The sequence below is a fragment of the Streptococcus sp. 1F3 genome, from assembly GCF_054968985.1.
The window spans coordinates 1-56565 of the sequence record NZ_JBUEQR010000115.1; the positions used below are offsets into that span (position 1 = coordinate 1).

Here is a 56565-nt window from a genome sequence, read left to right on the forward strand (position 1 = left end):
GGAAAACTCCCCTTTAGCTTCTAGTGAATTTTTGTTTTTTCACTGTCCACTATAAGGGGAGTATATCAAGCTTCTAGTGAATTTTTGTTTTTTCACTGTCCACTATAAGGGGAGTATATCACTTTGTTGGGCTGTCATTTTTTTGCAAAAGAAAAAAGTCTGAGACACTCCTTGTCCCAAACTCCTTACCGTCCCAATAGTCGTGCGAAGAAACCTTTTGATTTTTCCTGCGCGTGCGCCTTTGCTTCTTCCAATTCTAGCTTCAACACATCCTTATCTGCCATGGCTTTTAAGGTCAGTTGCTGCTGCTGGTCTAACTGCTTGTCCTTTTCAGAAATCTGAACATCTTTCACCCGCAACTGCTCATCTTTTTCAGCAATCTGCTTATCTTTGACTTCGAGCTGCTTGTACAAACGACTAATCTCATCATTTTTTTCATCAACCAAGATTTCCATCAGCTCACGTTGCTTGACCTCTTCACTAATTGGCTCGTCTTCAAAAATAGTCGTCTTATAAATCTCTTCTAACTTGACTAGGCCTGCCCGATTGACAACCGTTACACCCTTTTCATTTTTTTCAACGAATTCCTCTGGAAGAGACTTGACTCGGTTGTTCATCGCCTGGCGACTAACCCCCAAAATCTCTGCTAATTCGCTGACTGTCTTTTCAATTCCCATAATATCCTCAATCGCTTGATTTTTTCTTGTATATATCATTAAAATATTACCACAACCACCTAGTCCTGTCAAATTTTCCTACCATTTAGAGCAGGTTTCAAGCCCTTTTATGGTACAATAACAGTAAGAATCACATATCATAATTGAGGCAAAGGATACCTTATGGCACATTTTGACACCATTATTATCGGGGCAGGTCCCGCTGGCATGATGGCTGCTATTGCAGCAAGTCTACACGGCCAAACCACCCTACTTCTAGAAAAAAATAAACGGCTCGGTAAAAAATTAGCAGGAACTGGTGGCGGACGGTGTAATGTAACCAATAATGGGACACTCGAGGATCTACTGGCTGGTATTCCTGGAAATGGACGCTTCCTCTACAGTGTCTTTTCCCAATTTGATAACCATGATATTATCCACTTCTTTGAGGACAATGGTGTCAAGCTAAAAGTCGAAGACCATGGACGCGTCTTTCCAACTACAAATCGTTCCCAGACCATTATCAAGGCTCTTGAGATGAAAATGCTTGACCTCGGAGTTGATATCCAAACGGGTACGGAGGTTCTATCGGTCAAAAAGAGCGACGAAACCTTTCAGGTAAAGACAGCAAACCAACTCTTCACAAGCTACAAGGTCATCGTCACAACCGGCGGAAAAAGCTATCCCTCAACAGGATCCACTGGATTTGGACATGACATTGCCCGCCATTTTAAACTGGCAGTCACTGAAATAGAAGCAGCTGAAAGCCCTCTTCTAACCGACTTTCCCCACAAGGCTCTTCAAGGAATTTCCCTCGCTGATGTCTCCCTCTGCTTTGACAAACACATCATCACCCACGATCTCTTATTTACACACTTTGGGCTCTCTGGACCTGCTGCTCTGCGCCTATCTAGTTTCGTTAAGGGTGGAGAAACAGCCTATTTAGATGTACTTCCGCAACTACCAAAAGAAGAGTTGGGGGCTCTCTTAGAGGAAAATCGGGAAAAAAACCTCAAAAATGTCTTAAAACACCTGATGCCCGAACGGCTGGCAGAGTTTTTTGCACCCCCCTACCCAATCAAGGTCAAACAGCTACTACCAAAGGAAAGGGAGCAACTGGTTGCAACCATCAAAGCCTTCCCCATTAACATTACAGGAAAGATGTCACTAACCAAATCATTCGTGACCAAAGGAGGAGTTGACCTCAGGGAGATCAATCCCAAAACTCTAGAAAGTAAAAAAGTTCCCGGATTACATTTTGCAGGAGAAGTCCTAGATATCAATGCCCACACGGGAGGTTTTAATATCACTTACTGCCTTTGTACTGGCTGGGTTGCTGGAATCCAAGCCATCCCCATTTAATACAGAAAGGAGTGGCACTCAAAAACCATTTCGCAACATGCGATTTTGTTGTCCCACTCTTTTTTTCTAACCTATAGCAAGAAAGCGCAGTCCTGCAGTAACAGCTACTCCCACCCCAACAGCCAGTAGAATATTCTTCGTTTTGACGATAACGAAAAAGGTCGGCAATAAAGCCAAGGTCTCAACTGGTAATATCCCCGGAATCCTGCCTACTTTTTCATCAACAATGCTCGATAAGGTCAAGGCAAAAATGATAGAAATTGGTAGAAAGCGTAAGAATTTCAAGACCAAGGGTGGCAAGGGTCTCCCCTTGGTCAACACAAAAGGAAAAACTCTCGGTACCCAAGTCACCGCTAGCGCTGTAAGAATCGCTAAAAAAATGGATTTATCGACCATCTACCATCACCCCCACAAAACAACCAATCAAGGTCGCAACAAGAACTGCAATATAGGCTGATACGAACAAGACTAGAAGCATATAAGCCACAAACACACTCAGCAAAATCAGACCAATCTTCTTCAAGGGCATTTGCCTAGCCATCGCTTCCAATTGACCTGCAAAAATTCCGACAAACATGGCGACCAAGGCAAAATCAAGCCCTAGCTGTTCAGGATTTGGAATGAGGCCTCCAATGAGATTCCCTAAAACAGTGAATAAAACCCAAGCAACATAGCTAGCCATATTATTCCCATACATCCAGTAAGGGGATATAGCCGACTCTTCCAAATGCTTACGCAAAAGGACACCATAGGATTCATCTGTTAAAAAGGAACCAATAAAGAGGTTCGAAGCCAAGGTATTTCCTTGAAAGATCGTAGTTACATGGAGGCTCAAGAGAAAATGCCGTAGATTAACAAAAAATATCGTCACTGCAATCGACACCAACGGCGCACCTGCTAAAATCATCGCACACATCACAAACTGTGCACTCCCTGCGTACACCAGTAGGCTCATCAAGCCCATTTCCAAGGCTGAAACGCCTGCATGAACCGAAACAATCCCACAAGCCAACCCGATACTCGCATAGCCCAAGACGGTCGGAACGGCAGCGACCACTCCTTCTCTCACAAGTCTTTTTTTATCCATCATTCCCCTTTCTTGTTAGAGATTAGTTTCGACCTTTACGTCTGGGGACGTAGTGGAGGTCGGAGATAATTAGGTACCTTGGTACAGGCTAGTAATCTACTCATTTCGTTTACCTTTGATTACTTCAAGGATTGTGGAAACTCCGTTTCCTTATTTCCAACTTCCAATCAGCTTCTAGATTCTTGGAATCTACTTTGCCGTACTCCAATTATCGAAAAAGAGCCTAATGGCTCACGTCCCATATACCTATCTTTCCAAGATTTCAAAAGCCAGACTTGGCTTAGCATTCAAGTCTAGGGAAGCTAGATTATTCCTATTCCACTCACTAACTGCTGCTAGGGCAATCATCCCTGCATTATCTCCACAAAGGCGCAAGGGCGGAATGATAACTTCCACATCACTAAGCTCCTCAGCCAAGCGCTCACGTAAGCCTTGATTTGCAGCTACTCCACCTGCAACTACCAAGGTCTGAACTGGATATTGCTCCAAAGCCTTTTTGGTCTTTGCCATTAAGATATCCAAGACACAGGTCTGAAACGATGCCGCCAAATCCTCCTTGGACAAACTTTCACCTCTCTGTTCAGCATTGTGATACAGATTGATAAAGGCTGACTTTAAGCCTGAAAATGAAAATTCCAGATTATCTTCCTTGACCATGGCTCGCGGAAAATCATGGATATCTTTTCCTTGATGTGCCAATTCATCAATGAGCCGACCTGCTGGATAGGGAAGCCCCATGACCCGACCAACCTTATCATAGGCTTCTCCGACTGCATCATCACGCGTTTCCCCGACAATCTTATAATCACCCGGTCCTGCTACATAGACCAGTTCTGTGTGTCCTCCTGATACTAAGAGAGCAAGTAAAGGATAGGTCAAGTCCTGGCTACTACGTGCAGCCATCAAGTGCCCTGCCATATGATTAACAGGAATAAGGGGGAGATCATGTGCCCAAGCAAGGGCCTTTGCAGCTGACAGCCCCACCAAGAGAGCCCCGACTAAACCCGGACCATAGGTCACCGCAACCGCTGTAAGGTCACCCGCCTCAATCCCAGCCTCTAGCAATGCTTCCTCAATACAAACCGTCATCACTTCGACATGGTGACGGCTCGCCACCTCAGGAACTACTCCACCAAAACGTTTGTGGCTCTCAATTTGACTAGCAATCACATTGGAGAGCAAGTCTGCGTCATTTTTTAATACTGCAACTGAGGTCTCATCACAAGATGTCTCAATCGCGAGAATATACCTATCACTCATATCTCTCTCTTTTCATCACAAGGGCATCTTCTTTAGGATTATGGTAATAACCCTTTCGTCTGCCAATCTCTACAAATCCGTGGTGCTCATATAAGCGTTTGGCACGCTGGTTGGAAGCACGAACCTCTAAAAATACCGAACCTACAACCACATCCATACAAGCCAGTAAGCGCCTCGCAATTCCTTGACCTTGCACATCTTTCCGCACAGCAAGGTGCAAGATTTCCCATTCATCTACCAACTGCTGGACAGCTAGAAAACCAAGAAGGTCTTGCTCTTCTTTGGCGAGATAATAGACCGTTTCTGCTTGTTTCATATCTGCTGCTATCTGCTCCACTGTCCAAGGCGAAACGGTATAAACATCTGCCAAGATCGCGTGTAGTTCCGGTGCGATTTCTTCTTGCCCCTTATATTCTTCAATTTCTATCATACACGTTTAATATAGCTTTCTTTCTCCCTTTCCTCATGTTCCTTAAGCCAATTTTCCTCCGCCTCGACCCGCTTAAGATAACGTGGCTCAAAGGACATCACCTCACAAGTCGGTGCCCTTTCTCCGTCCAAAGCCAATTGATAAGCAGATGGCACGGTTGCTTGATACTGGGCTTCTGGTAGGGCTTCTGAAATCTGTTCAATGAAAGAGTCGACTTCCCCCACAAACGTCACACGTTCATACGCTCTCACCTCTTCTAACAAGGCTCCAAATGAAAGATAGGTATCCGACTTGACCGACTGCCCATTTTCATAAAAGCCTGCATAGACATGGTTTCTCCTCGCATCAACAATCGGCACGACCAAGCCCTCTATATCCTTAGGAACCAAGACCTGCAGGCTCGAAATACCTACCAAGTCAATGCCTAAAGTATAAGCTAGGGTCTTTGCCGTCACAACCCCAATCCGTAAACCCGTATAAGAACCAGGCCCCTGCGCTACCACAAGACGCTCCAAGTCAGCCGACCGCCAGCCTACTGACTGCATCAAAAAGTCAATCGTTGGCATCAAACTGATACTATGATTTTTCTTGACCGTAAGGGTCATTTCTGTCTGTAAACATCCATCCTCCACCAAGGCTACCGCCAAGGCTTGGTTAGACGTATCAAATGCTAACACTTTCATTTTTACTCTTCCTACATGATTCTTCTTTCTATTGTAAGCTATCTTCTTCTTTTTTTCAATTCTAGACAATAACTGCTCTTGAAAATGACTTGAAAGACAGCTGATTTTTCATTTTCCTACCAATTCCTTTTACCTCAAGCCTCTTTTATGGTATAATAATAAGAAAAATCACATCAAAAAATGACAACTCTAGAAAATTATATACAAATCAACTAGGTCATCCTCGTGATAACCTAGGCTGTTCGGACAGCACTCAAGTAGCTGAACCTTACAAGAAAATCGGAGTTTGAGCTACTTGCTTACACTCTTACTTTTTTGTAGTCCGAACCATTCGACCAAGACTTGTCATCAACGAAAGGAAAGACATGATTTACAAAGTATTCTATCAAGAAACAAAAGATGCTACCCCACGTCGAGAGCAAACGCGTACCCTCTACCTCGACATCACTGCCAAAGATGAATTAGAAGGTCGCATCATCGCCCGCCAGTTAGTAGAAGAGCATACCGCCTACAATATCGAATTTATCGAGCTCTTGTCTGAAAAACACCTTGAGTATGAAAAAACTCACGCAGATTTTAGTATTACGGAGTTTTAATTCATGTCAGTTCATCTAAAATCACAAGAAGTTGGCGTATTCGCCATCGGTGGTTTGGGAGAAATCGGTAAAAACACCTACGGAATCGAATACCAAGATGAAATTATCATTGTCGATGCGGGAATCAAGTTTCCAGAAGACGATTTACTCGGTATTGATTACGTGATCCCAGACTACTCTTACATCGTTGATAATATTGACCGTGTTAAAGGTGTAGTGATCACGCATGGTCACGAAGACCACATCGGAGGCATTCCCTTCCTTCTCAAGCAGGCTAACATTCCGATTTATGCTGGACCTCTCGCTCTTGCCCTCATTCGTGGCAAGTTAGAAGAACATGGTCTCTTGCGTGATGCTACCCTCCACGAAATCAACCACAATACCAAGTTGACCTTTAAACAATTAAAGGTGAGCTTTTTCCGCACGACCCACTCTATCCCAGAACCCCTTGGTATCGTCATTGATACTCCCCAAGGGAAAATTGTCTGTACAGGGGACTTCAAGTTTGACTTTACACCTGTGGGAGAACCTGCTGACTTACACCGCATGGCTGCTCTTGGAGAAGAAGGCGTCCTTTGCTTGCTATCTGATTCGACCAATGCCGAAATCCCGACCTTTACCAATTCAGAAAAGGTGGTCGGTCAATCTATCATGAAATTGATCGAGGGCATTCATGGACGCATTATCTTTGCCTCTTTTGCCTCCAATATCTTCCGTCTACAACAAGCCGCTGATGCTGCCGTCAAAACCGGACGAAAAATTGCGGTGTTTGGACGCTCCATGGAAAAAGCCATTGTAAATGGAATTGAGCTAGGCTACATCAAGGTTCCCAAACATACATTCATCGAACCAAATGAGATTAAAGAATACCCTGCCAGCGAGATTATGATTCTCTGTACAGGAAGTCAGGGAGAGCCAATGGCTGCCCTTTCTCGTATCGCACACGGTACCCATCGCCAAGTCCAATTACAACCTGGGGATACCGTCATTTTCTCCTCAAGTCCAATTCCAGGAAATACGACTGGCGTCAATAAATTGATTAACATCTTAATCGAGGCCGGTGTAGACGTTATCCACGGTAAGATTAACAATATCCATACTTCTGGACACGGAGGCCAACAAGAACAAAAACTCATGCTCCGCCTCATCAAGCCGAAGTTCTTTATGCCCGTCCACGGTGAATACCGCATGCAAAAAATCCATGCTCAGCTCGCAATGGATACAGGCATTCCTAAAGACAACATTTTCATCATGGAAAATGGAGATGTCCTTGCCCTGACCAAAAAGAGCGCTCGCCTAGCGGGACATTTCAACGCCCAAGACATCTATGTAGATGGAAACCGCATTGGAGAAATCGGAGCTGCTGTCCTCAAAGACCGCAGAGACTTGTCAGAAGACGGTGTCGTACTTGCTGTTGCAACCGTCGATTTCCAGTCACAAATGATTCTTGCAGGACCAGATATCCTCAGCCGAGGCTTCATCTATATGCGTGAGTCAGGCGATCTGATCCGTGAGAGCCAGCGCATCTTGTTCAATGCCATTCGCATTGCTCTCAAAAATAAAGATGCCAATATCCAGACAGTCAACGGAGCGATTGTCAACGCTCTCAGACCCTTCCTATATGAAAAGACGGAACGCGAGCCTATCATCATTCCAATGATTCTCACACCAGATAAACCCCTTTAAAAATCAAAAAGGAGAGTGGGACAACTCTTGATTTTACAATCAGGATTTGTCCCACTCTTTTGTACCTATCGACTTATACTCAATAAAAATCAAAAGTTGACGAAGTAGCCTTTTGATTTTTAAAGAGTATTACAAGCAACTTCTGTTCGACCCCTTATTTGTACTTTGCTCTTGACGTCCTCACATCTTATTTATCCAAGTTTTTCACATGTTGATCAACCGCAAGAATGGTTTGAGCGATCTCATCTGCCGATATTCTCCAAGAGATTTGGGAATGAAGCTCTCTAGCTCGTTGACCGACCCGAAGAAGATCATCGTAATCAACAATCCCCACATGCAAACTCTCTAAGGTCACGGGCATTTGGAGGGCTTGATAAAGACGGATATAACGGTTGACCTCCTCAAGCGGGCGCTTTTCAAGAAAGAGCTGGACCAAGGTTCCATAGGCTAGTTTTTCTCCATAGGTTGCGTCCTGCATAGCAGCCGTCAAGACTGCAAATCCATTGCAAATAGCATGGGCAACCGTAAGGCCTGTCCTCTCCCAACAGCCAATACCACTCAGTAGTATATTCGCTTCAATAACACGCTCCAGAGCCTGATTGACACACTGACCCTCACAAGCTTCCATAGCTAGAAGACTATCTGTAAATAAAATCCGCTCGCATTGCTGAATCATTGCAAACGCAGCTAGGCTATAGGTCTTCCCTAACTTGTCTTTTGCAACTGACTGCTGATTGGCTTGTGCCTCCACCCAGGTCGCAAGAGCGTTTGCAATACCGGAGGCAAGCCAACGTTTCGGGGCTTTTGCGATTATTTTTGAATCTACCAGGACAAGGTCTGGAGGGCTGTTATAGAATCGATAAGTTTCAAATTCCCCCTTATCTGTATAGATAGCAGAAAAGGAAGAGGCAGGTGCGCCTGTAGAGGCTAGCGTTGGGGCAACTACAATCGGTAGCTCTAAAGTATCTGCAAGCGCCTTGGCACAATCGATCGTCTTTCCACCACCAAGACCGATAACCATATCGACCTGTCGCTCATCTGCAAATGCAAGAAGACGAGTGAGCTCCCTTTCTGAAACTTCCCCATCAAACCATGTATGGCTTACTTGCATACCGTAACGGGTCAGATAGGCTAACAATCGCCTGCCTACCAATTCAAATACCACCCTATCACAAAGGAGGAGCGGTTTGCTCCCCAAGGCTAGTAATTCCCTTGCATGTTCAAATAAGGCATTCTCTCCTTGAATATAGCGAGCTGGACTGGCAAATATGTTCATAGAAGCCTCTTTTCTATCTCAAATATGGAGTTGTCCCTGGGCATCCTGCCAATCTTTTGCAAAATCATCCACGGCCTTTTCGATGGCAGGCATCGCAAAGGCTGCCTCAAATACCTCACTTCCTGCTGTAATTGCCTGTACACCACAAGCAAAAGCACGATTCACTTGGGCAACATTTTTAAAGGAGGCAGCTAAAATCTTACTGGTCGATCCTGTTCTAGCAATCGCTTGCGCCAATTGACATAGAACTTCCTCAGGATCAATATTCAAATTTTCCATTCGATTGTAGTAGGGGGCAAGGTAGTCTGCTTCTGCCTCTATCGCAAGCAAGCCCTGAAATGTTGTGTAGATAGCTGTAGCAGTAATACGAAATCCCTCTTCTTTTAAAACCTTCATCGCTGCTAGCCCATCTGTTGTGACAGGAATCTTGACATAGATATCCTTCCCACACTCCTGCCGAATCTTACGAGCATCACAAAGAATCCCAGCGTAGTCTTTTGCTACTACTTGAACATGAATGGAAGCAGTCGTTCCAATCACTTCTCGTATCTCTTGAATCCGCTCAAAAACCTTGATTCTTCCTTCTTTTTTTACAATGGTTGGGTTAGATGTCACCCCTGCAAGCGGGAGAATTTTCGCCCATTTTTTGATCTCATCAAGATTTACTGTATCAAGCATAAATTCCATATAAAACCTCTTTTACAATGTATGTTCTGTCCGTCCAATAATATCATCCTGTGTAGCTTTAGAAAGAACATTGAAGAAAGCCGAATACCCCGCAACACGTACAATCAAATCCCGATGTTTTTCTGGATGTTTTTGGGCATCTATCAGTGTTTCACGCGACACAACATTGTATTGGATATGATAGCCATGAAGACGGTTAAAGAATGTCCGAAGAAGCGCTATCAACTTCACCTTATCCTCTTCCTTGGCAAGGGTCTGCGGATTGACTTTTTGATTGAGCAATACACCACCTACAATCTCATGCGTTGGTAGTTTTGAGACAGATTTCAAGACAGAGGTCGGCCCTTTTTTGTCCATATTATGGGCTGGTGAACAGCCTTCGGCTAATGGAGTGCCGGCATTTCGTCCATCTGGAGTCGCTAAGGTACCGCGACCTTGACCCACATTAGCTGAAATAGAGGATGTTCCAGAGTAGCGAATCCCTCCGATTGGACCACGACCGTAGCGAGTATTAGGATATTTGGCAATCTCATCTACATAAATATCATAAGCGTCTCGGATCAGCTGGTCTGCATCATCATCATCATTGCCATATTTAGGAGCCTCATAAATCAGCATATCCTGAATCTCTTTGCCACGCTCACCTGCATAATCAGTCTCCAAGGCATGCCAGAGTTCCACCGGCGTTAGGCGTTCTTCTTCAAAGACGAGCTTTTTAATCGCTGCGAGTGAATCGGATAGATTTGCGATTCCAACCTGTAGACCTGAAATGTAATCATAGACTGCTCCACCCTCTTTCAAGTGTTTTCCACGTCCGATACAGTCATCTGTCAAGGCAGAACAAAGAATATCAGGAACTTCTCGCTCTAGGGATAGATCGATAGCATTTTCTACCACCACACTCATTCGTGTCAAATGACGAAGGGTCTTATCCCAAGCAATCTGGAGCTCATCAAAAGTCTTCATCTCTTTGAAATGCCCAAAACTTGGAGCAAACCGTTTGCCAGAAGCTGGATCAATCCCATCATTCATCGTGATGAGCAACACCTTCGGGAAATTCATGTAACTCATACCCGTACAACGGTAGCCCCATTTACCAGGAACAGCCGTCTCAACACAGCCAATCGCACTATAATCGTAGGCATCGTCTTCTAGCACTCCCTTTTCAATAAAGGACGGAATGATAATTTCGTCATTATTAAAGGCAGGCATTCCAAAGCCAAGTTTCATCACTTCAATACACTCGTTCATAAAACGAGCATCTAAACCAGCATGGTAGCGGACTGTTAAATTCGGTTGGGGTAAATGTGTCTGAGCAACAGATTTTAATACCAGATAAGATAAAGGATTCACCGCATCCTTTTTGTCCCGCGTCTGGCCACCGATGGTCACATTTTGATACAGAGGGCTACCGGCAGATGAAAAGGTATGGGCTTGACTACGTACCTTGTTGATGGTAATTGTTTTAATCCAAAGGTTTGTCAAGCGTTCCACAATACTCTCTGGCGTTTCCCGACCAGCTTCCAAGTCGGCTTTCACATATGGATACATGTACTGGTCAAAACGACCATAGGATAGAGAATGCCCATTTGATTCGATTTGAAGAATACATTGAATAAACCAAACAGACTGGACTGCCTCTGCAAAGGTAGTTGCTGGCTCATACGGTACTTTTGAGCAGATAGCGGCTATGTCAAGCAGTTCCTTGCGACGTTTGGGACTTGCTGTCTCAGCTAACTGTCGAGCCAATTTAACAAAACGTTCTGCATATGCCTTGACAGCATCAATCACGATAAAGATCGAATCATAAAAATGATACTTATCAATACTTGCTGGATCTGTCAAGTCCAAGGCCGCTTTTGCTACTCTTGCTTTTTCTTCAAAACCTTTCAAACCATATTCCAGTAACTTTTGATAATTGACTGCCAAATGAGCATCGCCAGAGTTCATCTTTCCTTCCATCCCAAAGAAACCAGTCTCCATATAAACTTGAGTTTCTTCAGGTAGTAACACTCCTGCTCTCGAACGCAAATTATTCTTTTCCCAAAACGGGGCAATGCTCCGGAGTTGCTCTTTGGTCTCCTCTGTAATGTAGAATACATCTCCATCACGTTTTTCAAATAAATCAAGCTCATTTAAGACAAATTCTAAGGTATATTCAGGGAAAATAGGGGCGTCTTTATTCGAAGAGGCTTGATTCCCTACAATCAGCGTTTCATCTTCAATATAAAGCGTCATATTCTCCAAAATTTCTTTCAGCATCCAAGCACGCTTCAAGACATTGGGTTTTTCTTTATGTTCTTGGTAAGCCTTGGTTACCAAAACCGCACGTTCTGCATCAATGTAAGGCTTTTTATTAAGGACATCTTCCCGATACTTGTTCATACGCTCCGTTAGATTTCCAAAATACTCCGTTTTGATGCTAGTAGCAGCAACTTTTGTATTTGTTTTCATGATATTTTCCTTTCTTTCGAAAATATTTTTGTTTCGTTTGTAATTAAATTGTACTTTTTTATCCTCTTTTTTGTCAATCCATAAAGGAAAAATACAGAAAACACATGCGAATCTGCACATTTGTGCAAAAATTTCTAGGCAGCCATTTCCTGTTCATTCTGATAAGCAATCCTATCTTGTACCCTAAAGAAAGGAAAGTAAACAAGAGTAGATACCAATAGTATCAATAGCTGAACGACTGCCCCCTGCCAACCGGCAACCAGAAAACCAGAAATAATAGCTGGAGTACTCCACGGCAAGGTCACTCCAGAAAAGGGAGCCATAAATCCAATCGCAATCGCACTATAGACAATTACTGCTGCCAAAATGGGAACCAGTAAAAATGGAACGAACATCACTGGATTCATCACGATTGGAAAGCCAAAAACAACCGGTTCATTGACGTTGAATAGGGCTGGAAATGCGGCAACCTTGCCCAGGGCTTTGTACTGCTTTGATTTTGCTGTAAACAGCATTGCCACTACAATCCCAAAGGTAATTCCCGAGCCAGACATGATCAAAAAACTATCCAAAAATTGCTGTGTTACAATGTGGGCACCCTCTTCCACAGACAAACGCCCTGCCGCAAGCATAGCCTTATTGGCATCTAAATTAGACAGCAAGAGCGCTGTGACAACCCCGTTTACAACGGATTGACCATGCACACCAAACCACCATAAGAAAGAGATGAAAAAGGCTATTCCAATGGCACCATAAAGCGAGCCCGTTAGACCTTGTAAGGGTACTTGAATCACATCATAGATCATCTCAATAAAGGTCCCGCCACCTGTAACTATCTTAGAAATGATATAGACAATCATTGAAAGTAAAAAGATGACAAAGGCAGGAATCATTGCCTCAAATTGTTTGGAGATAGCTTGTGGCACTTGTTCAGGCATTTTGATGACAATATGACGTTGAATAAAGAGGGTATACATTGCGCCTACCACTAAACCGATAATAATAGCACCAATAATCCCTTGTCCCCCAAACCAAACTTTTGCCATCGCATCTCCAATGACCTCTCCTTGTTCAGGAATGTAAGAAGATCTCAAAAGAATAAAAAATGCCGATAAGGATAGTACGCCAGCCGGCAAAGGCTCTACGCCACTATTTTTAGCATAAGAATAAGCGATCGAAAAACAGGAAATCAAGCCCATAATAGCAAAGGTTCCACTATAGACCTGCATAAGTGGTTCTGTCCAATCAGCCCCAAAGACAGCTCCTATCGCCTGATTTACCCCCTCAAAAGGAAGCTGACCAAGAATTAGAAAAAGGCTCCCGACCACTGTCAGCGGCAAGATCGCTAACATCCCATCTTTTAAAGCAATGATCCCCCTCATATTGACAAATTTCATCATTGGGGCAATGATTTTTGTTGTATCAAACTTAGCCACCACATACCTCATTTCTTTTCTCTATCAGATCTAACGCTAATTGCAAGACCTTTTGCCCATCAAACATCCCGTAATCTGCCATAGGAATAACAGCAATCGGAACCTGATATTCCTCACAAATTGCTTTGGATTTTTCCAAGGTATATGCAACTTGAGGTCCTAACAAGGCAACATCTAGTTGTGGAACATAATCCGCTATTTTAGCCTGTGAAAAAGCTTCTATGTCTGCATCAATACCAGCCTCCTTGGCTGCTATTTTCATATTATTCACCAGCATACCTGTTGAAAATCCCGCTGCACAAAATAAACCAATTTTTACCATTTTCATCTCCCTATTCTTTACTTGCTAATTCTTTTCTCAAATCAATCATTTCTTTTATCAGATTGATTTCTGTAATACTTGTCATTAAGTGATCCTGAGAATGAACAAATAAGGCTGTAATTTCCGCTTTTGTCCCACTGGCTTCTTGGGCTAAAAACTGGGTTTGCATGTTATGAGCTTCTAGCAAGGCTGTATCCGCTAGAGCTACCTCCTTTTCACTTTCTGCAAACTGTCCGTCTTTTGCATGATTCAAAGCCTGATAAATATGCTGCTTGGCATCTCCTGCATTGAGAATCAGTCCCATAATAATTTGATCAGGTACAATAACTTCCATTTCCTTACCTCTTTTTATTTTTTCTTTGTAAAGCGCTTTCATCTATACTATAACACCCGCAGCAACTTTCGTCAATACATTTGTGCTTATCTTATAATTTTGCTACATTTGTGCAATATACAGCTGAATAGCAAAAAGACCGTCTCTGAAATGCAAGGCACCAAATGCCTACCTTTCAGAGACAGTCTTTGAATTATCCATCTACTTCACCGGAAAATGTTAAATCACCATCCAGTTCTAAAACCTGTAAAATCGTACGATAATCCGTTACAAGATGGTTGATATAACCCTGGCGCAGTACTGCTAACAGGGCGTCTACTTTATGATCTCCATAAGCGATAGCGATTGAATCGGGAACTTTGCGCAACTCTTTTAGAGAGATCGCAATCGTTCGCTCTACTACAGCATCCGATATTTCATGTCCTTGTGCATCTAGAAACCGACAGCAAACCTCTCCTACTGCTCCACTTTGCTCTATTCGCCTAAAGTCGTCATCTGTCAGCATATCTAGCCATTGGCGATTATCCTTATCTACTCGACCTCCTATGCCTATGATGGCCATATCTAAACTGTTCCAGTTATCTATAATTTCTTCAAAGTATTTAGAAGATCGAATGCCTAACGCCAGTTCCTTGCTCTCTTGTACAATCGTTGCATTGATGAAAGAACATTCCCCATGAAATTTATGGGTTAGCTCATACATGAGAGTGTTGACATGGTAGCGAGCATTGATATGACTAGGACCACCAGCCAAGGGATAAAAATGCACACTTTTCATCTGTCGTGGAATCATTTTGGCAACCACATTGCTCAAGGTTTTCCCCCAGGAGATTCCTACCTTACTATGATTTTTGAGAACACTTCGGATCATCGTTGCCCCAGCCCCAGCAACCATCTCCTCTAATGATTTTTCCGAAGAGGCGGCACTCGACACGATATCAATCGTTTTCAGATTGTATTTTTCTTTCACATAATGCTCTAAATGAAAGAGGTCTGTATCAAATTCATGAATTTCTATCGTGACAACCCCTTTTTCACGGGCTCTCGTTAACATTCGACTAATCGTGGTGCGATAAATCCCTAGTTCCTTCGCTATCTCAGCCTGATTTTTTCCTTCAATATAGTATAGATATGCTACCTTCGCTAGCTGCTTCCTGTTGTTTTCTGCTACTTCTCTCCTAGCCATTTTCTTCCCCCATCTAGCGAACTTTTGTAACTCGAACTCCCTGATTTTGTAGCAATTCCTCCTTTTCGACAGGTAGCTGCTCATCTGTAATGACAAGACTGACCTCTGCCATACTAAATTGGCTGACCGTTCCTCGTTTATTAAATTTTGTGGAATCCGTCAAAACAATCACTTCCTCAGCTACATGCGCCATAGCTCTCACTACCTCTGTTCTCATCAAGTCTTTCCCTGTAAATCCCTCCTCATCTGCAAAGCCATCTGTCCCGATAAATGCTTTCTTGACATGAAAGAACGAAATCATTTCTTTTAAAAGGGGACCTACAGTCACCTGTGAGTTTTGTTGGTATTCTCCGCCTAATAATATTACTTTGCATGAATGATAGGAACGGATATAATCCGCAATGAAATAGGAATTCGTAATAATGGTCACATTTCGTTTTTGCTGGCAAACTTGCTCTGCTAAAAGAGCGCAGGTAGAGCCTGATTCGATGATAATCGTCTCATTATCCTGAATGAGTTCTACTGCTTTTTGAGCGATTTTCCGCTTCACATCATGATGAAAGGATAAGCGAACATTTAGGTCATCGCCACTGTTTAAAACGGCGTAGCCATGCTCGCGGTGCAACAAGCCCCTACTTTCTAATTTATCCAAATCCTTACGAATCGTTACCTTTGACACTTTCAACAGGTTCGACAAGGTATTCACATCTATTTTTTCATATTGGGATACCAATTTTACTATTTGATCTAATCGTTCCATACCATGACCTCCTTTTCTATTTTAACAAATTTTAGCTAAGAAACAAAGCAAAACAAACTTACGTTCGTAATTGATTTATTTTCATTTGAATGTTACAATAAAACAAAAAGAGGATTTGTAATGAGTACAAGGAAAGGCATTATTTTCAATATTCAACATTTTTCTATCCACGATGGACCCGGTATTCGGACAACCGTATTTTTAAAGGGCTGTCCTCTACGGTGTCCATGGTGCTCAAATCCTGAGTCACAACGGTTACGACCTGAACCAATGCTTGATGCAGGCACAAAACTTCCTATTACGATGGGCGAGGAAAAAACAGTTGATGAGATTATCCAAGAGGTTCTAAAGGATCAGGCTTTCTATGAAGAATCTGGTGGTGGCATGACCTTATCCGGTGGAGAAATCTTTGCCCAATTTCACTTTGCAAAGGCCATTTTACAGGCTGCTAAAGCCAAAGGGATTCATACAGCCATTGAAACAACTGCCTTTGTCAGTCATGAAAAATTCGTTGATTTAATCCAGTATGTCGATTTTATCTATACCGATCTGAAACACTATCATGCCCTAAAACATCGAACGGTCACTGGTGTAGAAAATCAACTGATCATTAAAAATATCCATTATGCCTTTTCTAAAGGAAAAGAAATCGTACTGCGGATACCTGTCATTCCAGATTTCAATGATTCCTTAGAAGATGCAAAAGAGTTTGCCCGCCTGTTCAACCAACTTCAGATTGATCAAGTCCAACTACTCCCCTTTCATCAGTTTGGTGAAAATAAGTATCAACTCCTAAATCGAACCTACACTATGAAACACGTAAAGGCCTTGCACCCAGAGGATCTCTACGATTATCAACAAGTCTTTTTAAATCATGATATCAACTGCTATTTCTAGACTAAAAAAGAGGTTGAAGAAAGTCATTCAAGGGGACTTTGCTTCAATCTCTTTTTTCTATGCTACCAAATGACTACGCGGTCTTCTGGTTTACGCCACATACCGTCTTTTTCTGCCACATCAAAGGCTTCAAAAAATTCAGCAAAATTGGGTACTTGCAGGTTGACGCGGAGTTTTGCGGGGCCGTGAACATCAATGCTCGTTAACAACTGCATATACTCTGTCCGTCCTTTCAGGCGCCAGATACGAGCCCAATTGGTGAAAAATTCTTCTGCCGAGTAGTCTGGCTCTCTTTTTGCAGCTTCTAGCGCCGCAGCAAGACCACCCAAATCAGCTACATTTTCAGAAACTGTCAGCTTCCCATTCACCTTAGCTCCATAGGAATCTTGCCCTTCAAAGAGTTCCACTACTCTCTGCGTTTTTTCCTTAAAGGCTGCATAGTCATCATCTGTCCACCAGTTCTTTAGGCTACCATTTTCATCAAAGGAAGCCCCATTGGTATCAAAGGCGTGAGAAATTTCATGGGCGATAACCGCACCAATCCCACCATAATTTTCAGATGAAGTCTGCTCCAGTGAATAAAAGGGTGCTTGTAAGATAGCTGCGGGGAACACAATCTTATTTTGTTGGGGACTATAGTAAGCATTGACCATGTGCGCTGGCATCCCCCATTCGCTATCATCCACCGGCTGATTCCACTGGCTCCATGAATGCTTGACAGAAAGTTCTTTCAAGAACTGAGCATTTTCAAGCAGAGACTTGCTTTCATCGATGATCTTGTCATAGTAGCGCTCTGGTAATTGCTCAGGATATCCGATATAAGGCTTGATAACCCCTAATTTGACGATGGCTTGCCTCTTTGTTTCTTCTGTCAACCAGTCATTGGCAGCTAGACGCTCTTTATAGACCTCAATCATCGTTGCAATTTTTTGTTCCACATCTGCCTTAGCTTCTGGGGAGAATTTCTCTCCTGCATACCACAAGCCCAGAGCTTGGTTGAACGGACCTTCAGCTAAATAAAAGGCTGCTTTTTTCTTGTTTTGTGCCTCTGGAGTACCCGATAAGGCACGACCATAAGCACCTGTTAAAATGCGGATTTCATCGGTTAGATAAGAAGCAACCGAACCGATCACATTCATCATCAAACTAGCCTTTAAGTACTCCCAATTCTCTTCACAGTAGAACTCTTTTGCAACTTCCCAAAAACGAGGATTTTCAACAATAATCTTATCTGGAACTTGCCCGATGACGTGCGTAAAGAATGTTTCTAAAGGAAGATTTGGAACCAGAGCTGCAAACTCCTTAAAATCATAGGGATGATACAGTTTAAAGTACTCCGACTTATCTTCGTTAGAAAGCACGATTTGCGCAATGCGTGCATCAAAGGCTTCCACCTTATCCAACAAATCTGTGATTTCTTGATCTGAAAAACCAAATTTTCGGAGTACATCTGTATCGCATTTCCGCCACAAGGCTAGGAGCTCTGCTTTTTGCGGGTGATGCTCATCATAGTAGGTCGTATCTGGCAAGATCGTGCCTGGTTCTCCTGCCCAGAGAACATTGGTTTTGGCATCCATAAAGTCTGGTGCAATGCCAAACGGCATCCCAGTTGGTTTTCCTGCCAATTCAAACTCTGCCATTTTTTCAGTAAAGTCTGCAAAAGACTGAAGTTGTTTGTACTCTTCAATCAAGGGAAGAGCAGGTGCAATGCCTAGCGCTTCTCTTTTTTCATAATCAGCTACGAGACGGTGGTATTTGACAAAGTTTTGAAGAACACTATCTTCTGGCACTTCCTCGCCCTTCAACCACTTGTCTGTCCTTGCAAGCATCAAGTCTTCAATCTCATCATGCAAGGTAATGAAACCACCTGTTACAGGCTTGTCGTTTGGAATAAGAGCTGCTTGCGCCCATTTTCCATTAATGGCTTCATAAAAATCATCTTGTAAACGTACCATAAGAACCTCTTTTCTATATTTCTTTCTACATGATAGCAAAAAGAATCAGAATTTGCAGGGATTTTACGTCCCAATACTCTAGGAAAGTAGAAAATAGATTTCAAGCCATGCAGGAATATAGTAAGATTCACCATTCTTTCATCTACTAATATTGAATCTTTGATGAAAATTTTTTAGTTTCTTTCAAAAATTAACTTGACTTAATTTTTAAATTAAGTTATATTAAGAAACAAGGAGTTTAAAGATGATTAAAATAAACGATTTAAGTGTCAGCTATCATACTGTTTTAGCTTTAGACACCATCAATGCAACCATTCAAGGTCCCACTATTACCGGTATTCTCGGACCAAACGGAGCGGGGAAGTCTACCCTACTGAAAGCCATGCTTCATATAATTGACCACAAGGGGCAAACGATACTTGAGGACAAGGACATCCGCAAACAACGGAGCAAGATTGCCTATGTTGAACAAAAGGCAGTCATTGACTTCAACTTTCCAATTAAGGTCAAGGAATGCGTATCCTTGGGACTCTATCCTAAAATCAGCCTGTTTCAACGTTTCAAAGAACAGGATTGGGCAAAGGTGGCACGCGCCCTTGAAATCGTCGGAATGCTAGAGTATGCTGACAAACAAATCAGCGAATTATCTGGAGGTCAATTCCAACGTGTCCTCATCGCTCGGTGTCTCGTCCAAGAAGCCGACTACATCTTTTTAGATGAACCTTTTGTAGGAATTGATTCTGTCAGTGAAAACATTATCATGACCACATTGCGCAATCTCAAAAAATTAGGAAAAACCATTCTCATTGTCCACCATGATTTGAGCAAGGTCAAAAACTACTTCGACCAAGTTCTACTGCTCAACCGTGAAGTCATAGCCTTTGGAGAAACTACACAGACCTTTACCAAAGAGAACCTAAAGGCGACCTACGGTGAGAATTTGATACTAATGGAGGAGGACTAAGAAATGATTCAAGAATTTATCGAGGGATTGCAAAGTTTCCACTTTCTACAAAATGCTGTCATAACAGCCATTGTCATCGGGATTGTCGCTGGAGCAGTTGGCTGTTTTATTATCTTACGGGGGCTGTCTCTCATGGGAGATGCCATTTCCCATGCAGTATTACCAGGAGTTGCCCTCTCTTATATCTTAGGGATTAACTTTTTTATCGGTGCGATTGTTTTTGGTCTACTTGCCTCCGTCATGATTACCTATATCAAAGGAAACAGCATCATCAAGAGCGACACGGCAATTGGGATTACCTTCTCTTCCTTTCTAGCTCTAGGGGTCATCCTTATCGGAGTTGCTAATAGCTCTACCGATTTATTCCATATTCTATTTGGGAATATCCTTGCGGTACAAGATATAGATAAATGGATTACGATTGGTGTTGCTATCGTTGTCCTCTTCCTAATCTTCCTCTTTTTCAAGCCACTCTTGATTACTTCCTTTGACCCACTACTTGCAAAATCCATGGGAATGCCTGTTAATGCCTATCATTACCTACTCATGATTCTGCTAACCTTGGTTTCTGTCACAGCCATGCAAAGTGTCGGAACCATTCTTATTGTTGCCATGCTGATTACACCAGCCGCTACTGCATACCTCTATTCCAGCAGTCTTAAAAGCATGATCTTCCTATCTTCTACCTTAGGAGCTCTTTCTTCTATTGTTGGGCTCTTTCTAGGATATACTTTTAACATCGCTGCCGGATCTAGTATCGTCTTGACATCAGCCACTTTCTTTTTGATTAGCTTCCTCTTTGCCCCAAAACAAGGCATCTTAATGCGCTATTTCAAAAAGTCATCTCATTCATAAAGGAGAATTTAATGAAAAAATTATCTACTCTAGCGGTTGCATTCCTTGCAATCCTAGGTCTTGCTGCCTGCTCAGGTTCTGTGAAAGAATCTAGCACGGAATCTTCCAAATTAAAAGTGGTCACCACCAACTCCATTCTGGCCGATATCACCAAAAATATCGCCGGTGACAAGATTGATTTACATAGTATCGTTCCAGTTGGGCAAGATCCACATGAATACGAACCCTTACCCGAAGATGTGAAAAAGACATCCAAAGCAGACCTTATTTTCTACAATGGTATCAACCTTGAAACTGGTGGAAATGCCTGGTTTACAAAATTAGTCAAAAATGCTAATAAAGTAGAAAACAAAGATTACTTCGCTGTTAGCGAGGGTGTTGAGGTCATCTATTTGGAAGGAGAAGATGAAAAAGGCAAGGAAGATCCACACGCTTGGCTTAATCTTGAAAATGGAATGATTTACGCCAAAAACATTGCCAAACAACTAATTGCAAAGGATCCCGATAATAAAGATACTTATGAGAACAATTTAGCTACCTATCTTGAGAAGCTCGATGCTTTAGATCAGGAAGCCAAAGAGAAATTTAACAATATCCCTGCTGAGAAGAAAATGATTGTCACAAGCGAAGGCTGTTTCAAATATTTTTCAAAAGCCTATCAGGTTCCATCTGCCTATATTTGGGAAATTAACACCGAAGTAGAAGGAACACCTGACCAAATTAAACGCTTGGTTGAAACACTACGTCAAACCAAGGTTCCATCCCTCTTTGTCGAAAGCAGTGTCAATGATCATCCAATGAAGACTGTTTCAAAAGACACCAATATCCCGATTTATGCGAAAATCTTTACCGATTCTGTCGCTGAAGAAGGCGAAGATGGAGATAGTTACTATGCCATGATGAAATGGAATTTAGATAAAATCGCTGAAGGCTTAGCTAAATAGTTTATGGATGAATGTTGCAGGGCACCACTGTCAAGGAACCTACCACTTAATCCCATTCTACTTGCTAGAAAACCAGTCTATGGATACCTTTATATCTTCTCTCTTTGATAATGGTAGGCCTTTGCAACATCCATATATAGTCTTTTCGTTTGCTTTTAGTACTTCCTCCACTGGTCTTTTTGACTATTGGAGTTGGAGATGAAACAAAGTTTTCTCAAGCTCCCAAGTCGTAAAAAAGCTGCCGTTATCATAGGCTAAAGCCTATGACAGCTGTGGCTAAACGAAAGGACTGATAATAATTCAAACTCCCAGTGCTATAGCCTATGTGCTCGTGAACTGGGAGTTTATTTTTTAGACAATCCAAATCTGTTGAACTTCATACTCAATAAAAATCAAAAGTAAACTAGCTTTCACAATGAAGAATTGTGAAAGGTTGGAAATGAGAGTAGCACCGCTCATTTCCTTATAATCGAAGCCAGGGTAGAACGAGCATTCACCAAGGCAAGTTGACGAAGGATCCTTTTGATTTTTAAAGAGTATAACTTGATGAGTAAAAAGCTCCAAGCCTACTAGCTGAAGATAAAAGAGTAGCCGACTTCTATCGACAGTTGCATCGCCTAATCTGAATTTGATATTCATTGCATATTACTTTTCTTTTAAATTTTTGTTATACTAGATGAAAGAAAAGGAGAGGACACCCAGATGACCCCTAATAAAGAAGATTACCTAAAATGTATCTATGAAATCAGCACGCGAAAGGAGAAAATCACCAACAAGGAGATTGCGCTACTCATGCAAGTCTCTCCGCCTGCCGTTACCGAAATGGCTAAACGAATGATTGAAGAAGGGCTAATTCAAAAAGACCGGCAAGCCGGCTATCTGTTGACAGCTCTCGGTCAAAAAATGGTAGCTCGTCTCTACCGCAAACACCGCTTAATTGAAGTTTTTCTCCTTGAACATCTGAACTATACTAGCCACCAACTACATGAAGAAGCCGAGGTGCTTGAGCATACTGTATCAGACTACTTCATTGATCAATTAGATGAGTTTCTAGGATCCCCAAAGACCTGCCCACATGGGGGCACCATTCCCCTCAAAGATCACCTCTTAGAAGAGCAATACCAAGATACCCTCGACAAGGTAGGTAAGCTAGGAAACTACCGTTTGGTACGGATCAACGATTCTTTTTCCCTCCTTCAATTCCTTGAGCAAATCCATCTCGCCTTGAAGGATTGCTTCACAGTACAACAAATTGACCCCCTTACCCAAAACATTCTCATTCAATACAAGGAAACGACCGTTGCGATTCCTTTTACCATCGCAAATGGCTTGTATATCGAAGCCATCTAAAAGAGACCGAAGAAAGCGTTCATTTAGCGCTTTCTCCGGTCTTTTCCTTTACTTTTAGTAGTAGTTAATTCCTTACTTTGACATCCAAAACACCCTATCTAACCACTAAAAAGCAAAAGAATAAGTGGAAGATATACAGACAAACAGATAGCTGGACAACTATTCTTTTACCTATTTTTCGTATCGACCAAAATTGTTACAGGTCCATCATTAATCAAAGAAACCTGCATATCTGCCCCAAAAATCCCTGTCTGAACCGGAACAACCATGCCCAAGGCTTGGTTCAAGTCCTCGTAGAGTTTCTTGGCTAGATCTGGCGCAGCCGCTCCTGTAAAGGCTGGACGGTTTCCCTTTTTCGTATCTGCAAACAAGGTAAACTGCGAAATCGATAAAATTTCCCCTTTGATATCCTGAATTGAGCAGTTCATTTTCCCCTCTTTATCCGAAAAAATCCGCATGTTGGTAATTTTTCTCACTGCATAATCCACATCTTCTTTCACATCTTCAGGTCCTACACCTACCAAAAGGAGCAATCCTTGCTGAATGTGTCCCTGTAGTTGCTGTTCAATGGTAACTGTCGCTTCTGTTACCCGCTGAATGACTATTTTCATCTCTTCACCTATCCATTTGTTCGTTTGACAGAGTATACTTCTGGTACTGATTTGATTTTATCAACAACCGTGGTCAACATCGCAAGATTTGCAATACCAAAAGATACATGAATGGTCGCAAATTTCATATCCTTGGTTGGCTGGGCATTGACAGAGGAAATATTCTTACTTGAATTGGTCAACACTTTCAAGACATCATTAAGGAGACCCGAGCGGTTAAGCCCATAAATATCAATATTCGCCATGTATTCCTTACTGGAGGGTTCATCTTCCCAAGAGACATCAATCAAACGAACCTCATAGTTTTCCTGGCTTTTCAGATTCATACAGTCCGTCCGGTGGACCGCTACTCCCCGTCCTTTTGTAATGTAGCCCGTAATCTCATCACCTGGCACTGGATTACAACACTTAGCAAGGCGAATTAAGAGACCAGAAGCCCCTTCAATGACAACACCACCCTCGTGCCGGATTTTGAGACTATCTTTATTGTCCTGCTTGATTTCCCCACCGTTGACCAACTCATCCGCAACAGCCTTGGCCTTGGCACGCTCTGCCTCCCGTCGCTCTTTTTCTGTCAGACGGTTAAAAATGGACATGGCAGAAACTTCACCAAAGCCAACTGCTGCAAAAAGTGCTTCCTCAGTCTTGTAACCCGTTTTTTGCAACACATCGTCCAAATGCTTGCGATCCAAGTATTGATTGGCTACATAGCCATTTTCCTGCAAGAGATTCTGGACAAGCTCACGCCCCTTGGTGATAGACAGTTCCTTATCTTGATTTTTAAAAAACTGACGAATCTTATTTCTAGCTTTATGCGTTTTAACTAGATTCACCCAATCACGACTTGGACCAAAAGAATTAGCACTTGTGATAATTTCAACTTGGTCTCCTGTTTTCAACTTGGTCGTCAAGGGAACCATCCGACCATTAACCTTGGCACCTGTCGCTTTTTCTCCAACCTTGGTATGAATCTCATAGGCAAAATCAATCGGTACAGAATCTTTGGGGAGCTCCCTAACCGACCCATCTGGCGTAAATACATAAATCCGCTCGGTAAAAATATCATCCTTAACAGAATCGACAAAGGTTTGCGCATCCCCTGCATCTGCCTGCAATTCAATCAAATTATTGATCCATTTCAGCTCCTGTTGACTAGCCGTAGCCTTGCCACCACGCTTATAGGCCCAGTGAGCTGCCACTCCATATTCCGCCACTTGGTGCATCTCTGCCGTCCGAATTTGAAATTCAATCGGCCCCTTTGGACCATAGACTGTCGTATGGATCGACTGGTAACCATTTGCCTTAGGATTTGCAATATAATCCTTAAACCTGCCTGGCATCGGACGCCACAACTCATGGATATACCCCAGCATGGCATAGACATCACTCGGTGTCTCCATGATACAACGAATGGCAATCAAATCATACAACTGGTCAAACCGCTTCTTCTTATCGTGCATCTTTCGATAGATGGAATAAATATGCTTAGGACGACCATAGATATGACCATGGAGGTGATGTTCGCTTGCAAATTCACGAATCTTATCAACCACCTCATTGACCAGAGCTTCTCGCTCCCTGCGCTTTTCAGTCATGAGATGGGTAATCTTGTAAAACTCTACCTCATTCAAGTAACGAAAAGCCATATCTTCTAATTCCCACTTGATAGAAGAAATCCCCAAACGATGAGCAAGCGGTGCATAGATTTCCATTGTTTCACGTGAAATACGCTCCTGCTTGTCCTTGCGCAAATGCTTCAAGGTCCGCATATTGTGCAGGCGATCCGCCAGCTTAACCAAGATGACCCGCATATCCTTAGACATCGCAATCAACATCTTACGGTGATTTTCAGCCAACTGCTCTTCATGTGATTTATATTCAACCTTACCGAGCTTGGTCACCCCATCCACAATCATTCGCACATCCGAACCAAACTCTGCTTCCATCTCATCCAGTGTAACATCTGTATCTTCCACCACATCATGCAGAAAACCACAGGCAACTGTCACCGCATCAAGCTGTAAGCCAGCCAAAATCCCAGCTACCTGAATCGGGTGGATGATATAGGGCTCACCTGACTTGCGAAACTGCTGACTATGGGCTTCTATGGCATAATTCAGTGCCTTACGCACAAAAGCCACATCCTCTTCTGGCATATACTGAGCTGTCAGAGCGATAACATCTTCTCCCGTTAGATTGATTTCTTTCATATTCTCTTCCTTTTCCTGCTGATTATTGTTCTTATTTTACCATTTTAGCAGAAAAAGAAAAAGGCACAAAGCGAATCTTTTATGCTACAATGGAGACACATACTTCTGAAGGAGAAAGCTATGAATCAACCAATCATTGTAACAAGCACAAGAAGAAACTATCTTAAATTAGGGACCCTCTCACTATTGATGGTCTTGCTCTCCTGTATTTGCGTCTTGATGTATTCCGGTAGACGATACCATCCCCTTCATTCCCCATTCGTCATTTTGATTGGTAGTCTTGGGATTCTCTTTTTCGGCGGGACTTTTATGTACTACACAAAGCGAATCTTTACGACCAACTTACCTCCCATTCTCTATGTAGATGACAAGGGGATTATAGACAAATCTTCTGCCCTTGCGATTGGCTTTATTCCTTGGGAGGATATCTCCCGGATCCGCCTCCGCTCCCACCTCGACCAGACCTACATCTCTGTAACCCTAAAAAATAACCAAAAGTATCTCGCTAAGATGAATGCTTTTCAACGATATTGCTCCAAGATAAACCTTAAAATGGGCTTCCCCTTGGTCAATATCGTCTTAACTACTAGTAATGAAATCCCTGAACAAGTTTATTATAACATTCTTCAACAGTATGGAGACAACTTTAAAAAAAGACATAAAAAAACGTAAACTTTTGCAAGTTTACGTTTTTTTATGTTGCAGCTCCAAAGCAAAACTCACCGCTGATAGGGCGTAGAGCGGAGCGGTTTCTGCCCGCATAATCCTCGGGCCAAGACCGACCTTACGTCCTCCTTGTCTCTCAAATTGTATCATTTCATCGGGTGATAGCCCACCTTCAGGACCAAAAATAAAGAGCAGTTTTTCACCACCTGCGAAACTTGATAGAGCCTCTACCAAGCTCGAACGCTCTCCTGCTTTAGCAGCTTCTTCATAGGCAATGAGAATGGTATCAAACTGGTCAAACACGCTAAGGAAGTTCGCCTTACTGGTAAATAGGGCAATAGCAGGCACCCGATTCCGCTTACTCTGCTCAGCTGCTCCTTGAGCAATTTTCTGCAATTTTTCAACTTTTTTTGCAATCTTCTTGCTATCCCATTTGACAACGGACCAATCTGCTGGAAAGGCACAGATCTGGCTTGCTCCTAATTCTGTCGCTTTTTGAGCGAGAAATTCTAATTTGTCCCCCTTGGGAAAGCCACAAGCAATGGTCACCTCTACTGGCAATTCAACTTGATCTGGCAATTCCTCGATAAGTTCAAAACGATGATCAACATCACTCACAACACGCGCCAAGCGCTTAATTCCATCCTCAAAGACCAAGATCACTTGGTCTCCTTTTACCAACCGCATCACCTGAAACATATGCTTAAGGGTGTCTTTGTCCTCAATCACCAGACTAGGCACTGCACCACCTTTTACAAAATACTGTTGCATCTAGCCTCCTATGACACCTGAAATATCATTTGTTTTTTTCAAAATAAGGGCATTCCATTCCCCTTGAATCATCTGAGTTTCAAGGAAGAAACCTGCACTATAGGCTGCCTCTAAGACCATATCCAACTTATCTGCAATGATCCCACTCATGATAAGATAGCCCTCATCTCTAAGCAAACGATAGGCATCTGCTGTCAAATGCACAAGAATATCCGCCAGGATATTAGCCACGATAACGTCTGCTTCCAGTTCTACACCACGAAGTAAGTCCCCTGTCTGCACGATAATATTATCCGTATCGACATTGAGGTCAATATTTTCCTGCGCCACACGTACCGCAACCTCATCAAGGTCATAGGCATGGATCGTCCCTGCTCCAAGAAGGGAGCTCGCAATCGATAGTACCCCACTTCCAGTCCCTACATCAAGGACACACTCCCCACCCCGCAAGACCTGTTCTAAGGCAAACAAGCTCATCTTCGTTGTCGGATGTGTCCCCGTCCCAAAAGCCATACCCGGATCCAGACGAATGACCTTTTCACCCGCTGTCGCCTCATAATCCGTCCAAGATGGAACGATGGTCAAATCATGAGTAATTCGAGCTGGCTCATAGTATTTCTTCCAATTATCCGCCCAGTCTTCTTCCTCCAAGGCTTGTTCTTCTAGACAAATCGTATCAAGATCTAAAAAATCACTGACCTCATCCAAACGTGCCAATAAGGCTGCTTTGACAGCCTCAAGTGCTAGATTTTCTGGATAATAGGCAATAATCGTTATGGTATCTGATTGCTCCAGCTCAGGCACCATTTCACCAAATAAATCCTCCTTATCCAGATAATCCGCCGTATCTTCAATCGCGACTCCCTGTGCACCTAACTCTATCAAGAGATTCGATACAATCTCCTCACCCTGACGCTCAAGCTGCACCCGTAATTCCTGCCACATAGTCCCTCCTTTAATCCAGTCCTTTCCACACAACAAGCATACCTAGCCTTAACTTTGGCTGACCTGATAGTCCTAGCAATTCCTCACTAATACCTCGGATAAGGGTGAAAATCTTTTTCTTCCAATTTCACTCTACCAGTTTCGAAGGCCTCCTCGTCCCAAGCAATCGCAAACTCTTCAGTCCCATCATCTGCCAAAAAGTCCATGAGATCATCTAAGCCCTTTTCTGCCGTCTCTGCTAAACATGCAACAAAATAGGCGATAAATTCACTAGATAGACCTTTTTTCTGATCATAAGGAATGGTAGTCAAATAGTTTTCTTTCCTCACCCTCGATTTCAAAGGATTGTAAAATAAGACCACTTCCTCAAAGAAAATGTCCTCCGTCGTTGTATTTCCTGCAACATCTATTATTTCAATGCCTGCCTTATTTTCCACTTCTAATAAAAAAGCGATCTCTACTGCATGATTTTTCTTATCCCAATGGATTTCAAAATCATAGGGAAAATCCTGCGCCATTTTCTGATCCAACACGTCTAAAAAACCGTACTTACTCATCTTGCCTCACTTTCTGATATCATCTTTCTGTTTTTATTTAGTACTGACTCCATCGTTTAGAAAACTGCTAGAGAACGGGGATAAAGCAGATATATCTCGTATCAACAATCACAGGCTTAATCGATATTAGACAAGAGAGGTTAACCATGCACTAAATCAAAACTGAATGGCTCTATTTATGATAGAATATATAGATAAGTGTATCATAAAATAAACGAAAAAGACAGAAAGGACGAAACAACATGATTGATAATCTTGCCCTTAGGATGCGTCCCAAAACGATTGATCAGGTCATTGGACAGAGCCACCTGGTTGGCGAAGGAAAAATTATCCGCCGTATGGTAGAGGCTAAGCGACTATCCTCCATGATTTTATATGGTCCTCCAGGAATTGGTAAGACCAGTATTGCGAGCGCTATTGCAGGAACATCTAAGTATGCCTTTCGCACCTTCAACGCTACCGTTGATAGCAAAAAACGCCTTCAAGAAATTGCGGAAGAGGCTAAATTCTCTGGTGGTTTGATCCTACTACTTGATGAAATTCATCGCTTGGACAAGACCAAGCAAGATTTTTTACTTCCTTTACTTGAAAATGGGAACCTCATCATGATTGGTGCAACCACAGAAAATCCCTTCTTCTCCGTGACACCTGCCATTCGTAGCCGCGTTCAAATTTTTGAACTAGAGCCGCTCTCAAACGACGACATCAAAGCAGCCATTCACACAGCTATTTCAGATTCTGAGCGTGGCTTTGACTTCCCTGTTGCAGTAGATGATGAAGCACTTGATTTCATTGCAACTAATACAAATGGAGACCTACGTGCTGCCTTTCATTCTTTGGAATTAGCCGTCTTATCCACTCCTGAAAACACTAATGGGATTCGTCACATCACACTGGATACCATGGAAAACAGCCTTCAAAAAAGCTATATCACCATGGATAAGAATGGGGACGGGCATTACGATGTCCTATCTGCCCTCCAAAAATCAATCCGAGGAAGTGATGTCAACGCTAGTCTTCACTATGCCGCTCGTCTGATTGAGGCAGGGGATTTACCCAGTCTTGCCAGACGTCTCATGGTCATTGCCTATGAAGATATCGGACTTGCCAATCCCGATGCCCAACTCCATACCATGGCTGCTCTTGAAGCTGCCCAAAAACTCGGCTTTCCAGAAGCTCGCATTCCCATTGCCAATATCGTCATCGACCTTGCTCTATCACCAAAATCAAATTCCGCCTATCTAGCTATGGAGCAGGCCCTTATTGATCTCCACCAATATGGACATCTACCAATTCCAAGGCATCTCCGCGATGGGCATTACAAGGGGAGTAAGGAACTGGGCAATGCCCAAGACTATCTTTATCCCCACAACTTCCCTGAAAAATGGGTGAACCAACAATACCTACCTGATAAACTCGTTCAGCAACACTATTTTAAAGCCAATGAAACCGGCAAATACGAGCGAGCCCTCAAACTAACCCAGGAAAAAATTATAAACCTAAAAAAACAGACCGCTCCCAAGTCTTGATAAAGGAAAAAAGAAGCTTTTTGCGACAACGCTTTCTTTTTTATAAATTTTCTCTTGATTTTTTTTCAAAATATGGTAAGATAAATACATAGATAAGAACTGCTGTGGTATACGAATTCATACCCATGTGTTGACCGACTATTTTTGTATTACTAGGGAAACAAGAGCTTTCTAACAGTATGCAGGCCGTCTCACACGGAAGCGACTGAAGTTAGAAACGAGTTACCCACCTGCTACTTACTGTGCGGGATCAATACAATTCATGAATCACCGGTACCAATACAGCGTTTTTCTTTTCCTTCCTTAGCTCAGCTGGTAGAGCAGCGGACTCTTAATCCGTGGGTCGTAGGTTCGATCCCTACAGGGAGGATGTTCACATATCTCCTAAAGCCTTGTACCGCAAGGCTTTTTTCGTTGTGACATGCAAATTTGTTCTACTTTTGTTCTACTTCTAATTTTCTTTTACCTTTCTTTACTAAACTTTCAAATATTGCCTTACTTCCTCAAACTCTGCCTGCTGAATTTCTTTAAGAAGATGTCCATAAGTCTCTATCAACTGCTTAATATCTTTGTGACCTAAGATTTTTGAAACAACCCATATATCCACTTTATTAGCTAGTAAATAACTCCCATAAGTATGACGAGTTCCCGTTATACTCATTTTATCAGATATATCTAATTTTCTTAATGTTTGTCGTAAATGTTTGTTAAGGGTTCTATTAGACGGAACACCATAACGATAGTCATAAAAGACTAAATTATGTGGATTATCAATTCCTCGACTTCCTAAAATTTCTTCCTGCTCCCTCTTCAATTTCAATAAAACTTGAACTAAATAAGGGCTAATCGGAACATCTCTAACAGACCACTTTGTTTTTGGAGGACAAAATTGACCTGTTTCTTTTGAATAACGTCTATAAGTGTGTAATACATTTTTTTCATAATCAATATCTTCCCAACAAACCGCCAATCCCTCACCAGTACGCAAACCAGTCGTAAAATATAAGTATAATAAATAAGGGACAACAGATTTTTCATAGTTCATATTTTCTTTCAAATAAACCAAAATCCTTTTATAATCTTCAATACTTTGAACGTGTTTATCCTCCGCCTGTTTTCGAGAATCTTCACCAACAATTTTTATTCCCGCTGTAAAGTCTTGAATTAAGGCTCCGTCCCTCCTAGCCATTTGAATAACTTCTCTAACAACTGAATTAAATCTTGACACTTGAGACTTCAATACACTGCTACAGTATTCATTGATAAAATTCTGATACTCACTATGAGTAATACGACTTACCGACTTATTAGAAAAATATTTTTCTATTATCTTCCCTCTTTGCAAATGCTTGTTTTTAGACGATACAGATAATTTGCTAGGAACAATTATCAGTCTATGCCATTCTTTCCACAGTTCATAAAGAGTAGCCTTTGTCTGAAAAAGTGTCCCCTTAGCTAGCTCTTGCTCTATACTTTGAGCTTCATACATAGCTTCTTTTTTCGTTTTAAAACCAGAACCAGAAGCAATTAACTTTTTATCTTTATCAACTATCCTATAATCCCATGTTTTCTTTTTACCCCTTTGTCTATATGTAGCCATTTTTCTCCTCTCTAATTCAAGGAGTTTATCCTTGATAATGTATCATTTATCTATCTAGCAAAATAGTTGAAAAATTTTCTTCAAAATATTTTCTTGTTCTACTTGCTAAAAATTTATAAGGATTTCCTTTGCTTTGCGGATATACGACAAATCCTTTAGAATTAACTGATATATCTAACTCTTTCTTAAATTTTGGATTCAGTAAAATATCATTTATAATTTTAGTTCTACTAAAACCTAGCAATACAACGACCTCATCAATAGACCACCATTGCCCCTCATCTGTTTTTCTTAGCAAGTCTAAATACTCATCTTTATCCACTACTACTAAATTATCAGGTACAGGTATTGACACATTAAATACTTGATTCTGTCTCAATTTCTGCTTCTCCAATAATGCCACCATATTTTCCCTTTCTACCTTATCGTTTAAAAATCAAAAAGCAAGCTATCTCTAACTTGCTTCAATCCCAATATTTCCCGAACAAAATTCAACCAGGAACGCTCAACATCGGCACATTTTCCCGAACATTATTTTGACATCGATTCCAGGTAATCTCATTTTTTTCCGAACATTTTTGGCATATTAAATCAACAATCTTACTAATTGCTATATTCTGACAACTGTTTTTCAATTCTTTTTAAAATACTCTGAATTTCTCCTGCCTCTCTATAGTTTTCTAATTCAGCTAAACGACTTTCAAACGACTTTATTGCTTGTAATAAAGCCATATCCTCTTGTTTTTGATTGGATAATAATTCCTGATTCTGTTGTTTTAGCGTAGCAACTTCTGCATTTAATTGTGCATTCTGCAAAACAATCTCTTTCATCATATCCATCGTTTCTAAAATTTCTTTAGCACGACTACTGTTTTTATACAGTTCTTGACGTGCCATTTCTTCCCTCTTCATTTGGTCAGAAAGATACTCTGTATCCTTTTTTATCAATAAAGAAGTCGATTCCTTAGACAACAAGCTGTGTTCTGTAGATAAATCAGTATGTTCTTTAGATAAATTAGTATGTTCTTTAGATAAATTAGTATATTCTTTAGATAAAAGTTCCAATTCTCTAAATAACGCTTTATTATCTCTAAACAAAGTCAATAAAGCAACAGCCCCTCCCAATACTCCTCCTACAGATGTCAATACCCCTCCTATAGTAACCCAATCCATAATAGATAATTCCTCCAACATTTCTTTTCCTCCTATCTTATCATATTTTTAGATGAATGCTCACTCATTCATCTTTTTATTTTCCAATAACGTATACAAAAGTTTTAGCTGATACAGAATCTAAAAGTCGATAGCTTATCACTCCTAAGCCTCGTACATTACATTCTGAAATCAATACCGTTCCGTCTGCCTTGACCTCTTCTACAAATGATACGTGTCCATAAGTGAGATCTGCATTAGCTTCTCCTGGACTAAAAGAGACTGCTGCATGTTTTGTTGGAGTATTCGTTATTGTGTAGCCTGACTTACTCTTCCAATCCCCGCCATTACCCATATAAGGGTCAAAAGAGATACCAAATTCTCTTGCTCTATTAAATACAAACCAAGTACATTGTCCATAAGGATAAGATTGAGCAATATAGCCAGTCGTATTTATCGGTTTATCTAGTATATAGCCAGCAGGCACCTCCGCAGACAAGACACCCGGACTTGTACTACCATTGCCTGTCACTATGCTTGTAGGAGGTTTTGGAGTTCCTCCATGGGCATTTATCCAGTCATCAACCCTCTTCATGACATCAGCTCTCAGTCTACCGCTTCCTGTTGTATCCGTAAAGTAGACACCGCCCTCTACAGAGACATTCAGTGTCCCGTTAGCGTATTTTTTAGCTTTATCATCTTGTATCTTAAAGGTCTCATTCTTATTTTCCTTTAAAGTTACATCTGCTAGCTGAACGACTGCTACTTGGTCAGTAAAGTTATTTGCATTGTCAGGATTGCTGTCAAATGCGCCATATCCGAACATGTTCGCTCCCTTATTTCTAGCGACCCCTGCTGTACCAAAAGAACTCTCCATCTGTGCCATAGCAATAATGGCTCGAACATCTACTCCACTTACTCGCTCCCATTCTAACAACTTTTTTCCGTTTATTCTTGCTGAATCGTAAGAGATACCTGTAGAAGTCAAATAGCCGTCCAACTGTTCCGCAGTTATTCCGTAACGCTTAACAAACAAATTATGCGTATACGGATCACCTGTAGACCAACTATCTGTATAGTCTCCTCCTAATGAACCTTGTTTATAGTTATTGATATTTAATACCATTAAAAGCAAGATAGGAACAAATAAAGGGAAAAGACTAAATAAAAGGGAAATCCAATTGAACCATCTTAGCCGTCTTTTCTTCTGTTTCATTTTTTCAATTTTTTAAGAAAACAAATAAACTTCTCTTTGAAAAAGTAAGAAAGCGTTCCTACTCCTAAGATAATGCCTAGAAGAGCTAAAAAGACACTTTCTATCTCACCTGTTGCCGGTAATACCTTTAGCTCCCCAGTATCAGTCTTGATAGCAACTGTCCCGTCAGATTGTTTCACTGCCCCGATTTCTTCTGCTCGTTTCTTAACTGTCCCTGTCGCGGTCTGAATAATCACATGACTTTCCTCTGTCGCTACAACCACATGACCTGTATTTGTTTTAATTGGTGTTTCAACTGTTGGAGTGGTAATCGGTTTTGCTTCACCAATAGAGGAAACCCCCGTATTCTCTTCTGCCCTCTTAATCTCCTCTTTGATTTCTTCCTTAGGAGTTGCTTTTATCTCTTCCTTTGGTTCTTCCTTGGAAGTTTCTTTGGTTTCCTCCTTTGATTCTTCATTAGGTTTTTCAGAGCTTGGTTCAGAGGGGCTAGTCGGTTGGTCTAGAATAGGCTCTACTTCTGTTTTAGGAGGCTCAACTGGTTTTACCTCTTCTTCTTTGTTACCTGTATTTTCAATCGGTTTTGTAGGTTCGTCTAAGATAGGAGGTGTACCAGTATCGCCCCCGTCAATAGGAGGAGTTGCAGGTTCTGTTGGAACTGTTGGAGTTTCAATCGGAATCACTACCTCTTCAATAGGAGCTGTTGGTTCTGGTGTCGAAGGTGTAACCTCATCAGCACTAACTGCTACACTTGAAATTAAGCTAGTAGCTAACATCATTTTTACAATTTGTTGTTTTTTCATATTATTACCTCTTTTTCTTTTTTTCTTAATAGTTGAGCTGGAAACTCTTTATTTTTGCTAGAAACTTTTGGTACTTGCGATTTCGTCTTAAAGCTCTTATTACGAAAATCAATAAACATTGGACCAGATGGCTCAAGCAAAGGTTGTTGTGGTTGCTTCCAGTTCTTCTTAAAGTTATCTATCCCTTTTTGATGACGAATAGAACGGTCTAAACTCTTGATACGTTGCTTCCTATCTAGTGTATCTATCTTGTCCTTATCAATACGAAGCAATGTTCCTTGATATTTTCGTCTATAGTGCTGATTGCCTGCGGTATTGTCTCTGTAGCCTTTTGATAAAAGATGATAAGCTAGAGCTTTTGTTTTATTACTCACTCCTCTTATTTTCTTCATCGGTTCTTTTCTTCTTAGAGTGCGTAGCTCTTGTCCTCTTTCTGTCTTTAAACTTGCAACTTCAAAACTATCTCCTTGTTTCATATGACCTTGCACAGAACGATTGTAAGCATTTGCTCGTTGCCTTGCAACTAGCTTTTCTGTCCCTATTTTTCCCGCACCAATCGCCATCAGTCCGCCAACAAGAGCAGGTTTTGAAACCATTCCTAAACCTCTCTGGACGGTTTTAGTTGTACCTGATGTTAGTTGCCGTAACATACGACCTGCTGGAGCTAAGCGTTGCCCTTTAAAAATACGTGCAATTTGAAAACGGAACTTCCAAAGAATCAAATACGTCAACAAACGTAAAACAAGAGAAACAACAACATCATTTGTAGTCAATGACAGATAAATAGAATTTAACGTCGTATTGAATAACAAGAATAAAGATGAAGCTAGCCCCGTTAAATTAGAAAGGAGCAAGCCTTTTCCTATGGTCTTTGTCGTGTTGATAAACACATGCAACAAAAAAGGGAAAATAGAGGCAATCAACAATAAAGGAAGTGAATAAATCAATATCAGAATCCCCGATTTTATAACAAAAGAAAAGATAGAAAAAGCAATGAGTACCATTCCTAACAAGGGAACTTCAATAAGACCAACAAAAACATAAGCAAACTTATTTCCTAACCCCCGAATGTTTTTTACAATTGGTTTTTCCTTTGTCCCTACTACTTTTTCTATATTTTCTCCCAATATTTGATATCCATCATCACCGTCACGATAGCCAAATAGGGCAATAAATTGGTCGTCTGTGAGGTTATAGCCTCCCTCTTCTTTCTTATCCGCATTCATGCCCTTGTAAGGCTCCCAAATAGCCTGCTCAAAATAAGTAACCAAAACTTGATCAGGACTATCTCCAGAGAAGCCCGCCGAAACATTTTCCCCTACTTCTTCTAACGTAGTCGAAACCTTTGAATAGATAGTCGAAATAAAGGTACGGGGTTGCGCTTTTTCTTCCTGCGTGACCTTTACACCACCTGACAGAGAGTAGGCAGCAGGATTGAGTTCAGGAGGAGCTGTATACATAGCCTTGACAAATCCCATCACAAGCATACTTAAACAGATGATTTTTAAAGCAGAACCTCGTCTCGTTATCTGCATATAAAAAGCATAAAAAAATAAGATAATCAAGATGTACCAGAAAAGCGAATCGTAGATTTTCCCAAACAAGACAGCATTCTTATCAATCGTTTTAATGATAATATTGTCAATTTCTCCCCCATTTTTACCAAGAATATCGTACATTTTAACAATGATTTCAAAGAAAAACTGATAGAGCCATACTAAAGCGTTGATAAGACTATTCCAGACATAATCTATTCCCGTCATAGGATTGAACCAATCAACTTCTAATAACAATTTGGAATTAAGGTCAGATAAAACAATCTTTTGACCTGTCTCTTTTACAAAAAAGAAACCGTCCTTGTATTCAAACACATCAAACCTCCCAACTAAGTTTTGCTTCTTTATCCTTTACTTTTACCGTATCAAATAGTTCCGCCATTTCAGGATAAATAGTACCATCAACAATTATCCTCTCTATTCTGCCGAAAGTATCCGAATAAAAACATTGTGCCATCGTCATATTCTGGTAACACTCTTGTGTTTCTTTATTTATAGGTAGTTTCAAAAATTCTAAAACACGGTCAGGGTCTTTCACTTCATAAAAAGCAAAAACTGTGCCGAAACCTGTATCATCTCCGCTACCCAAATCCAAGACAGATTGCGTACCTACCAATAAAAAATTGTTTTGAGAGCGTCCTAGTCGCTTAATCGAATCAATGATACGACTTCCTACAGAGGTCACCTTAAATTGCCACAATTCGTCCATAACCGTCAGCGTTTCTTCTGTACTATCATCAGAACCAAATTTCTTACAAAAATAACCAATAGCATATAAAATAACCAGTCCCTCACGTTCTGACGGAGTAATTTCCAATTTAGATTCTTCCGCAGGGAGTGTTAAATTCTTAATCCCCAAAACGGTAATTTTGGATTTTAAATTGATACCCTTATGTTCCCCATAAGAAAAAGCTACATTCAATACAGAATTAGTAGATTTCTCCAAAAGAAGAACTCCCATATTCGCTACCTCTTCAACATCCGATTCTGCCAAAAATTCAAAAACATGTAACATGCCTCTTTGCTTCCCTGCCTCTTTTTCATCATAGATTGTTTTGATAGCCTGTAACAATGCAGTTTCTTGTCTATCCGTCATAGACGGCTTAATCGTCTTCACCATTGTTTCTGCAAGACTCTTTCCCTCTTCACGATCAAGAAAGACAATAGGGTCAAGCATGCCTTTATTTTCTTTCTTTTCAACATCAAGGGAAACAAAATTAAAAGAACGAATATAGGCTACTAATTCAGGTTCTAAACCTCCTTTTTCTAACTTATCCGCCACCTCCAAAAATTGCCATTTCACTTCATCTTTCGGGTCAATATAGAGACACTTCGTACGCAGTAGCGAATGATACACAAAGAGAAGTTTCAAAAGAAAAGATTTTCCGTTTCCTGTATCACCAGTTACCGCTATATGCGGACTATTAGTCACTTTACCATCTATTCCTTGCTTATTCGCTTCTAATATATCCGCAAAGACCAAATTAGAAGAAGATACCAAAGCCTCTCTAAAATTTCCCAACCAATTTTTAGTTTCGCTATCCACTTTACCTAAATAAAAACCTACTTCTGTTCCTACTTTCTGAGATACAAAAAAGAGATTCTCTGCGAATCCCCTAACGGACATTTTTTGAATGAAATTCCTATCAGAATAATCAAGAACTTCTCCTATCCTATTCTTAAAGAATAAATAAAGCTGATCTGCATTTGCGTCCAACAAACCTACTCCTAAATTCTTAAGAGTTGCTTTTAAGATTGCCCTTTTCTCATTCAAACCCTCTAAGGTATCTGAAGTGATAATTAAAGTATGGAGATAGGTCAACATAACCTCCCCGCTATCTAGCTTATTTTCCATATCTTCTAGTAGGTGATGGTCTACCACCTGTTTATTTTTAGGACTATCCCCCTCCTCTTCATTCTCTAAAACTGCATTTCTTATCTTATCCTTAGCACGTCCAGCTTCTCCACTCAAAGAAAAATAACCTTTTGTACGTGGAAAATGGACTTTTACTTTACTTTCAACGGGAAAATTTAATTTATGTACCTCCTCCATCAAATGGAGGTAAGATACATTTGTAGGTAAACTATCAATAGGGTGTAAACCTAAATAAGAAGTTCCGTATTGATTCGATAATTTGAGAACATTGACATTTTCAAAATGAATATTTACATCATCTAAATTGTCAATCGAAGATTGAACATTAACAACCTCAACATCTTTTTCATAATATAGACCTCTCAAATATTGTATTCTGTTCAGTAAAATTGTTTCTTCTACTGTTGTACGTCTGGGGCTTAACAAGCCCAAATCTTCTTCAAGGACTAAACGTTGTTGCAAATAACTCTCGTACCATGTATCCGAAATCTCCTCTTGCAATCCCAAACCCTGCATAATCACATCTTTTGTGTAACGATATGATTGTCTCAAAACCTCAAGCATATCTAATGAAATATGTATAGACTTTAAAGGAATAATCACATAATGATGATACTCAAAAGGTTCTCCTGTAGTCTTATAAATCCCCTCTATCATCTTATTAAAAATCGTATTTGCCAAGTCTATATAAACTTGATGACTATCTACACGTTCTGCCAACCGTTCCAAAATACCTACTAAATCACGAGGCATAGGAACATCGTTTATTTCAAAATCGACATATTTTTTCAAATTTGCCACACAAGAAGCAGAAGTCAACTTTACAGCCTCTTTTCCTTCTAATGACATTGTGTTCGCTATCATAGAGGGAATACGATACACAGCAAATACCGAACCATCTCGCTTCAAGATAAGATTTTCATGAAAGGCTAAAACCTCATTTTCTTTCAATGCTGTTACTCTCAATTTTTTCTCCTTTCTCTTTTATTTTTCGATACACTTTCCCTTTATTTATGTATATTTTATCTTCTCTATAACCATATTTAAGATAAAAAACAAGATAATCTTTAAAATAAAAAGCAAACGGGCGACCATCTACCTTTAAATCTTCCAAAACCCCTGCAATAAGCCAACATAATATTATAGAGAAGATAAAATTGTAATTGAAGGGGATTCTTAGAAAGTAAAAAAAGAAAAAGAGAAGAAAGAATACAAGAAACGCATAAACAAATCTTGAGAATTTAACAGCCTGACTAAATCTCACAAAATTTAAAATTTTACGTACCCAATTAGGCTGTTCAAGAGCCTCTTTATACGAATATAACTCTTTATCTTCCATCTTCTCTCCTTTCTAGCCTGTAAAAGCTCTCGAAATCCAGTTCAAAACAGCTTTTATAACAGGTTCAAAAAGAGCAAAAACAGCGACTGTGTTATGAGCGATGTAATAAATGGTAATCCCTCCAAAAAATACACCTACAGCCCCTTTGGGTTTCTTCTGCTTAAAGATAAAAATGCAGATTCCTAGCACAGTTCCTGCTATGATTAAAGGGTCACCTATGTTCTTTAAAAAATTATTCCATTCTTCCATTTATTTTTTAACCTCTTTCTTATATTTTTCTGGAATACCATGTGTCATTTTCTCCACAAAGAAACCATCACCTTTTTTAACAATGATAAAGGAGAAATTTTCACTTCTGGTTGTCCCTAACGTATCAAAGGTCACTTGAACATAAACCTTTAATTTATTTTTATTACTGTCATCAAGATAAGCCCAATCCAAAGTTTTAAACCTTGTACCTGCTAATACAGGTATATTGTTCGCAATCAAATTCAGATTTTCTTGACTACTAACATAATTGACAAAAAACAGTTTTAAAAATTCTCTTAACTTCATCTGATTTTCCGCATGAAGCACATTATCAGATTCAAGTATCTTTTTCTGTTCTTCTGGCACTGTTTCCAGCTGACTAGACTGTACTGTTTCAAAATATGGCAAATCAGAAATATAATATTTTCCGTCTATCTCTTTGTAAGGGACTGAAAATTCGGTCACAAAATCCTGCTTTGTTTCCTTATCTCCCTCCTCTTTATTAGTAACAGTATAGCTGACAAGATATGTTGCTTTCTCCTTATCCAAATACAAAAGACGATAAGTATTTAACACACTAGGCTGTCTCATGTATCCTTGATTAGATAAAGTAAGACCTCCTGCATAAAAGCTATTTAACTTTTCGATTTGTGATGATTGGGTCTGACTGTCATCTGAAAAATTAAAATAGTAATAGACAAAATTATTCAAATAATTCTCTAAACGATACTCTTTTGTATTGTCTGTTACTACTTGCTTTATAGGCTCTTCTTTTTTATTTACCTGTACTATATTTGTCATAATCACAAGGCAAGATAAAGAAAAAAAGACCAGTAAACCACCTAAAAAAAGCCTATTATAGAGCGTTTGATTAAGACGATGTACTCTTACTTCTTTTTTCTTCTTCGATTTTTTGATTTTCAACAAATCTTTCTCCTTTCACTATTTAATTTTCTTATAAAAACCTCTGGAAGTATTTAGTAACTCTCCAGAATTGATAAACGCAACGACTATGAATTGCTTTCTTTATTCCATGGTCTATTTGACAACAAGTAACCAGTGACTGACGTCCTTTGTCCGTGTCCTTCCGAAACGCTAAATCCTTTCGGCTGGCACGTACTAGCGTACTCTGTCACTGCTTATTGTCAAATAGCTTTCACGGCATAAACCGCTTAGTCTACAAATCTTTTAAAGCAATATAAACCTCACTTTCTTCAAAAAATAAAAGCTAACAATATTCTCTACTGTTAGCTTATTTACTTTCATAGTGTTCTAATTACCTCTCTAAATACTCCTCTACCATTCTGACAAAACCTGAAATGATATAATCAATATCCGATTGAGTAACTAAATAATCTTCTGTTAGCTGTTTATCCTCGAGCTTAACGACATCATACTCACTATCATAATAGTTGTACGACAAATAAAAACTACTGCTAAAACCTGCATAACCCAAACGAAAAGGGACAACAAAGCGACCACCATAGCGCCTCATGACACGATTAAGTAGACCAACGGAACCTTCCTCATAATAATTTGGAATACGCTCCAAGATTCCATTGTAGACCACTTCACCTACTTCTGACATATATTTAGAACTTGTTTGATAATAGATTCTTTCTTTCAATTCCACTATTCAGCTCACCTCTAGTAATTTCTTACCATTCTTCTTCATCTTCTATACCTAAAACATCATAAATATATTCCGAATCATGCCAAAGAAAATCATTTATTTCTGTATCAGTTGCTCCATCTGGAAAACTTTCCTCCAGCAAATCAAATAACTCGTCCTCCTTACCTGCCTCAATCACATCATCAACAACCCTTCTTCCACCTGACCACACCTCGAGTCCATCAATAGAATAAACCTCTTTTTTTATAAACATATCAAAAAACTCCTTTTATTTTCTAAACAAAAAAGAAGGGAGTTGAACCCTCCTTTTCTTACTACAATCAAACGAACTACTAACTCTTTTAAAAGTTAGCTAAGAGTGTCTGCAATCGCCTTCCCTTTGGCAACCATAGCTCCTAAAGCCTTACGATATTCACCGTTCCAATAAAAATATTTTTTCAAATTAGCTTTCACAACTAAAATACCTTCCTGCTCCAACTGTCGTTCTGTAAAGTCTTTTAGTTCTTCACTTTTGAGCAAAGCATTTAATTCTAACGCATTATTAAATGCTTCATCTAATTGTTTAGCTTGCATATTTTCCGCAAAAATAGAAGCTACAGATTTTACTTTTTTGAGTGTTGCTTGCATTTCTTCTGAATATTTCATTTTTCTTCTTTCCTTTTCTTTATTTCTATTTTTTCAATGCCATAACTACTTGTAAAAATAGTTGGACTACGTATTTTCACCATAATACAACCTCATCTAAATTCTCTTAAACGCTTTAGTAACCTATGTTCTCGAATCAATGACAACATGCAAGCACATTTGATTTCAAGTGATTCAGCCAGCAATTCTTCTTGCAATTGACTGCGTTTCTTGATACTCAATTCCAACAAGGCTTTTTCATACTCAGTCACTAAACGTTTATAGCGACTATGCAAACTTTTATCATTTCTGTACGTTGAAAATTGCAATTTTCTTCTACATTCGTCTAGTTCCTGCCTTTTACCCAAAAATTCTGTTTGGTTTATTTCAGGAGTATAAAAATACCTTTTTGGCAATAAAAAAATGACTTGCTCAATAATCAAATCAATGTGTTCAATATTCGTTGCTAGATACGTTTCAATATCAGTCACTATAGATTGCTTCATAATCTTTTGCACCTACTTTCAAAGATTCTAATATTTTTCTAGTCTTGTCTGTCAACTCTCCTGCTTCTAAAATCATCTTGATATATTGCGTATTCAATAACTTATCCGCTTCATGAACAAGCAACAAGCTATTCGATACTTGATAAATCAACCATTTAACAGTATCCTCAATATCATATGCTTCTGGTCTCGTTGTCAATTTCAAGGGTTCAACTCCGCCAAACAGTCGTTGCCATTTTTCATCAGCAACATATCCACCGTAAGCATTCGTACCTGCAAAAACTTCTAGTCTACTATTGATAAGACCACGTGCAATTTCAGCCAAATCAACTCCACCTACAAATTCCTCTACAACACTTTGAGCTTTCTCCCTCGCCAATCGAATTTCATAACGATTCCAAATTCCAAAAACCGCCAACGATTCCTCAACTGTCATATTTTCACGACGTGCTAGTTCATACCGTTTTTCATAAAAATTAAAGTACATATTTGATTGACGACTACCAAAATAAATAGATAGACCTTGATTAGCACTTCCGTCTAATCTACCACCATCAACACTATTCCATGTTTTCATTTTTTCATAGGTCAATTCTCCAGAATACAATTTGACAATTAAATCGGACAACTTGATATGTTCTTGTTCATTCTCATATCCTCGGTACATTTCGTCCATCGCTATATCTAAACGGCGAACCTGCATATCCTTACGCTCAAAAATCATAGTCTGTAACACTTCAAGCCAATTTGTGTCAACACGGGACATAATCAGTTCAAACTGACGGCAACCACGACCCGAAAATTGAATCGTTATTTGATAATTGTCTGTCTGACTTTTATCCGCATAATCAAATATCCAAATATCGCCTCGCTTCCAAAGATGAGTGTACATCATCAATTTTGTTTCTTCTGATTCAAATTCATTTAACGGACAATGTAAATAACGCCTTGTAAAAAAATCTAAATCTCGTACATCTTTAAACGTGATACGCATATAATCTATCAATATCTCTAAACGCCCCACATCATGATTCATGTATCCAAAAGCCTGCTTCATTTCAACAAACTTATCAACTGTAAGCAAACGTCTATTCGATTCATACGACTTAATCGTATCTAAAGATAAACCAACAGACAGAGCAAAATCTTTTTGGCTCAGCCCAATCTTATTTTTTCTAAATTTTTTTAAATATTTTCCAGATACCACCCTATCTTTTGCCATTTTTATCAACATCTTTCCGAAAAACTACTTAGGTGTACACTTTTAAGGTAAAAAGTGTACAAAACTAAAAACTCGCAATCCCGCTACCTGCCAAGGCTTGAGGGCGGTTTTTTGCCATGTCATGGCTAATTCTACCCCCCTATTAGAAATTGGGGGTTGGATTGCAAGGAACAGGGCTAGGGTGACCGCTTTTTTTGCGACTGGCTGACGTGGGGGCATACGCCCCCACGCCAGTCGCAAAAGCTCCCTAGCCCTGTTCCTTACAACACAATACTTCCCTTTTCTTTCACCAGCCTTTTACGAAAAAATCATCAATACTAGTAGACTAGCTTTTGCCCTATTTTTCTCACCTTGTCAAATTATCGCTTACTTTATTCCATGGTCTATTTGACAACAAGTAACCTAGGTCTTTAGCCCTGTAGGTGTCGGTTGGTCTTTCTTCGTTCTGACCAACCAAACACTCCAGTCTAAATCGACCTAGCTTATTGTCAAATAGCTTTCACGGCATAAATCGCTCCAAGCCATACACTAAGCAAACACTCCCTCACTTTCTTCTGATTTTTCTGCAAAATAATCATCAATAGTAGCAAACCAACTTTTGCCCGATTCCATTTTTTCAGAAACTAAAGCCATCAATACACCTTTATTATCCATTGAAATGAGATATTTTCCTTCTTCTTTTTCAAAAGAAAGATACTCTTTTTTCTCGCATTCTTTGATTATTTTCATTAAAACACTAAAGGTTATCCCTAACATTTCCGCAAAATTCTTCACATCAACAGAACCATCAGAATCAGAATCTATTTCTATTTTAGGTTCATCTTCTAACATAAGATTGTGCTTGTGTTCGTGACGCTCAATCTTAGAAAATTCATCAAAGAATGAAAAACCTTTTTTCATTTCTGGAGAATAAAATTCTCTAGCTACTTGTCCTTTAACTGCTGCATATCCTCGACCATACACACGAACTCCACCTACATATTTCATATACTTAAATTCTTTGTTTCTATTCGGTTCTTCAAACGCCAAAGCATAACCGGTTTCATCCAAACGACCCAAAGAAACCCTAAAATTGATATTAGCTTGTAACTTAGAACTTAAATCTTCTCTTGAAGGCTTCTGCATAGCCCCTATAACATTAACTCCAGCTTGACGACCTAATAAAACAATCTGTCCCAAAGCATTATCAAAACGTTCTCTTTGACGATAATCTGTCATAGCCCTAAAAGCATTCAATTCGTCACAAACCCAAAAATAAGGTTCAAGACCATAAGCATTGAAAGGCAATAAATCTGTATGCCCCAAACGCTTTTGTTCTTTACGCATAAATTCAAAACGTTCTTCCATAATTTTTAATGCTCTCTCGGCAGACTGTACAATTTCCTCCGTGCCATAAAAAATACGTCCTTTGTAAGGCTCTAAATCTTCCAAAGTCACAAAATCCGCTCTTTTTGGATCGCAAATATCCGCAATTCCTATTTTTGATAAACACAAAATAAGAAAGCGTAAAAATACAGTTTTACCGCCACCAGTACCACCTACAACAAGCATATGTGGGTCTGATACAAAATCCCAATAGAATTTTTTCATCAACTCTATACCTTTTTCAGGAACATAAGAAATAGTTGCACCTTGTAAACGGTCTAAAATAGCAGAATAAGCAAGGATATACTTCTTATAGCGCAAGTCGTCCTCAACTTCCATAAAGTCCATTGAAAAAGTCGTCTCTAAGTCTCCACCTATTTTTTTAAATTTCTCTTGAAATTTTGAGCCTGCCATCTCAAAAGAAACTTCTAGCTGAAAAGCACTTTGTTTCATGTATATCTTTGGAAATGTTTTCTTTACCTGCTTACTTCCTGCTATCTTTTTTTCATAAACATAGCCATGTTCATAGAGAAAGCGAGCTAGCCGAACAAAACGGTCTAATTTTGCAAAAAGGATAGTTGCTTCACATAAAAACCAAGTAAAATAAGAAGCAAAAGCAATAGCAATCAACAATAAAGAAATAGCATAATAAATAGTTTGTTTGTCTAGTATCAACATTTTTTCATATTGAAACCAACAAAAAACAAAAAGAGGTATTAAGCCAATGACAGCCAATACCCCAAATAAGATATGTTTTAAATAGCGCATGTATGGACGAAGCCTGACACCTCTATATTGAGGTACAAACCTTACTTTTGCCATTTACACCTCCACTATTTATTTTCCTGTTTTTGTTCCTGTTTCTGCTGTGATTGAGATTGACCAGTTAACTTTACACCACTTGAAAATAACTTCAACTGCGAATTGTTCCGTGCCATACGAGAAACTGTTAAGACTGGTTCAACCAATTCAATAAAATCAGCTACTTTCAATCCGAGCGATTCAATATCAGCACGTGACATATCTGTAATTGTCACAGAATCTGCTTCTCCACCTTCATACACAAAATTGAGAACATGCCCTAAAATTTCGCCAGTCGGTTTCTGCACAACACGACCATTTTCTTCAACATCTTCTGTACCAATGACAGGGTCTCCAAGACTAACAAATCGAATTTTCCCAATAGACCTTTGAACATCGACCACATCATTCAAAATTTCATATTTTCCACCTGCGATAACCAAGCGCTCCCCAAGATTAACCCCAATTCCTTTTACTGACATATCTTCTTCACCTTTCCTTACTATTTCACTACAACAATACTTTCTGCTTGAATATTCAAAGCAGGTGTCATATTGTAGCCATTCACCGCATCAATAACTGGCTTAGCACCAACCAATTCAACTTTTGCGAATTGAGGGATTTTATCCACCATTCCTTTCGTAATCACATGAAAAATAGATTGATTTTCAGCGACTACTTCATGACGAGTAAATACCCCTTTTTCACCATTGAACACATCTAGCTGTTCTTTAGCAGAAATGTATTGAATATTCTTAAACGCTCCATTTTTTAATACTAATTGTTCAAATTTCATTTTGAAACTCCTTTTTTCTTTTAAACTAAAAATAGCCAGTTTTTATGACATAGCTAGGTCATTCTAACTAGGCTTTTTCTTTGCCTTTTTTGAATGATACAAAGCCCAAAAGAGTAAGCAAAACAAACCCTACCGCTCCTAAAGCAGAAGATTGAACTCCTGTTTGCGGGAGAATTGGTGTAACTGGAGTTGGTTTAGGTGCTTCTGGTGCTTTTGGCTCTTCTGATTGTTTAGGTTCTTCTACAGTATGAGTAATAACCTCATTTGACACCACAGAAAGCTCTGTTACATTGCCCTCCGTATCCTCAAAAGCTAAGTAATTATTAAAAGTATTAGTGACGTCTCCTATCTTAATACGTTCAAACAAAATATCAACAGCTACTTGAACATCACTGTCTTTTGCAATTCTGACCAAGAAATCTGAATTGAGAGAGACGTAGAAACGACCTGTCACTTTGTCATAAGTTTGTTTGGCAAATTCTTTCAAATCAGCCATAGTTTCAAGCACTGTGCCGTCCGTAAGTTTGATAGGAGTAAAAGCATAGACACGATAATCAAGATAGTTGTCATGTTCAATATCAAGTTTATCTTCAACATCATATTTGATAAGTTTGTCCTTACCATTCGAAAGGACTTTTGCCCCTAAAAGAGTGTATACTGCTCTGTCTCCAATTTTTAGATTGCCACCATCGATAGAAACGCCGTCAAGCCCCACTACATCTTTTGAGATAGTCAATGGTTGAATATAGGTATTCAAATGGTAGCTAGTCACTAGATTCTCTTTCAAGATAAGTTTTGGAGGAGTAGATACTGTCTTTAGAAGCAAGTGCGGGTCATCTAGATAATCAAACTTTCCAACATTGACAAAAGAACTGATACCAAATAAGTCGAACTGAACACGTTGCCGTACCAAACCATCTACCAGAGCTGTTCTATCAGTCGTATGAACATATTCTAATTTATTTGAAGCACCAACAACGATGTAAGTTCCTAAAGGAGCATGGGAATAGTTCGCTACTGACATATCTTCTCTCGAAACAAGACCATTTTCTGATTCAGTTAGTCCTGACCCTGGTGGATTGATGTAGTTCAAATCATTTCCTGCCAATTTAACTTGTGAGGCTTGACCATAATCAACATCACCAATAATAGAAGCAATCAACAATTTTAATGGTGCATTGTCGTCGCCAAAATAATCAAATGTAACACCTAGACGGTCAAAATTCAAATAATGGAAAGATAAAGCACCACCACGATTCACCATTCCCAACTCTAAATAGGAATCTGTCACATTCTCCATCGGTTTCGTGTGGGTAAAGGTCACCTTTGCATGAATAGCTTTCCCGTCAACTGTCTCTCCCATGTTACGCAAGATAAAAGAACTACCCTTTTTTACATTTGTAAACTTATAAAAAATGGAGTGGTCTTCATCTGAATAGGTCATATTTTCAACAGATAGCCCCTGGGGCGCTTCTAATTTCGTGTTTTTTCCCCAACCAAGGAATTTAACACCTGAAGAGGTCTTATCAAAACTGGTTACTTTGATATTCTTATAAAAAGCAAGCCCCTGCTTAGTAGAATCAAATTCTCCTGTTACATAAATCTGATTCTTCTTATCTTGATAGATAGCAGATTGCTTGATTTCATCTTCACGTTTCTTTGTTTCTGCATTCTTTCTATCTACCTCTGCTTTTTCAGCTAAATAAGTAGCAACTGCCTGTTTGTTCTCAGCACTTGTTGCTTCTGCTTCTGCTTTTCCTGCTTGATAAGCAGAAACACTTGTACCGTCACCAAAATCAACCTGCTTTTCTTCCAGCTTAGCATTTGGATAAGATGTAACTAGCTCTTTTGCTTCCTTATTCACTGTTGAGACTGTTTTATCTGCTTCATCATACGCTGTCTGTAAAGCCTTATTCTCAGCGTTGATAGCTTCTTGCTTCGCTGTCACAGCTTCGATATCTTTCGCTTGTGTAGCATAGTCTGCTTGCGCTTCTTCTACAGTTTTAACTGATTGAGTTGTTTCTTCTGTAACAATCACTCCTGCACTTTTAGCTGTTTCAACAGCAGATGTCAATTCTTTGCTTGCAGGTTCAAGAACTGTCTGAGTAGCTACTTGTTCTGTATTAGCAGTAGTTGATTCTGTAATAACTTCATCTGCAGAGACTTGACTAGCATTGAAGAAAAGTGACAGCCCCAAAGCAATGCCACATACTAATCCGTACGCTTTTTTCTTACGGAAAAATCCGTGTCCATTCATAATTGTTTGTTTATTTTTAAACATATTTATATATTATTCCCTTTCATTTTGACAATAAAAAATAGCTGTGTAACAGCTACATGACGACATATTTTTTTATAAGAGGGGGAACGCGCCCTATTTCTCATTTTCTTTACTCCTTTTACTAATCAATCATAAGACCCCGCTTATGCCACCTATCTTTTAATCTTTCTTTTAATTCTGTATGAAAACCATACAAATAAAAAGAAAAGCAACAACGGTCACCAAATTCAAAAAATTCTTCCAACCTTTTTTTAAAAGTAGTAATAAACTTCTCTAAAACTTCTTCATTTTGAGCATAGGGATAAGCAGGATAAAATACTTCTTGAGCTTCATCTGTAGGAATAACCTTAATTCCATAACAAAAACCAATTTCAAGCCCTGCATAATCATACTGTACCCGTTTAATAACTTCTATTTCCACACTATTGTTTCATTCCTCCTTTCATAACTTCTTACACCTACAAACTTTATACTATTTATACATGTAAAAAGGCGACTAGCAACCTGTCGCCCAATTTTCCAAAATATGAAAATACTCAAACTAGAATAGTCATTATCTATTCTCTTAATCATCTGATAAAATCATCACTAAAATCAATATATTAAAAACGACTAAAAAAAATCCTGCCATAAAAATTCTCCTATTACACCAAAAAAACAACAAGTCTATCGTTGCTTTTATCTATAACATATCTCCGATTCTATTCAACAAAGACCTGACTTCCTCTTTCAGAATATATTTTGTCTTATCTCCTGGATACCGACAGATACGCTCTTCAAAAGATTGTTTTGACCAAATTTCCGCAACCAAACCATGAGCTAATTTTTGATTTAGTCCCATATCCACCAAATCCTTATAGGAAACAACTTTGCTTCTGTCAAATACTGGCATTTCTATATCATCACGACCTAGCAAATAATCTACCGTAACATTATAGAAAATAGCCAATTTTATCAACGTGTCATAATCAGGACTACGAGTTCCTGCTTCATAACGACTATATGATGACTGAGAAATACTCAAGTAAGCAGATAGCTCCTCTTTTTTCTTCCCATTGTCAATTCTCAACTCTATCAAACGACTTGCCAATTTATTCATAATTTAACTCCTCACTCTGCTTGTTTCACATCAACAGGAATAATCATATCAGGATTGAAAATTAACTGATATTTCGTATCACTGACATCTGCTCCTGTAATATCTTCAACAATATAAGTGACATTGTCAGATAAGCCTATAAAATGTTTCTTATAGTTACCATCTTCAGCCTCAGCGACAATCTCTAACTGCTGGTCAGAACTATCTGCATGAATTGACATTCTGACTGTCATTTGATACAGAATCTCTCCTTGAATCGCATTGATAACAGTCACTTTACGAACGATATTCATGTCATCTGCTTCTCGAGAAACATTGTAAGAGATTCTATCTGCCTTACTACATGCACTCAATAACATAGCGCTGACAAAAATTATCCACTTCATTTTTTTTCATCACTCCACCTCCTGTACTTCTTTAGCCCAGTAAACAGCAGCTCCTGTTAATTCCTCTGAATAATACTCAGAGGAATTAAGTAAGGCATTGTGAATAACAAAGTTATTTCTAATTATATTCTGCCATTTCTTAATATCTTCCGCTTTGTAATCAGCGAGACCATAATACTTTTTCAAGAGGAAAATAACTGCAGATATATGACCTCCCATATTAATAAAACAAATAGTATTATTGATTTTATCTTTTACATAATACACAGACCTTGTGCATGTCGTTGACAGCATAATTTCAGCGAATGATGCTTCCTCCTTGTGAAAGTTAAAGTCATCATGACATGTGTATACTTTTAACTCCATCAATCCACCTCTTTCATTTGCTTACTTTGCTTATAAGTTTCTTTCTTTGTTTTAAAAATGATTCAATAAGCACACAACAATAAATTAGGGTCGTTGCAGTAAAACTAATCAGCATTAAAGACAATAAAGTTCGACCTCCACCTACCCATCTAATCATAAATAAAGCATAACCCAAAAAAGTAAATATGGTCACTTTAGTAAAAATTCTTAATAATAAATATTTTTTCCAAAAATCAATATCTGCTACACCAATATTTTTAGCTACTTCACGACTTTCCAAAGAGAACTCGCCTACAAGCCCTTCATCATGATATAGACGAACAATTGTATTTTTAGGATTAGCTTTCATATACTTTTTCTCCTTTTGTTTTCTAAATACTTAAAAAGAGCAACAAGTGTTCTTGTTACCCTCTATCCAATAAAATAATACTATTTTGTTTATCGTTGTCTTAAAAATTCTTGCAACCTATAAATATCACGAGTTGTCAATTTACCTATAATATGAATTTTTGATATATCATTATCAATATCATAAATTTTTACGGTATCAATCCAAGAAGGTTTCTTTAAACCTGCTCGATACCAGTCAATTATCTCAAAGTATTTCTCTTTAATCCAATCACTCTTATTGTCATATTGACTAGTTATTCTATACGTTTCTATCGTCTCGTCATTAAATTTGATAAGGACTGCTGGTCGAATTTTAGAACCTTTACCATCTGAATAAGCTATCCGAGCTATTGTAATAGAATAAACTTCTACATCATGCATTTAATAACTCCTCATATTCTGAAAAATCCTCATCTCCGAAAAATTCTTCTACATCTTCAGGATTATTAAAATCAATTCTTCTATACTCTGATTTTTCTTCCACTAATTTTTGAAATTCTTCATCGGATATTATCGGACGTTGAACAATATCAAATGGAATACTGCGGGTCATGACAGCTTGTGTTAAAAACATCTTAACAGCTGTAGTCATGTCTAAACCTAAAGAATCAAATAATTCTACAGCTTCTTCTTTTAATTTATCATCTACTCGAATTCCTAATTGTGCCATATCGTTCACCTCTTTATCTTATTGTATAACTATTGTATCACTTATAGTTATCTATTACAATTATTTACTCATAGAGGGGAAGAACTAAAATCTATCCTCATATCCGAATACAGGTGCTAAACTAGCGCTTGTATTTTTTATAGCCAAGCAAGAAACTCCTTCAATAATTCCAAAATAGCTCTAGCTTCTGAGTTTCCGTCCGCAGCTGCTAAAGCTAAATCCAATATTTTGTTTTCAAGCTCCTCACGTTTTTGCTTTTTTTCTTTTTCCATATTCTTTCACCTCATAAATTGTTTATTTTACTTAAAAAAAGCAACAAGTTCTCTTGTTACTCTTTTTAAATAAAGTCACATCTACAGGACGAAACCTAAATAGGTTGTTCTACTATTCATAGCAATCCTTTACAAATTGATATACCTGAAATAACGACAACAATTCCAAACCGAATGACATCAAACAACCATTCTTCTTTAGCTGAAGTTCTTTCCCAACCCATAAAATCAAAAAATTTGCTAACATAATCCGAGGAATCTTTTTGAGAATATACCTCTAAAAACTTATATAGACTAACTACATAAATATACGTCAATGTTAAAAGCTCAAAACTTGTCAACTCTACTCTCCTTTTTATATAATAAATATCAAATAATATTCGAGGTTATGAATATGCTTTCAATCCTTACTAAATTTAATGAACAATTGGATTCCTCCCTTACAAACCTATACTACTTTATGATTTTACTTTTTTATACTTATCTGATTATTCCAGCAGAATTGATGGCAGTTTTAAACAAATTATCCATTTATACTCCTAATCTTCCTTACACATTCTCTGACTATATTCAGTTCTATCAAATAATCTGTACACTTGCCATTGTAACTTTTGTCATATCCAAATGGATAGTACATACTTCTTCAGAAACAATTCCAATCATTATTTATACAATAAGTGGTGCGTATACTTTTATACTTTTGATAGTAGTTAACGGCAGCAAATTACATCAAGATAATGCGCTAGCGAACTTCTTTCATAATAGTAGTATTCTCGTACAAAATAAAAATCCAATCATTTTTGGGGCTACTCTTATTGTCATCAGCGTTAATATTCTTATTATTCTATTAACATTTTTACTGTTTACTGATTTAATTACAGAAATAATAAAAAGAATATCTACAAAAATATTCCACTAATCAAATTACGAATCGCCACCACTACTCCATAAATACAACCTAAACATAATAGACTATAACAAGTAAATTCAAGCCACCACGTATATTCCTTATTCTTAGCTTCTTCTTTTATAAGCGGTGGATAAGGAATAAAATTTCTACGAGGCTTCCCGTTCACTGCATTTTCATGTTCCTGATATATTATATAAAGAGCTTCCAAAATATAATAAGTGAATACTAACATCACAATTAACTCAACCAATAACCAATCACCGTCCTTATTTATCTATCATTATTTGAATACTTAAAAAGAGCAACAAGTTCTCTTGTTACCCTTTTTAATCAGTATATACTTCCTTGAAACTCGTCCCACATTGCTTGATAACGCTCTGCATTTTCTTTTACATATTGAGAGACTTTCTTATAGTCTTTTGTTTTCAAATAGCCGTCTCTTAACTCTCCATTTAAAAACATAGACCCAACTTCTTCGCCATGAATATAGATATGAACATGGGCTCGTTGCTTCTTATGATTATGTTCATTCGTGCGAATTTCAATGATATATTTCTCAAAACTATTTCTAGGCATTTAAAATCCCCACATAATCTCTCCAAGTTTCAAGCCAGTTTTCTTGATTCCTTTGTATTTCTTTTTGAGCAAAACGAATGTCATAGTCTGCTAAATCAATATTTTCAACTACTTCAAGAGTTTTCAAAGAAAACTTGCCTATCAACTCTTCTTCATCATATAGACGAACTATTGGATTTTTAGGATTAGCTTTCATATCCTCTTTAGACAGCTCTAAAACACTTTCACCAAATGCTTCTTTCATCATCTTCCTCCCTTTTTATCTTATTAGTTTATGTTTCTATCTAAAGTATAGCACATCTCACAATATTTTTATACTTAAAATGAGCAACAAGTTCTCTTTCAACGTCATTAAGTTTCCTTGTTACCCTTTTTAAATAAATCATGTTTTAAAGGACGAAACCCAGATAATAAAACATGATTTTCCTGTTGTTTTTTAAAGGCAAAAAGACCTACGAAAACGTAAGTCTTTGCAATAGTATGATATAAATATCAAATAATTCTCTATATATCAAAAAGATTTTATCGTTCTTTTGCACAACGAAAAAACCTTTTAAATTCGTCCAATTATCCGTCACTCATGCTCATATCATCGCACCACTAAATAATTGGATATACACGTTACCCCCGCTTTCTACTTTACTCTCCGTAAAACTATGCACAGATAGAATTACTCGGAAGCTCGTATGACTTACTAGAAATAGCGTTCATTCAGTTCTCACACCTCATCTACTTACTACTCTAAGCATACACTACCTACAGGGGACGTTTGACAGGTTTCATGCCCTGAAATGGAAAAGACTTGTTTTTTATCCAATAATCCGTTATAATAAAGTTGTTGATTTTTTATTATGTGAATTGTCGGAGAGTACTCTCTCCCTTTTCACCTTTTTTTATATATAGAAAATTATTGAGTTGAGTGGAATTTCTAAATAGAAATTCCACAAACCTAGCTTTAATAGCTAGAATCATATAACCAATGTCTAAATTGATTGTATGATTGCAACTATTAAAGGAGTTTTATATGGTAAAGTCAAAAACGAAACCAAAACATTTAGTAGGATATCGTTACAATGCTAATCAACTTCCAAAAATTTCACAACATCACTCAGAATATAAATATAGACCAAAAAAGAAATATACTCTACATTCTAAAAGAATCAAGCCATATGAAGAAGTTGGTTATATTGAAGCACGAAAGCATTTCATATTTAATTATTTAGATTTTATCTACAAATATAAAAAAATAAAACAAACAACCGATGACCTCAATAAAGCTACTGTTTTCTCAAATTTGCCTAGCCAAAATGTGCTAAAACAAGAAACATTCCCTAAAATGAAACATTTTATCATAGCAATCCCAATTAAACGATGGAAAAATACCGAAGATAAACGAACTTTATTGAATGTTCTTTATCCAAAAGAATACTATCCTGACTTATATGACAACTGAGATGACTATAACTAATTCGTTTTTAAGTTCATAATAATTTCAAAGCAAGTTTTAATACTCTTTCTTGAAACTCTGATAGAATTAAATCAAATTCGTCAACATTTTCCTCTAGCCCAATTTCTAAATTATTTATCTCTAAGTCGCCTAGACAAGCTTCATAATGATTTCCTACCCGAGAAATTATTTCTACTAACATAGAAGCAAATTGAAGTTTACCAATTTTATTTCTCTCTTCTTCACTAAAACCTTGAAGAACTGTAGGCAATTCTTGTATATCTTCCTTCATTTTTACCACCTATTTTATGTTACACTTTTATAGTTAATCGTTATCTCATTTGAGATACTTCTATTATAATCTCAAATGAGATAAAAGTCAACACTTTTTTTTACAAAATTTTAAAATATTTTTTTGAAAGGCTTATTTTATGCTTCCACAACGCCTAAAAGAACTACGAAATAAAGCAGGTTTAACTCAAAAAGAAATTGCTGAACAAATTCACGTAGGACAAAATTCTTATTCTAATTGGGAAAATGGAAATAGAAAACCAACTGCTGAAATAACTTCAAAACTAGCAGAATTTTTTAATGTATCTGCCGACTATTTGCTAGGCAAAACAGATATAAAAAAATCAGATGAAATTGACCTATCTGATTTTGAATTGCTCTATCGTAAGACTTCTAATAACCTATCTGATAAGGAAAAAATACAATTAGAAGCTGACTTAAAAGACTTTTTACTAGAGAGAGAAAGACTGTTTAAAGAACGCGATGAGAAACGAAAAAACAACAATCTATAACAGAATTCGAAAAATTGCCAACAATTTAATTTACAAAGATATGAAATTGAATGATATTAAAGTAAATAGCTACAGTTATCATTCTTTTTTTATAGTCAATCAGTTTTAAAGCAGTAATGCAGTAATTATGGTATACTAAAGTTATGGCATATGATTTAGAT

At 38.9% G+C, this 56565-nt stretch carries 63 protein-coding genes, 1 tRNA gene and 1 other RNA gene; 14 read left to right on the top strand and 51 right to left on the bottom strand.

The features are described from left to right. Positions 1–185 precede the first annotated feature (185 nt). On the bottom strand, positions 186–677 hold the full coding sequence (locus tag ACVPON_RS09535; RefSeq protein WP_462878454.1) for a DUF536 domain-containing protein: 492 nt from the start codon (positions 675–677) through the stop codon (positions 186–188). A gap of 162 nt (positions 678–839) precedes the next feature. Between ACVPON_RS09535 and ACVPON_RS09540 the strand changes: the two genes are divergently transcribed. Beyond that, entirely contained in the window at positions 840–2018 is a 1179-nt protein-coding gene (locus tag ACVPON_RS09540) for a BaiN/RdsA family NAD(P)/FAD-dependent oxidoreductase (RefSeq protein WP_462878394.1), read from the top strand. A gap of 66 nt (positions 2019–2084) precedes the next feature. Here the strand turns inward: ACVPON_RS09540 and ACVPON_RS09545 are convergent, their stop codons facing one another. From ACVPON_RS09545 to tsaB, 5 genes are all read right to left on the bottom strand, one after another. Further along, positions 2085–2414: an AzlD domain-containing protein gene (locus ACVPON_RS09545; RefSeq protein WP_462878395.1), complete on the bottom strand. Its 330-nt coding sequence runs from the start codon at positions 2412–2414 to the stop codon at positions 2085–2087. Further along, the gene (locus tag ACVPON_RS09550) at positions 2404–3105 is read right to left on the bottom strand and encodes an AzlC family ABC transporter permease (RefSeq protein WP_462878455.1); all 702 of its coding nucleotides are present in this window, start codon (positions 3103–3105) and stop codon (positions 2404–2406) included. The genes ACVPON_RS09545 and ACVPON_RS09550 overlap by 11 nt, the downstream gene beginning before the upstream one ends. A 246-nt stretch (positions 3106–3351) precedes the next feature. Next, complete coding sequence (tsaD, locus tag ACVPON_RS09555) at positions 3352–4365, bottom strand: tRNA (adenosine(37)-N6)-threonylcarbamoyltransferase complex transferase subunit TsaD (RefSeq protein WP_462878396.1); 1014 nt, start codon at positions 4363–4365, stop codon at positions 3352–3354. Further along, on the bottom strand, positions 4358–4795 hold the full coding sequence (gene rimI / locus ACVPON_RS09560) for a ribosomal protein S18-alanine N-acetyltransferase (RefSeq protein WP_462878397.1): 438 nt from the start codon (positions 4793–4795) through the stop codon (positions 4358–4360). The genes tsaD and rimI overlap by 8 nt, the downstream gene beginning before the upstream one ends. After that, positions 4792–5478 carry a tRNA (adenosine(37)-N6)-threonylcarbamoyltransferase complex dimerization subunit type 1 TsaB gene (tsaB, locus tag ACVPON_RS09565; protein WP_462878398.1) on the bottom strand — a complete coding sequence of 229 codons (687 nt, stop codon included), beginning with the start codon at positions 5476–5478 and terminating at the stop codon, positions 4792–4794. The genes rimI and tsaB overlap by 4 nt, the downstream gene beginning before the upstream one ends. A 365-nt stretch (positions 5479–5843) precedes the next feature. On the opposite strand from tsaB, the gene ACVPON_RS09570 reads away from it, so the two are divergent. Continuing rightward, entirely contained in the window at positions 5844–6074 is a 231-nt protein-coding gene (locus ACVPON_RS09570; protein ID WP_462878399.1) for a DNA-directed RNA polymerase subunit epsilon, read from the top strand. 3 nt (positions 6075–6077) lie between these two features. Next, entirely contained in the window at positions 6078–7760 is a 1683-nt protein-coding gene (gene rnjA / locus ACVPON_RS09575) for a ribonuclease J1 (RefSeq protein ID WP_462878400.1), read from the top strand. A gap of 187 nt (positions 7761–7947) precedes the next feature. Here rnjA and ACVPON_RS09580 read toward each other — a convergent pair whose 3' ends face one another. From ACVPON_RS09580 to ACVPON_RS09615, 8 genes are all read right to left on the bottom strand, one after another. After that, entirely contained in the window at positions 7948–9036 is a 1089-nt protein-coding gene (locus ACVPON_RS09580; RefSeq protein ID WP_462878401.1) for a glycerol dehydrogenase, read from the bottom strand. An 18-nt stretch (positions 9037–9054) separates the two neighbouring features. After that, on the bottom strand, positions 9055–9723 hold the full coding sequence (locus ACVPON_RS09585; RefSeq protein WP_462878402.1) for a fructose-6-phosphate aldolase: 669 nt from the start codon (positions 9721–9723) through the stop codon (positions 9055–9057). 12 nt (positions 9724–9735) lie between these two features. After that, on the bottom strand, positions 9736–12177 hold the full coding sequence (locus ACVPON_RS09590; protein ID WP_462878403.1) for a glycyl radical protein: 2442 nt from the start codon (positions 12175–12177) through the stop codon (positions 9736–9738). A gap of 134 nt (positions 12178–12311) precedes the next feature. Then, on the bottom strand, positions 12312–13613 hold the full coding sequence (locus ACVPON_RS09595) for a PTS sugar transporter subunit IIC (RefSeq protein ID WP_462878404.1): 1302 nt from the start codon (positions 13611–13613) through the stop codon (positions 12312–12314). After that, positions 13606–13935 carry a PTS sugar transporter subunit IIB gene (locus ACVPON_RS09600; RefSeq protein ID WP_462878405.1) on the bottom strand — a complete coding sequence of 110 codons (330 nt, stop codon included), beginning with the start codon at positions 13933–13935 and terminating at the stop codon, positions 13606–13608. Before ACVPON_RS09600 ends, ACVPON_RS09595 begins: the two co-directional genes overlap by 8 nt. Positions 13936–13945: 10 nt before the next feature. Next, positions 13946–14269, bottom strand: coding sequence for a PTS lactose/cellobiose transporter subunit IIA (locus ACVPON_RS09605; protein ID WP_462878406.1), 324 nt, complete (start codon positions 14267–14269; stop codon positions 13946–13948). Positions 14270–14462: 193 nt separating this feature from the next. Next, positions 14463–15455, bottom strand: coding sequence for a sugar-binding transcriptional regulator (locus tag ACVPON_RS09610; RefSeq protein WP_462878407.1), 993 nt, complete (start codon positions 15453–15455; stop codon positions 14463–14465). Between the two features lie 13 nt (positions 15456–15468). Next, a complete protein-coding gene (locus ACVPON_RS09615; RefSeq protein ID WP_462878408.1) occupies positions 15469–16215 on the bottom strand; it encodes a DeoR/GlpR family DNA-binding transcription regulator in 747 nt (248 codons plus the stop codon). Positions 16216–16335: 120 nt separating this feature from the next. Here ACVPON_RS09615 and ACVPON_RS09620 point away from each other — a divergent pair, with 120 nt between their 5' ends. Then, positions 16336–17112, top strand: coding sequence for a glycyl-radical enzyme activating protein (locus tag ACVPON_RS09620; protein WP_462878409.1), 777 nt, complete (start codon positions 16336–16338; stop codon positions 17110–17112). A 62-nt stretch (positions 17113–17174) separates the two neighbouring features. Here the strand turns inward: ACVPON_RS09620 and ACVPON_RS09625 are convergent, their stop codons facing one another. Beyond that, entirely contained in the window at positions 17175–19067 is a 1893-nt protein-coding gene (locus tag ACVPON_RS09625; RefSeq protein WP_462878410.1) for a M13-type metalloendopeptidase, read from the bottom strand. A 244-nt stretch (positions 19068–19311) separates the two neighbouring features. Here ACVPON_RS09625 and ACVPON_RS09630 point away from each other — a divergent pair, with 244 nt between their 5' ends. The 4 genes from ACVPON_RS09630 to ACVPON_RS09645 all read left to right on the top strand — a co-directional run bounded on the left by ACVPON_RS09630 (position 19312) and on the right by ACVPON_RS09645 (position 23180). Further along, a complete protein-coding gene (locus ACVPON_RS09630) occupies positions 19312–20031 on the top strand; it encodes a metal ABC transporter ATP-binding protein (protein WP_462878411.1) in 720 nt (239 codons plus the stop codon). A gap of 3 nt (positions 20032–20034) precedes the next feature. Beyond that, a complete protein-coding gene (locus tag ACVPON_RS09635; protein WP_462878412.1) occupies positions 20035–20886 on the top strand; it encodes a metal ABC transporter permease subunit in 852 nt (283 codons plus the stop codon). Positions 20887–20897: 11 nt separating this feature from the next. Then, the gene (locus ACVPON_RS09640) at positions 20898–21830 is read left to right on the top strand and encodes a metal ABC transporter substrate-binding lipoprotein (protein ID WP_462878413.1); all 933 of its coding nucleotides are present in this window, start codon (positions 20898–20900) and stop codon (positions 21828–21830) included. Positions 21831–22532: 702 nt separating this feature from the next. After that, positions 22533–23180: a metal-dependent transcriptional regulator gene (locus ACVPON_RS09645; protein ID WP_462878414.1), complete on the top strand. Its 648-nt coding sequence runs from the start codon at positions 22533–22535 to the stop codon at positions 23178–23180. A gap of 167 nt (positions 23181–23347) precedes the next feature. Here ACVPON_RS09645 and dtd read toward each other — a convergent pair whose 3' ends face one another. Continuing rightward, the gene (dtd, locus tag ACVPON_RS09650; RefSeq protein WP_462878415.1) at positions 23348–23791 is read right to left on the bottom strand and encodes a D-aminoacyl-tRNA deacylase; all 444 of its coding nucleotides are present in this window, start codon (positions 23789–23791) and stop codon (positions 23348–23350) included. Positions 23792–23799: 8 nt separating this feature from the next. Further along, positions 23800–26001, bottom strand: a complete 2202-nt coding sequence (locus ACVPON_RS09655; protein ID WP_462878416.1) for a RelA/SpoT family protein — start codon at positions 25999–26001, stop codon at positions 23800–23802. A gap of 120 nt (positions 26002–26121) precedes the next feature. Between ACVPON_RS09655 and ACVPON_RS09660 the strand changes: the two genes are divergently transcribed. Beyond that, on the top strand, positions 26122–26673 hold the full coding sequence (locus tag ACVPON_RS09660) for an STM3941 family protein (RefSeq protein WP_462878417.1): 552 nt from the start codon (positions 26122–26124) through the stop codon (positions 26671–26673). Between the two features lie 12 nt (positions 26674–26685). On the opposite strand, the gene ACVPON_RS09665 is transcribed toward ACVPON_RS09660, so the two are convergent. From ACVPON_RS09665 to ACVPON_RS09675, 3 genes are all read right to left on the bottom strand, one after another. Next, on the bottom strand, positions 26686–27438 hold the full coding sequence (locus tag ACVPON_RS09665; protein ID WP_462878418.1) for a 16S rRNA (uracil(1498)-N(3))-methyltransferase: 753 nt from the start codon (positions 27436–27438) through the stop codon (positions 26686–26688). Beyond that, on the bottom strand, positions 27439–28383 hold the full coding sequence (gene prmA, locus ACVPON_RS09670; protein WP_462878419.1) for a 50S ribosomal protein L11 methyltransferase: 945 nt from the start codon (positions 28381–28383) through the stop codon (positions 27439–27441). It abuts the gene before it with no gap. An 86-nt stretch (positions 28384–28469) separates the two neighbouring features. Continuing rightward, complete coding sequence (locus ACVPON_RS09675; protein ID WP_462878420.1) at positions 28470–28940, bottom strand: DUF3013 family protein; 471 nt, start codon at positions 28938–28940, stop codon at positions 28470–28472. Between the two features lie 242 nt (positions 28941–29182). On the opposite strand from ACVPON_RS09675, the gene ACVPON_RS09680 reads away from it, so the two are divergent. From ACVPON_RS09680 to ACVPON_RS09690, 3 genes are all read left to right on the top strand, one after another. Beyond that, positions 29183–30469 carry a replication-associated recombination protein A gene (locus ACVPON_RS09680; protein ID WP_462878421.1) on the top strand — a complete coding sequence of 429 codons (1287 nt, stop codon included), beginning with the start codon at positions 29183–29185 and terminating at the stop codon, positions 30467–30469. A gap of 96 nt (positions 30470–30565) precedes the next feature. Further along, a non-coding RNA gene (gene ssrS / locus ACVPON_RS09685) (6S RNA) lies at positions 30566–30761 on the top strand. 5 nt (positions 30762–30766) lie between these two features. Further along, positions 30767–30839: transfer RNA gene (locus tag ACVPON_RS09690), tRNA-Lys, on the top strand. Between the two features lie 105 nt (positions 30840–30944). Here ACVPON_RS09690 and ACVPON_RS09695 read toward each other — a convergent pair. The 30 genes from ACVPON_RS09695 to ACVPON_RS09840 form a co-directional block, all read right to left on the bottom strand. After that, positions 30945–32069, bottom strand: a complete 1125-nt coding sequence (locus ACVPON_RS09695) for a tyrosine-type recombinase/integrase (protein ID WP_462878422.1) — start codon at positions 32067–32069, stop codon at positions 30945–30947. A 46-nt stretch (positions 32070–32115) separates the two neighbouring features. After that, positions 32116–32475 carry a DUF771 domain-containing protein gene (locus tag ACVPON_RS09700; protein ID WP_462878423.1) on the bottom strand — a complete coding sequence of 120 codons (360 nt, stop codon included), beginning with the start codon at positions 32473–32475 and terminating at the stop codon, positions 32116–32118. Positions 32476–32672: 197 nt separating this feature from the next. Then, complete coding sequence (locus tag ACVPON_RS09705; RefSeq protein ID WP_462878424.1) at positions 32673–33263, bottom strand: hypothetical protein; 591 nt, start codon at positions 33261–33263, stop codon at positions 32673–32675. Positions 33264–33318: 55 nt separating this feature from the next. Then, positions 33319–34437 carry a CHAP domain-containing protein gene (locus ACVPON_RS09710; RefSeq protein ID WP_462878425.1) on the bottom strand — a complete coding sequence of 373 codons (1119 nt, stop codon included), beginning with the start codon at positions 34435–34437 and terminating at the stop codon, positions 33319–33321. Further along, entirely contained in the window at positions 34434–35237 is an 804-nt protein-coding gene (locus tag ACVPON_RS09715) for an LPXTG cell wall anchor domain-containing protein (protein WP_462878426.1), read from the bottom strand. Before ACVPON_RS09715 ends, ACVPON_RS09710 begins: the two co-directional genes overlap by 4 nt. Beyond that, on the bottom strand, positions 35234–37108 hold the full coding sequence (locus ACVPON_RS09720; protein WP_462878427.1) for a hypothetical protein: 1875 nt from the start codon (positions 37106–37108) through the stop codon (positions 35234–35236). Before ACVPON_RS09720 ends, ACVPON_RS09715 begins: the two co-directional genes overlap by 4 nt. Position 37109: 1 nt before the next feature. Further along, complete coding sequence (locus ACVPON_RS09725; protein ID WP_462878428.1) at positions 37110–39635, bottom strand: ATP-binding protein; 2526 nt, start codon at positions 39633–39635, stop codon at positions 37110–37112. Continuing rightward, on the bottom strand, positions 39607–40008 hold the full coding sequence (locus ACVPON_RS09730) for a TcpE family conjugal transfer membrane protein (protein ID WP_462878429.1): 402 nt from the start codon (positions 40006–40008) through the stop codon (positions 39607–39609). The genes ACVPON_RS09725 and ACVPON_RS09730 overlap by 29 nt, the downstream gene beginning before the upstream one ends. Before the next feature lie 12 nt (positions 40009–40020). Continuing rightward, positions 40021–40257, bottom strand: coding sequence for a hypothetical protein (locus ACVPON_RS09735; protein WP_462878430.1), 237 nt, complete (start codon positions 40255–40257; stop codon positions 40021–40023). Beyond that, on the bottom strand, positions 40258–41181 hold the full coding sequence (locus ACVPON_RS09740; protein ID WP_462878431.1) for a conjugal transfer protein: 924 nt from the start codon (positions 41179–41181) through the stop codon (positions 40258–40260). It abuts the gene before it with no gap. Positions 41182–41533: 352 nt separating this feature from the next. Continuing rightward, positions 41534–41890 (bottom strand): hypothetical protein, encoded by a 357-nt coding sequence (locus tag ACVPON_RS09745; RefSeq protein ID WP_462878432.1) that lies wholly within the window; start codon positions 41888–41890, stop codon positions 41534–41536. A gap of 25 nt (positions 41891–41915) precedes the next feature. Then, positions 41916–42143 (bottom strand): hypothetical protein, encoded by a 228-nt coding sequence (locus ACVPON_RS09750; protein ID WP_462878433.1) that lies wholly within the window; start codon positions 42141–42143, stop codon positions 41916–41918. Between the two features lie 95 nt (positions 42144–42238). Beyond that, positions 42239–42535 carry a hypothetical protein gene (locus ACVPON_RS09755; protein WP_462878434.1) on the bottom strand — a complete coding sequence of 99 codons (297 nt, stop codon included), beginning with the start codon at positions 42533–42535 and terminating at the stop codon, positions 42239–42241. A gap of 92 nt (positions 42536–42627) precedes the next feature. Further along, the gene (locus ACVPON_RS09760) at positions 42628–43020 is read right to left on the bottom strand and encodes a hypothetical protein (protein WP_462878435.1); all 393 of its coding nucleotides are present in this window, start codon (positions 43018–43020) and stop codon (positions 42628–42630) included. Next, on the bottom strand, positions 42998–44242 hold the full coding sequence (locus tag ACVPON_RS09765; protein ID WP_462878436.1) for a replication initiation factor domain-containing protein: 1245 nt from the start codon (positions 44240–44242) through the stop codon (positions 42998–43000). Before ACVPON_RS09765 ends, ACVPON_RS09760 begins: the two co-directional genes overlap by 23 nt. A gap of 528 nt (positions 44243–44770) precedes the next feature. After that, a complete protein-coding gene (locus tag ACVPON_RS09770) occupies positions 44771–46429 on the bottom strand; it encodes an FtsK/SpoIIIE domain-containing protein (protein ID WP_462878437.1) in 1659 nt (552 codons plus the stop codon). Positions 46430–46440: 11 nt separating this feature from the next. Further along, positions 46441–46890, bottom strand: coding sequence for a hypothetical protein (locus ACVPON_RS09775; protein ID WP_462878438.1), 450 nt, complete (start codon positions 46888–46890; stop codon positions 46441–46443). 20 nt (positions 46891–46910) lie between these two features. Then, positions 46911–47204: a cytoplasmic protein gene (locus tag ACVPON_RS09780; protein ID WP_462878439.1), complete on the bottom strand. Its 294-nt coding sequence runs from the start codon at positions 47202–47204 to the stop codon at positions 46911–46913. Between the two features lie 67 nt (positions 47205–47271). Further along, positions 47272–49485 (bottom strand): putative cross-wall-targeting lipoprotein signal domain-containing protein, encoded by a 2214-nt coding sequence (locus ACVPON_RS09785; protein ID WP_462878440.1) that lies wholly within the window; start codon positions 49483–49485, stop codon positions 47272–47274. A 121-nt stretch (positions 49486–49606) separates the two neighbouring features. Then, a complete protein-coding gene (locus ACVPON_RS09790) occupies positions 49607–49906 on the bottom strand; it encodes a hypothetical protein (RefSeq protein WP_462878441.1) in 300 nt (99 codons plus the stop codon). A 261-nt stretch (positions 49907–50167) separates the two neighbouring features. Next, positions 50168–50584, bottom strand: a complete 417-nt coding sequence (locus tag ACVPON_RS09795; RefSeq protein ID WP_462878442.1) for a helix-turn-helix domain-containing protein — start codon at positions 50582–50584, stop codon at positions 50168–50170. Between the two features lie 11 nt (positions 50585–50595). Beyond that, entirely contained in the window at positions 50596–50970 is a 375-nt protein-coding gene (locus ACVPON_RS09800; RefSeq protein WP_462878443.1) for a beta-sandwich lipoprotein, read from the bottom strand. Between the two features lie 9 nt (positions 50971–50979). Further along, positions 50980–51336 carry a hypothetical protein gene (locus tag ACVPON_RS09805; RefSeq protein WP_462878444.1) on the bottom strand — a complete coding sequence of 119 codons (357 nt, stop codon included), beginning with the start codon at positions 51334–51336 and terminating at the stop codon, positions 50980–50982. 13 nt (positions 51337–51349) lie between these two features. Next, positions 51350–51685 carry a hypothetical protein gene (locus ACVPON_RS09810; RefSeq protein WP_462878445.1) on the bottom strand — a complete coding sequence of 112 codons (336 nt, stop codon included), beginning with the start codon at positions 51683–51685 and terminating at the stop codon, positions 51350–51352. An 89-nt stretch (positions 51686–51774) separates the two neighbouring features. Further along, positions 51775–52107: a hypothetical protein gene (locus tag ACVPON_RS09815; protein ID WP_462878446.1), complete on the bottom strand. Its 333-nt coding sequence runs from the start codon at positions 52105–52107 to the stop codon at positions 51775–51777. Further along, a complete protein-coding gene (locus tag ACVPON_RS09820) occupies positions 52100–52396 on the bottom strand; it encodes a type II toxin-antitoxin system RelB/DinJ family antitoxin (protein WP_462878447.1) in 297 nt (98 codons plus the stop codon). The genes ACVPON_RS09815 and ACVPON_RS09820 overlap by 8 nt, the downstream gene beginning before the upstream one ends. A gap of 137 nt (positions 52397–52533) precedes the next feature. Continuing rightward, complete coding sequence (locus tag ACVPON_RS09825) at positions 52534–52668, bottom strand: hypothetical protein (protein WP_462878448.1); 135 nt, start codon at positions 52666–52668, stop codon at positions 52534–52536. Between the two features lie 116 nt (positions 52669–52784). Then, complete coding sequence (locus ACVPON_RS09830) at positions 52785–53009, bottom strand: hypothetical protein (RefSeq protein ID WP_462878449.1); 225 nt, start codon at positions 53007–53009, stop codon at positions 52785–52787. 899 nt (positions 53010–53908) lie between these two features. Continuing rightward, entirely contained in the window at positions 53909–54154 is a 246-nt protein-coding gene (locus tag ACVPON_RS09835; RefSeq protein ID WP_462878450.1) for a DUF4160 domain-containing protein, read from the bottom strand. Next, complete coding sequence (locus ACVPON_RS09840) at positions 54147–54398, bottom strand: hypothetical protein (protein ID WP_462878456.1); 252 nt, start codon at positions 54396–54398, stop codon at positions 54147–54149. Before ACVPON_RS09840 ends, ACVPON_RS09835 begins: the two co-directional genes overlap by 8 nt. Positions 54399–55178: 780 nt before the next feature. On the opposite strand from ACVPON_RS09840, the gene ACVPON_RS09845 reads away from it, so the two are divergent. Further along, positions 55179–55607: a hypothetical protein gene (locus ACVPON_RS09845; protein ID WP_462878451.1), complete on the top strand. Its 429-nt coding sequence runs from the start codon at positions 55179–55181 to the stop codon at positions 55605–55607. 28 nt (positions 55608–55635) lie between these two features. On the opposite strand, the gene ACVPON_RS09850 is transcribed toward ACVPON_RS09845, so the two are convergent. After that, entirely contained in the window at positions 55636–55893 is a 258-nt protein-coding gene (locus tag ACVPON_RS09850) for a hypothetical protein (RefSeq protein WP_462878452.1), read from the bottom strand. Between the two features lie 139 nt (positions 55894–56032). On the opposite strand from ACVPON_RS09850, the gene ACVPON_RS09855 reads away from it, so the two are divergent. Further along, entirely contained in the window at positions 56033–56404 is a 372-nt protein-coding gene (locus ACVPON_RS09855) for a helix-turn-helix domain-containing protein (protein WP_462878453.1), read from the top strand. The last annotated feature ends 161 nt before the right edge of the window (positions 56405–56565 follow it).

Bases quoted from the DNA above. Each gene is read 5' to 3' on its own strand.
- ACVPON_RS09545 (WP_462878395.1), bottom strand. From the start codon at position 2,414: ATGGTCGATAAATCCATTTTTTTAGCGATTCTTACAGCGCTAGCGGTG.
- rimI (WP_462878397.1), bottom strand. From the start codon at position 4,795: ATGATAGAAATTGAAGAATATAAGGGGCAAGAAGAAATCGCACCGGAA.
- ACVPON_RS09780 (WP_462878439.1), bottom strand. From the start codon at position 47,204: ATGAAATTTGAACAATTAGTATTAAAAAATGGAGCGTTTAAGAATATT.
- dtd (WP_462878415.1), bottom strand. From the start codon at position 23,791: ATGAAAATAGTCATTCAGCGGGTAACAGAAGCGACAGTTACCATTGAA.
- ACVPON_RS09785 (WP_462878440.1), bottom strand. From the start codon at position 49,485: ATGTTTAAAAATAAACAAACAATTATGAATGGACACGGATTTTTCCGT.
- ACVPON_RS09540 (WP_462878394.1), top strand. From the start codon at position 840: ATGGCACATTTTGACACCATTATTATCGGGGCAGGTCCCGCTGGCATG.
- ACVPON_RS09770 (WP_462878437.1), bottom strand. From the start codon at position 46,429: ATGGCAAAAGTAAGGTTTGTACCTCAATATAGAGGTGTCAGGCTTCGT.
- rnjA (WP_462878400.1), top strand. From the start codon at position 6,078: ATGTCAGTTCATCTAAAATCACAAGAAGTTGGCGTATTCGCCATCGGT.
- ACVPON_RS09590 (WP_462878403.1), bottom strand. From the start codon at position 12,177: ATGAAAACAAATACAAAAGTTGCTGCTACTAGCATCAAAACGGAGTAT.
- ACVPON_RS09800 (WP_462878443.1), bottom strand. From the start codon at position 50,970: ATGAAGTGGATAATTTTTGTCAGCGCTATGTTATTGAGTGCATGTAGT.
- ACVPON_RS09580 (WP_462878401.1), bottom strand. From the start codon at position 9,036: ATGAACATATTTGCCAGTCCAGCTCGCTATATTCAAGGAGAGAATGCC.
- ACVPON_RS09835 (WP_462878450.1), bottom strand. From the start codon at position 54,154: ATGCCTAGAAATAGTTTTGAGAAATATATCATTGAAATTCGCACGAAT.
- ACVPON_RS09805 (WP_462878444.1), bottom strand. From the start codon at position 51,336: ATGGAGTTAAAAGTATACACATGTCATGATGACTTTAACTTTCACAAG.
- ACVPON_RS09810 (WP_462878445.1), bottom strand. From the start codon at position 51,685: ATGAAAGCTAATCCTAAAAATACAATTGTTCGTCTATATCATGATGAA.
- ACVPON_RS09550 (WP_462878455.1), bottom strand. From the start codon at position 3,105: ATGGATAAAAAAAGACTTGTGAGAGAAGGAGTGGTCGCTGCCGTTCCG.
- ACVPON_RS09665 (WP_462878418.1), bottom strand. From the start codon at position 27,438: ATGCAACAGTATTTTGTAAAAGGTGGTGCAGTGCCTAGTCTGGTGATT.
- ACVPON_RS09630 (WP_462878411.1), top strand. From the start codon at position 19,312: ATGATTAAAATAAACGATTTAAGTGTCAGCTATCATACTGTTTTAGCT.
- ACVPON_RS09640 (WP_462878413.1), top strand. From the start codon at position 20,898: ATGAAAAAATTATCTACTCTAGCGGTTGCATTCCTTGCAATCCTAGGT.
- ACVPON_RS09775 (WP_462878438.1), bottom strand. From the start codon at position 46,890: ATGTCAGTAAAAGGAATTGGGGTTAATCTTGGGGAGCGCTTGGTTATC.
- ACVPON_RS09760 (WP_462878435.1), bottom strand. From the start codon at position 43,020: ATGAAGCAATCTATAGTGACTGATATTGAAACGTATCTAGCAACGAAT.
- ACVPON_RS09750 (WP_462878433.1), bottom strand. From the start codon at position 42,143: ATGTTTATAAAAAAAGAGGTTTATTCTATTGATGGACTCGAGGTGTGG.
- ACVPON_RS09795 (WP_462878442.1), bottom strand. From the start codon at position 50,584: ATGAATAAATTGGCAAGTCGTTTGATAGAGTTGAGAATTGACAATGGG.
- ACVPON_RS09845 (WP_462878451.1), top strand. From the start codon at position 55,179: ATGGTAAAGTCAAAAACGAAACCAAAACATTTAGTAGGATATCGTTAC.
- ACVPON_RS09755 (WP_462878434.1), bottom strand. From the start codon at position 42,535: ATGAAATATTCAGAAGAAATGCAAGCAACACTCAAAAAAGTAAAATCT.
- ACVPON_RS09820 (WP_462878447.1), bottom strand. From the start codon at position 52,396: ATGGCACAATTAGGAATTCGAGTAGATGATAAATTAAAAGAAGAAGCT.
- ACVPON_RS09620 (WP_462878409.1), top strand. From the start codon at position 16,336: ATGAGTACAAGGAAAGGCATTATTTTCAATATTCAACATTTTTCTATC.
- ACVPON_RS09635 (WP_462878412.1), top strand. From the start codon at position 20,035: ATGATTCAAGAATTTATCGAGGGATTGCAAAGTTTCCACTTTCTACAA.
- ACVPON_RS09855 (WP_462878453.1), top strand. From the start codon at position 56,033: ATGCTTCCACAACGCCTAAAAGAACTACGAAATAAAGCAGGTTTAACT.
- ACVPON_RS09700 (WP_462878423.1), bottom strand. From the start codon at position 32,475: ATGGTGGCATTATTGGAGAAGCAGAAATTGAGACAGAATCAAGTATTT.
- ACVPON_RS09600 (WP_462878405.1), bottom strand. From the start codon at position 13,935: ATGGTAAAAATTGGTTTATTTTGTGCAGCGGGATTTTCAACAGGTATG.
- ACVPON_RS09645 (WP_462878414.1), top strand. From the start codon at position 22,533: ATGACCCCTAATAAAGAAGATTACCTAAAATGTATCTATGAAATCAGC.
- ACVPON_RS09570 (WP_462878399.1), top strand. From the start codon at position 5,844: ATGATTTACAAAGTATTCTATCAAGAAACAAAAGATGCTACCCCACGT.
- ACVPON_RS09705 (WP_462878424.1), bottom strand. From the start codon at position 33,263: ATGTTGGAGGAATTATCTATTATGGATTGGGTTACTATAGGAGGGGTA.
- ACVPON_RS09825 (WP_462878448.1), bottom strand. From the start codon at position 52,668: ATGGAAAAAGAAAAAAAGCAAAAACGTGAGGAGCTTGAAAACAAAATA.
- ACVPON_RS09605 (WP_462878406.1), bottom strand. From the start codon at position 14,269: ATGGAAGTTATTGTACCTGATCAAATTATTATGGGACTGATTCTCAAT.
- ACVPON_RS09710 (WP_462878425.1), bottom strand. From the start codon at position 34,437: ATGAAACAGAAGAAAAGACGGCTAAGATGGTTCAATTGGATTTCCCTT.
- ACVPON_RS09715 (WP_462878426.1), bottom strand. From the start codon at position 35,237: ATGAAAAAACAACAAATTGTAAAAATGATGTTAGCTACTAGCTTAATT.
- ACVPON_RS09675 (WP_462878420.1), bottom strand. From the start codon at position 28,940: ATGAGTAAGTACGGTTTTTTAGACGTGTTGGATCAGAAAATGGCGCAG.
- ACVPON_RS09730 (WP_462878429.1), bottom strand. From the start codon at position 40,008: ATGGAAGATAAAGAGTTATATTCGTATAAAGAGGCTCTTGAACAGCCT.
- ACVPON_RS09610 (WP_462878407.1), bottom strand. From the start codon at position 15,455: ATGGCTAGGAGAGAAGTAGCAGAAAACAACAGGAAGCAGCTAGCGAAG.
- ACVPON_RS09655 (WP_462878416.1), bottom strand. From the start codon at position 26,001: ATGAAAGAAATCAATCTAACGGGAGAAGATGTTATCGCTCTGACAGCT.
- ACVPON_RS09535 (WP_462878454.1), bottom strand. From the start codon at position 677: ATGGGAATTGAAAAGACAGTCAGCGAATTAGCAGAGATTTTGGGGGTT.
- tsaD (WP_462878396.1), bottom strand. From the start codon at position 4,365: ATGAGTGATAGGTATATTCTCGCGATTGAGACATCTTGTGATGAGACC.
- prmA (WP_462878419.1), bottom strand. From the start codon at position 28,383: ATGTGGCAGGAATTACGGGTGCAGCTTGAGCGTCAGGGTGAGGAGATT.
- ACVPON_RS09695 (WP_462878422.1), bottom strand. From the start codon at position 32,069: ATGGCTACATATAGACAAAGGGGTAAAAAGAAAACATGGGATTATAGG.
- ACVPON_RS09815 (WP_462878446.1), bottom strand. From the start codon at position 52,107: ATGCATGATGTAGAAGTTTATTCTATTACAATAGCTCGGATAGCTTAT.
- tsaB (WP_462878398.1), bottom strand. From the start codon at position 5,478: ATGAAAGTGTTAGCATTTGATACGTCTAACCAAGCCTTGGCGGTAGCC.
- ACVPON_RS09840 (WP_462878456.1), bottom strand. From the start codon at position 54,398: ATGAAAGAAGCATTTGGTGAAAGTGTTTTAGAGCTGTCTAAAGAGGAT.
- ACVPON_RS09660 (WP_462878417.1), top strand. From the start codon at position 26,122: ATGAATCAACCAATCATTGTAACAAGCACAAGAAGAAACTATCTTAAA.
- ACVPON_RS09585 (WP_462878402.1), bottom strand. From the start codon at position 9,723: ATGGAATTTATGCTTGATACAGTAAATCTTGATGAGATCAAAAAATGG.
- ACVPON_RS09735 (WP_462878430.1), bottom strand. From the start codon at position 40,257: ATGGAAGAATGGAATAATTTTTTAAAGAACATAGGTGACCCTTTAATC.
- ACVPON_RS09680 (WP_462878421.1), top strand. From the start codon at position 29,183: ATGATTGATAATCTTGCCCTTAGGATGCGTCCCAAAACGATTGATCAG.
- ACVPON_RS09850 (WP_462878452.1), bottom strand. From the start codon at position 55,893: ATGAAGGAAGATATACAAGAATTGCCTACAGTTCTTCAAGGTTTTAGT.
- ACVPON_RS09765 (WP_462878436.1), bottom strand. From the start codon at position 44,242: ATGGCAAAAGATAGGGTGGTATCTGGAAAATATTTAAAAAAATTTAGA.
- ACVPON_RS09615 (WP_462878408.1), bottom strand. From the start codon at position 16,215: ATGGAACGATTAGATCAAATAGTAAAATTGGTATCCCAATATGAAAAA.
- ACVPON_RS09625 (WP_462878410.1), bottom strand. From the start codon at position 19,067: ATGGTACGTTTACAAGATGATTTTTATGAAGCCATTAATGGAAAATGG.